Raw genomic sequence first — 57671 nt, forward strand, 5'->3', positions numbered from 1 at the left:
AACACCCGTGCCCAGCAGGCGCTCGCGCTGTGCGACGAGGCGATCGACCTGTTCACCTCGTACGGCGACCGGCGCGGCGAGGACTGGGCCCGCTTCCTGCGCTGCACCCTGCTGCCGTACGCCTCACCGGGCGGCTGGGAGATCGGCACGGCCGTCGCGCAGGAGGAGCTGAGCCTGCTGGCCCGCGCCGACCACCCGACCCGCGACGGCAAGCTCGCCGACTACGTCCAGGCGTACGGCCTGCTCCTGGAGCGGGGCGCCGACCTGGAGACGGGCTGGCAGGCCTGGCAGCTGGGCATGGTGCCGAGCCGCCATGCGCGGGAGGTGATGGGGGTCGACGTGCCGCAGCCCCAGTGAGTCCGGGGCAGCGGTGAATCCCGGGCCGCGATGAGTCCGGGCAGCCGTGGGGCCGGGGCCTGCGCAGATCCGCCATGGGCGCCGACGCATTCCCGCGGCACCGGCACCCATGGTTCGGACGGCACCGCCCGGGAGGGGAGCTGTACGCGGGCGGCACGCCCTGTCTCCACCCTCCTCTTCGCACGGGCTCCCCGAACGGAACCGCGATGCGCAATTCCTCTACGCCAAGAGGCTCCGGCGCCTCGCGCGAGGTCCGGTGTTTGTTTTCGGACAGGAATACGGCGGAACGCCCGGGCGGCATTCCCACCGGCGCCGCCGTCGCTCTACCCTCACGTAGAGAGGACTGGAGCGCCGCCGCCCCACAGGCCGTCGCCCGCCCTCGAACACGGCTCCCAGACCCCGGGTCGCGCACGGTTTCGCACCAGGACATGCTTGCTGGAGCCGCTCGCCGACGACCCGGCTCCAGCCGCCGTTCTCCGGACGCGCGGCCAGGAAACTCCCGCTTCCTGCCGGCCCAGGAGGACACCCGCGCGCGGGGAGGCGTCGGAGGGGAGCCCGCCGCCTCGCGCGCCGACGGTCGCCGCCGCACCCATGAAGCGGCGGCGGCCGTCACCCACGTCGGTGACGGCTCCGGGGCAGTGCTAGCGCTGCTCTCCGGAAGCGGGCTTCTCGCCGTCCCCGGCCGCGGCGCCGACCGGGTCCTTCTCCGGATCCTTGAAGTCGACCTTGCGCATGTGCTTGTTCATCGACTTCATGAGGCCCCAGACGGCCAGTGCCATCACCGCGAAGACGATGAAGCCCAGGACGCCGGGGGTCACCTTGTCGTCGTCGACCTCCTTGGCAAGAGGGACGAGATGCGTCATTGCCAGATGTGCGTTCACGCTAGGCATTGTCGCGGATGCCCGCAAAGAGGTCGTCCTCGGGGAGGGAAGTATCGACGAGCGACTTCGCGAGCTCGTACTCCTCCGTGGGCCAGACCTCCTTCTGGATCTCCATGGGCACGCGGAACCAGCCGCCCTCGGGGTCGATCTGCGTGGCGTGTGCGATCAGCGCCTTGTCGCGGATCTCGTAGAAGTCGGCGCACGGCACGTGCGTGGTCAGCGTGCGCTCGACCCGCTCGGACTCGTCCCAGCGCTTGAGCCAGTCCCCGTACGGCGACTCCAGGCCGCGGTCGAGCATCGCGTGGTGCAGCGCCTCGGTGCGCGGCCGGTTGAAGCCCTGGTTGTAGTAGAGCTTCAGGGGCTGGAAGACCGGGCCGAACTCGCTCTCCGGGTACTTCTCCGCGTCGGCCGCGCCGTCGAAGGCGACCATCGAGATCTTGTGGGTCATGATGTGGTCGGGGTGCGGGTACCCGCCGTTCTCGTCGTAGGTCGTGATGACCTGCGGACGGAAGGAGCGGATCTGGCGGACCAGTTCGCCGGCCGCCTTGTCGACGTCCTCCAGGGCGAAACAGCCCTCGGGCAGCGGCGGCAGCGGGTCGCCCTCGGGCAGTCCGGAGTCGACGAAGCCGAGCCAGTCCTGCTTGACGCCCAGGATCGCGCGCGCCTCGTCCATCTCCTTCCTGCGCACCTCGTGGATGTTCTCCTGGATGTAGGTGTCACCCTGGAGCTTGGGGTTGAGGATGTCGCCGCGCTCGCCGCCCGTGCAGGTCACGACGTGCACGTCCACCCCCTCGGACACGTACTTGGCCATGGTGGCCGCGCCCTTGCTCGACTCGTCGTCGGGGTGGGCGTGCACGGCCATCAGTCGCAGCTGCTCAGTCAAGACTCGATCCTCAAGTTTTTGGGCGCCCTCGGTCATCCGGCGCAACACGCGGCTTCTATAGTGACGGAACCGGGGGGCGGAAAATTCCGGCATCCCCTGTTCCTGGAGGACGATCATGGCGGCGGCGACCTCGAAGCTCCCCGAGGGTCCTTCCGGCGGGCTCCCCGAGGGCCGGTACGGCCGCTCGCGCACCGCCGACGAGGCGGCCGACCGCAAGCTGAAGATCATCGGCTCGGTGCTCGGCGTGCTGCTGCTCGGCATGGTCGGCTGGTTCGGCTACGACTACATCGACGGCACGAAGGTCAGCGGCGAGGTCATCAAGTTCGACGTGGTGTCGGACCACGCCGTCGAGGCCCATCTGGAAGTGCGCAAGGACGCCGACGCGCGCGGCTACTGCACTCTGCGCTCGCAGGCCGAGTCCGGCGCCGAGGTGGGCCGCGCGGACTTCCGCTTCGACCAGCGCACGGACCGGATCGACAAGACCGTCACGCTGCGTACGACGGAGAAGGCCACCAACGTCGAGCTGCTGGGGTGCCACTCCGACTGAGTCGCCGCTCCGACCGAGTAGCCACTCCGGCCGAGTCGACCGGCTTTACCGCGCTCACCTGCGTTGACGCAAATCTGACGGCTTATGTCCTCCCCCTGGGGCGCCTGAATTGTTAGGCTCGTGGTTTCGCCCACCCGTGAAGGAACATCCTTCTGGGTAGGGCGATGCTTTGTATTCCCAGTACCTACGAGGAGCACCTGTGACCCAGACCAGCGAAAACGTCACCTGGCTGACCCAGGAGGCGTACAACCAGCTCAAGGCCGAGCTGGAGTACCTGTCTGGTCCCGCGCGCACCGAGATCGCGGCGAAGATCGCGGCAGCGCGTGAGGAGGGCGACCTGCGCGAGAACGGCGGGTACCACGCGGCCAAGGAGGAGCAGGGCAAGCAGGAGCTCCGCGTCCGCCAGCTGACCCAGCTCCTGGAGACCGCGCGGGTCGGCGAGGCGCCCGCCGACGACGGTGTCGTGGAGCCGGGCATGGTCGTGACCATCGCCTTCGACGGCGACGAGGACGACACCACGACGTTCCTGCTCGCCTCCCGTGAGTACGCGAGCGGCGACATCGAGACGTACTCGCCGCAGTCCCCGCTGGGCACGGGCGTGAACGGCAAGAAGATCGGCGAGAACGCGGAGTACGAGCTGCCGAACGGCAAGTTCGCCTCCGTGAAGATCCTCGAGGCCAAGCCGTACAAGGCCTAGCCCGCTCCTCGAGCTCCGCACATGACAGGGCCCCCGGCACCGTGAGTGCCGGGGGCCCTGTCATGTCCCGTCCGCTCCGTACTCACGGGCTCCCTGCCCGCGGGCTCCCGGGCTCGCGGGCGGTCAGGCCGCCGCCGAGCGGTACTTGCGGACCGCGAGCGTCCGGAAGACCACGAGGATGATCACGGACCACAGCAGCGAGGCCCACACCGGGTGCTGCATGGGCCAGGCGTCCGGGGTCCTGAAGCCGGGCGGCAGATTGCCGAAGAGCTCCCGACAGGCCTGGACCGTGGTGCTGAACGGGTTCCACTCGGCGATGTGCCGGAAGAACGTCGGCAGTTTGTTGGAGTCGACGAAGGCGTTCGAAATGAACGTCAGCGGAAACAGCCAGATCAGGCCACCCGAGGTCGCCGCCTCCGGCGTACGCACCGACAGGCCGATCAGGGCGCCGATCCACGAGAAGGCATAGCCGAGCAGGAGAAGCAGGCCGAAGCCGGCGAGGACCTTCCCGAAGTTCTCGTGGGTGCGCCAGCCGATGAGCAGCGCGACCAGCGCCAGCACGACCAGGGTCAGGGCCGTCTGCACCAGGTCGGCCACGGTACGGCCGGTGAGGACCGCACCCCGCGCCATGGGCAGCGACCGGAAGCGGTCGATGAGCCCCTTGTGCATGTCGTCGGCGATGCCCGCCCCCGCGCCCGCGGTGGCGAAGGTGACGGTCTGCGCGAAGATGCCCGCCATCAGGAAGTTGCGGTAGTCCTGCGAGGACAGGGAGCCGCCGACCTGGATGGAGCCGCCGAAGACGTACGTGAAGAGGATCACGAACATCACCGGCTGGATGAGGCCGAACAGGACCATCTCGGGAATCCTGCTCATCCTGATCAGGTTCCTGCGGGCGATGACCAGGGAGTCCCTGACGGACTGGCCGATGCCGCCGGAGGGCCTGGGGCCCGCCGTGGGCACGGTGTCGGTGGCGGTGCTCGCGGTGCTCACTTGTCGGCCTCCTCCTTGCGCTGGGGGTCGGTGCGCTGGGGATCGGCGCCCTGGGCTTCGGTCACGGCGCTCTCGCCGTTGCCTTCCGCCGGCTGCTCGGCGACATGGCCCGTGAGGGAGATGAAGACGTCGTCGAGGGTCGGGCGGCGCAGACCGATGTCGTCGATCTCGATGCCGCGGGTGTCCAGTTCGCGGATGACCTCCGCGAGCAGCTTGGCGCCGCCGGTGACCGGGACGGTCAGCTTGCGGGTGTGCCGGGCGACGGCGACCTCGCCCTTGCCGAAGCCGCGCAGCACCTCGGCGGCGGTGGCGATGTGGTCGGGGTCGTGCACCACGACCTCGACGCGCTCGCCGCCGGTCCGGGCCTTGAGCTGGTCGGAGGTGCCGCGGGCGATGACGCGGCCGTGGTCGACGACGCAGATGTCGTGCGCCAGGTGGTCGGCCTCTTCGAGGTACTGGGTGGTCAGGAGCAGGGTGGTGCCGCCCGCGACGAGCTCCTGGATGACCTCCCACAGCTGCTGGCGGTTGCGCGGGTCGAGGCCCGTGGTCGGCTCGTCCATGAACATCACCGGCGGGGAGACGACCAGTGCGGCGGCGAGGTCGAGGCGGCGGCGCATACCGCCCGAGTACGTCTTGGAGGGGCGGTCGGCGGCGTCGGCGAGGTTGAACCGGTCGAGCAGCTCGGCCGCCCGGACCTTCGCCTCCTTGGCCCTCATCTGATACAGCCGGCCGACCATCTGCAGGTTCTCACGCCCCGTCAGATACTCGTCCACGGCGGCGAATTGACCGGAGAGGCCGATGGAACGCCGCACCTCGTTGGGGTGCTTGAGGACGTCGACGCCCGCGACCACCGCCTTGCCGCTGTCCGGCGTGAGCAGCGTGGTCAGGCAGCGGACCGCCGTGGTCTTCCCCGCGCCGTTCGGCCCGAGGAGGCCGAGCACGGTTCCTTCCGGGACATCGAGGTCGACGCCGTCCAGAGCCCTTACGTCACCGAAGGTCTTCACCAGGCCTTCGGCGTAGATGGCGCCTGGCATGTGGGTTCTCCCAGGGTGTGGGTGACTTCCTACGGACGAGCTTAGATTTGCCGGACTTGGCCCGCCCGGCGAACGGGTGACACGGGACACACCATAACGCGATACATCGCGTCGCTTCAGCTGTTCTCCGAAAGTCGGCCAGGAATCCGGGAGACCCCTACGGCCCCGACCCCCGCGCCCCTTACGGACCCGACCTCCGTGCCCCCCCACCGCCTCACCCGATGACCGTGTAACCCGCCGCCCGCAGCGCCACGCCCACCTCCGTGCAGTGCGCGGGCCCCTTCGTCTCCAGGTGCAGCTCGACCTCCGCCTCCGTCAGCCCCAGCCGCGGGTCGGTGCGCACGTGACTCACGTCGAGGACGTTGGCGTCCACCTCCGTGAGGACCCCGAGGAGCGTGGCCAGCGCGCCCGGACGGTCGGTCAGGCGCAGCCGCAGCGAGAGGTAGCGGCCCGCCGCCGCCATGCCGTGCCGCAGGATCCGCTGCATCAGGAGCGGGTCCACGTTGCCGCCGGACAGCAGCGCCACCACCGGCCCCTCGAAGGCCTTCGGATCGCTCAGCAGGGCCGCGACCGGGCTGGCCCCGGCCGGTTCCACCACCATCTTGGCCCGCTCCAGGCAGAGCAGCAGGGCGCTGGACAGCTCGTCCTCCGAGACCGTCACGACGTCGTCCACCAGCTCCTCGAACAGCTGGAACGGCACGTCGCCGGGGCGCCCGACCTTGATGCCGTCGGCCATCGTCGCGGGGTTCTCGATCGACACCGGGCGCCCGGCGGCCAGCGAGGGCGGATAGGCCGCGGCGCCCGCCGCCTGCACGCCGACCACCCGTACGTCCGGGCGCAGCGCCTTGACCGCGACCGCGATGCCCGCCGCGAGACCGCCGCCCCCGACGCCGACGAGGAGGGTGCGCACCTCCGGGCACTGCTCCAGGACCTCCAGGCCGACCGTGCCCTGGCCCGCGATGATGTCCGGGTGGTCGAAGGGGTGGATGAAGACGGCGCCCGTCTCGTACGCGTACTCCTGCGCGGCGGCCAGCGTCTCGTCGACCACCTGGCCGTGCAGCCGCACCTCGGCGCCGTACTCCCGGGTCGCGGCGACCTTGGGCAGCGGCGCCCCGGCCGGCATGAAGACCGTGGAGCGCACGCCGAGGAGCGAGGAGGCGAGGGCCACGCCCTGCGCGTGGTTGCCCGCGCTGGCGGCGACGACACCGGCGGCGCGCTCCTCGGGGAGCAGGCCCGCGATCCGTACGTACGCGCCGCGGAGCTTGAAGGAGCCGGTCCGCTGGAGGTTCTCGCACTTGAGGTGCACCGGCGCCCCGACCAGCTGCGACAGGTGCCTGCTGCCCTCCATCGCGGTCGTCCGGGCCACTCCGGAGAGCATCTTCTGCGCGCCGCGCACGTCGTCGAGGGTCACCGTCGGCAAGGAGTGAGGCGTGCGGTAGCTCATGTCGGCAAGTCTGGCAGCCGGCGTCCCGTTCCTCCCGGGACGACCAAGGGACGAGACCGTTCTCCCCGTAGGTTTGCGCAGCGCAGGTACGGGGCGCGCCCCGGCCGCGTACCCTGTCCCCCAACCCATCGCCCTCGCATGAAGTGAGCCCCCGGCCATGCCCACAACTCCGGACATGACGACCGCCAGCGACCCCGGCCTCCTGGACAGCCTCCAGCACCAGGTGGCCGTCTTCGCACGCCGCGCGGAGCAGACGCGCCTCGGCGGCGTAGGCCAGGTCCGCAACTCCATGGACCGCGCCGCGTACCTGCTGCTCAACCGGCTCGACAAGGAAGGCCCGATGGGCGTCAAGGCGCTTGCCGCGAGCATGGGCATCGACTCCTCGACGGTCACCCGGCAGGTCGCCCCGCTGGTCGACACCGGACTCGTCAAGCGCACCTCGCACCCCGAGGACGGCCGTGCCGTGGTCCTGCAGCTCTCGCCGCGCGGCCAGGCCAGACTCGACGAGGTGCGCTCCTCGCGCCGGGAACTCATGGCCGAGCTGACCCGGGAGTGGGCTCCGGAGGAGCGCGAGAGCTTCTGCGCGCTCCTCACACGCTTCAATTCCGCCCTCTCGGCGCGGCAGACGTCCCAGACGGCCCCCGCGGGAGAAGTTCCGGCCACTCCGGAGTCTTGACCCGGGCCCGCATCTGGCCTCAGATGAGACCGGGACCCCCCTTCCTTCCGGCCGGGAGGCGTGGTGCGAGAACGGCAGGCGCTCCAGAGCGCCCGCCGTGCCCGGGAGTTCGAGGCGTTCGTCGCGGGCGCGGCAGGGCGGCTCCTGCATGCCTCGACGCTGCTCACCGCCGAGCTCCCGGACGACAACCCACGCGCGCGTGCCTTGCTGACCGCGGCCCTCGCCCACACGTACGCGACATGGGACCGGCTGCGCGGCGAGGATCCCTACGACCGCACCCGCCAGCAGCTCGCCGTCCGCTTCGGGCGCGCGGCCTGGCGCCGCCACCGCGGACACGGCGGGGTCCTGGCCGGGCTCAGCCCCCAGGAGCGGCTGATACTCGTCCTGCGGGTGTACGAGGGCGTGGCCGAGGAGCAGACGGCGGCGCTCCTCGGGCTTCCGGCGGAGCGGGTCGCGCTGATCTGCGCCCGCGCCACGGCGACGGCCCTGCACCCGCCGCGCGGGCCCGCGCCGGCCGCGGCGCTGAGCGGGACGGCGCCCTCATGAGTCAGTACGAGCGCAAGGAGCAGGCCGTCCGGCGCCTCCTGGAGGGCACGGCGCCCGCTGTGCCGCCCGAACTCCTCCCCGACGCGGTGCGGCGCGGCAGCAGGCTGCTGCGGCGCCGTACGGCGGTGCGGCGGCTGTTCTGGACGCTGCTGTTCGCCGCGGCGGTGGCGTTCGTGGTGTGGGCCTCGCTCACCCGGCCGTGGGTGGAGCCGCCCTCGGACACGACTCCACCCCTGACCCGCTGGGGATAGGGCTTAACCCAGCGCCTGCTGCAGGTCGGCGACGAGGTCGTCGGCGGACTCGATGCCCACGGAGAGGCGCACGAGGTCGGCGGGGACCTCCAGGGCCGAGCCCGCGACCGAGGCGTGCGTCATGCGGCCCGGGTGCTCGATCAGGGACTCGACGCCGCCCAGGGACTCGCCCAGGGTGAACAGTCCGGCGCGGTTGCAGACCTCGACGGCCGCCTCCTCGCCGCCCTCGACCCGGAAGGACACCATGCCGCCGAACGCCCTCATCTGCTTGGCGGCGATCTCGTGGCCGGGGTGGTCCGCGAGACCCGGGTAGAGGACGTGCGTCACGCGCGCGTGCCGGGTCAGCATCTCGGTGACCTTGGCGGCGTTCTCGCTGTGCCGGTCCATGCGCACCGCGAGGGTCTTGATGCCGCGCAGCACCAGCCAGGCGTCGAAGGGGCCCGCGACGGCGCCCATCGCGTTCTGGTGGAACGCCAGCTCCTCGCCCAGCTCGGCGTCGGAGACGACGAGCGCGCCGCCGACCACGTCCGAGTGGCCGCCCATGTACTTCGTCATGGAGTGCACGACGACGTCCGCGCCGAGCGCGAGCGGCTGCTGGAGGTAGGGGCTCGCGAAGGTGTTGTCGACGACGAGGCGGACGCCGGCCTCGCGAGCGATCTGCGCGACCGCGGCGATGTCGGTGATGCCGAGCAGCGGGTTGGAGGGGGTCTCCACCCAGATCGCCTTCGTACGGTCGGTCAGCGCGGCCCGCACCGCCTCCGGGTCGGAGGTGTCGGCCACGGACCACTCCACGCCCCAGCGCGAGACGACCTTGGCGAAGAGGCGGAAGGTGCCGCCGTACGCGTCGTTGGGGATGACGACGTGGTCGCCGGGGCTGAGCAGCGTACGGAGCAGGCAGTCCTCGGCGGCGAGGCCGGACGCGAAGGCGAGCCCGCGGCGGCCGCCCTCCAGTGCGGCCAGGTTCTCCTCCAGGGCGGTACGCGTCGGGTTGGCGCTGCGGCTGTACTCGTAACCGCCGCGCAGGCCGCCGACGCCGTCCTGCTTGTAGGTGGAGACCTGGTAGATGGGCGGGACGACGGCGCCGGTGAGGGGGTCGGCGGTGTTGCCCGCGTGGATCGCCACGGTCTCGAAGTTCTGGGTGCTGTGCGAGTCACTCATGCGGCCTGAGCGTAGTGCGCGCACGGCCTGTTACGGAGGGTCGGTCCGGGTACGTCCGGGCAGGTTGGCCAATTGTCCGGCGCTTCTGGTTCGCTTGTGTCATGGAGATTCTCTGGTTCCTGTTCGCGGTGATCATGATCGGTGCGGTTCTCGGGCCCGTACTGCTGCGCAGGCGCGGCGGAATCCGGCAGGTGGCCCCGGGCTCGCCGGACGCCGCGGACCCGGAGAACTACGGCTTCCTGCGCCAGGAAGAGCTGGACATCCGCATGCCGGGGCCGGACGCCGACCTCCTGGAGGTCCTCGACCTCGTGCAGCGCACGCAGGAGTGGAAGGCGGCCTCGCAGCTGCTCGCGGGCACGGAGACGCACGGCGAGCGGCGGTGGCAGCGCGTGCAGGCGTTCGCGGGCGCCGCCTCCCTCGAACTGCAGCAGCGGCCCGGCGGCGTCAGCGACAGCCCCGGCGGGCAGTGGCTGCGGGTCTGGCGTGCGGAGGCGCCCAAGGACGCGGGCGGTGCGGCGGTGCACGCGGAGTTCCTCGTGCAGCAGGCGTGGCGCACGGCGGTGCAGGGGACGGACGAGTTCCGGATCATTCTGGAGGAGGCCAGGGAGGCGTGCGGGCAGGCGGCGCTGCTCTCCCCCGGCGACCCCGTCCCGTACATCGTCGAGCTCTCCATCGCGCGCGGACTGGCGTACTCCCGCGAGGAGTTCGAGCAGCTGTGGCTGAAGATCCTGGACCGCGCGCCCGCGCACATGGGCGCGCACCTGGCGGCGCTGCACTACTGGTGCGAGAAGTGGCACGGCTCGCGCGACCTCGCGTACGCCTTCGCGGAGGCGGCCGCGGCCCGCGCCCCCCGGGGCTCCCTGCTCGCCGCGCTCCCCCTCTTCGCGGTCTACGAGCACCTCCCCGAGGTCACCCTCGTCCGTGGCTTCTACGAGAGCCAGGTCGTCACCAAGGCCGTCGAGGGCGCCCTCTTCGCGGTGCACGCCGCCCGCCCGGACGACCCGATGCTGGCGCACGTCCGCCACCTCCTGGTCTTCTTCCTGGTCCGCGGCGAGCGCTGGGGCGAGGCCATGAACCAGCTGGTGCACGTGGACGGGCACGTCGGCGCGCTGCCCTGGACCCTGACCGAGGACCCGGCCGAGGGGTACGCGGTGTACCGCGCGCTCGCCGTCGCCGGTTACGAGGCGAACGGCGGCAGCCCGGCGACGCTCCCGCACTGACGGAATGCCGCGGCGGCCGCCCACGTTGACGTCGTAGACCCCTGTCACGCACGAGGAGAGACCCCATGATCTTCGGCCGCACGCCCGAGCTCCCCACCCCCGAGCAGGCCCTGAAGGGCCGGGCGACCCCGGAATTCGAGGTCCCCTCCCACCACACGGTCCTCGGCAACCCGCTGCTCGGCCCCTACCCCGCCGGCCTGGAGGTCGCCGACTTCGCGCTGGGCTGCTTCTGGGGCGCCGAGCGCAAGTTCTGGCAGACCCCGGGCGTCTGGACGACGTACGTCGGCTACCAGGGCGGCTACACGGAGAATCCCTCCTACGAAGAGGTGTGCTCCGGCCTGACGGGCCACACGGAGGCGGTCCGTGTCGTCTTCGACCCGGCCGAGGTCTCGTACGCCTCGCTCCTGAAGCTGTTCTGGGAGTCCCACAACCCCACGCAGGGCTTCCGCCAGGGCAACGACGTCGGCACGCAGTACCGCTCGGCGATCTACACGCACTCCCCCGCCCAGGCGGAGGCGGCGACCGCGTCCCTGGAGGCCTACCAGCAGGTCCTGACGGCCGCGCGCTACGGCACGATCACGACGACGGTCCTCCCCGCCGACACCCGCCCGCTGTGGCCCGCCGAGCCGTATCACCAGCAGTACCTGGACAAGAACCCCGACGGCTACTGCGGCATCGGCGGCACGGGCGCGGTCCTCGACGCCCCGTCGGAGACGAACTGGGGACGGGCTTGCCCCACGGGGATCGCGCCTGCCGGTGACTGAGGGCCCGGAGCGTCGCGGCGGCTTCGGTCCTCTTCCGCGACGTCAGGGGTGGCGTCCGCCCGCCCGCAGTTCCTCCGCGTGCCGGTTCAGGTCCTCGACCTGGGCGAGGGCGGTCTCCAGGTCGGCGAGCACGTCCCTGTACGTCCTCGCGTCCGCCGCGTGCTCCAGGCACCGGGTCACCAGCGCGTGCAGGACCTTGAGCTTGGCGTCGTAGGCCTCCACGTAGTCCGTGAGGGCCGTGTGCACCGGATGGGCGACGGCGTTGAAGAACACGCACACGCCCTCGCCGTCGCCGCCCTGAGCCAGCTCTCGGGCGCGTACGGCGACCCGGGACAGCCGTTCCCTGATCTCTTCCGGCGTCTCCCACGCCGGCGGGCCGTACGCCATGACGGTGAGGGGCTCCGATGCGGTCCGTCGCCGGCCTCTGCGCGTCCTGCCGCAGTCGAGGGACAGGGTCACTCGGTAGAAATCCCGCCCCCGGGTCGCCTCGCGCGCCACGAGGGAGACCAGGAACCGGTCCACGTCCCCGGCGGCCACCTGCTGGTTGACGCCGTGCGCGTAACTTCCCTCCCGCAGCGGGATGTCCACCTGGTAGGAAGCGCTGGGTCCGATCCTGCGCTCCCGCACGGGAAGGCGTGTCGTGATCGCCCCGCCGGGCAGGTCGACCACGAAGGGCGTGTCGAGCGCGGGGACGTACAGCAGGTGGGACAGCTCTACGCGCACCCGCCGTACGAGCCCTGTCTGTCCCCCACCGTTGCGCACGGCGACGTCCAGCACGGGGCGGTCCGGCGCCAGTTCGCCGACGATGAGCGCGTCGGCTCCTTGTTCGGCAGCCAACGCCCGCGCTTCGGCCACCAGGACCGTGTCCAGGGTGATCTCCCCGTCCAGTTTCCTTCTGGCCCGGAGAGTGGCCCATGCTCCGGCGCCCGCCGCCGCGAGACCGGCGACTCCCGCGATGACGGCATCCAGCACGCCTGTCCCCCCAGCTCTCGGACCGGTTCGGCAGCCTAACGGGCGCCACTGACAGAGCCACGGGCTCCGCGGGACAGTGCCCCTCTGCCCACAGCGAATCTGCCGCAAGCCGAGATCTCTGACAGCGGCGGACGCGTCGGGCAACAGTGAAGTCATGGCGCGGCGTTGGGGCCGCGGGACTTCTTGGAGGCGGCGTGATGGCAGGGAACGACAGTGGGTGGGACACGGTGGCGCGGCCGCGTGGGGAGGACGGGGATACCCCTCCCTCGCGGTTCGACGACCACCTGGCGGCGCAGCTGCTCAACCAGCGGATCGTGCTCCTCGGGACGCAGGTCGACGAGGTGTCCGCCAACCGCGTCTGCGCGCAGATGCTGTTGCTCTCGGCGGAGGACCCGAAGACCGACATCAGTCTGTACATCAACAGCCCGGGCGGCTCCGTCACCGCGGGGCTCGCCATCTACGACACGATGCGGCTCATCCCCAATGACGTCGCGACCCTCGCCATGGGGTTCGCCGCGAGCATGGGGCAGTTCCTGCTGAGCGTGGGGACGCACGGCAAGCGGTTCGCGCTGCCCAACGCGCGGATCATGATGCACCAGCCGTCCGCGGGCATCGGCGGCACCACCGCCGACATCGCCATCCAGGCGGAGAACCTGGAGTTCACCAAGCGGGCCATCGAGCGGATCACCGCCGAGCACACCGGCCAGAGCGAGGAGACGATCTCGCGGGACGGCGACCGGGACCGGTGGTTCACCGCCGAGCAGGCCAAGGAGTACGGGATGGTCGACCACGTCGTCCAGTCCCTGGAGGACGTGCGGCCCGCGGGGTCGAAGCGGCGCATCGGTCTGGGAATCTGAGCGAACGAGGGGACTGAACAGCATGAGCCAGTACACGATTCCGACCGTCGTCGAGCGCACTCCGCAGGGCGAGCGGGCGTACGACATCTACAGCCGCCTGCTCTCCGAGCGCATCATCTTCCTCGGGACGGAGATCGACGACGGCGTCGCCAACGTCGTCATCGCGCAACTGCTCCACCTGGAGTCGTCCGCCCCGGACCGCGAGGTCGCCCTCTACATCAACTCGCCGGGCGGCTCCTTCACTTCACTCATGGCGATCTACGACACCATGAGCTTCATCTCCGCGCCGATCTCCACCTTCTGCGTCGGGCAGGCCGCCTCCACGGCCGCCGTGCTGCTGGCGGGCGGCGACCCGGGGCGGCGGTTCGTGCTCGACCACGCGCGCGTGCTGCTCGGGCAGCCCGCGAGCCGCGGGCAGCAGGGGACCGTGTCCGACCTGAGCCTGCAGGCCAAGGAGATGCTGCGGATCCGGTCGCAGGTCGAGGAGGTCCTCGCCCGGCACACGCACCACGACGTGGCCACCCTGCGCGCCGACATGGACCGCGACAAGGTGTTCACCGCGCGGGAGGCCGTCGCGTACGGGCTCGCCGACGAAGTGCTCGGCCGGCGGGCGCTGCCCGTCGCCGCCTGAGGGCCGCAGGCGACCGGCAGAAAACCCGAGGTCAGGCCGCCAGGCGGACCTCGGCCCGGTACGACGCCCTGGCCGGCCTCGCGCGGGGAAGGCCGGCCAGCCGCGTCTGGGCCAGGGACAGCAGATCGGGCAGGCCGAGACCGAGGGCACGGGCAGCGGCCGCGAGGACCTCGGAGGAGGCCTCCTTGCGGCCGCGCTCCAGCTCGGAGAGGTAGGGCATGGAGATCCGGGCGGCGTCCGCCACGTCCTTGAGCGTGCGCTCCTGGGCGAGGCGCTCGCGGCGCAGGACGTCACCGACGACGTCCCGCCAGAGGGGCTCCTTGGCCGCCGTCTCCTGCGCGCCCGGAGGGCGCAGGGGAATCACGCGGACCGCGCTCGGCCTCGGCTCGCGCCCCGGCGACTTCTGCGACTTCTGCGGCTCTTGTGCCTCGTGGCTGCTCACTCCCCCAGCCTAGGAGCCGCAGCGCCACCGGGGCAGCACGCGGCGTTCCGCCGGGCGCGAAATCCCGGCTCCGGGAGCGCTACTTCGGCGACGAGCCCACCGACGACGCGTCCCGGCCCCAGCTGGCGAGCAGCCGCAGCCCCTGCGCCGACGCCGAGTCCGGCTCCGCGTGGTACATCAACAGGGACTGGTCGCAGTCGTCCGGCAGCTTCAGCGTCTCGAACGACAGCGTCAGATCGCCCACCAGCGGATGGTGCATGCGCTTGACGCCGTGGCCCTTCTCCCTGACGTCGTGCGTGGCCCACAGCCCTCTGAACTCCTCGCTCTTCACGGAGAGTTCGCCGACCAGCGCGGACAGCTCGGGGTCGTTGGGGTAGCAGCCCGCGTCCATGCGCAGGTAGCTGACGATGTCCGAGGCCTTCTTGTCCCAGTCCACGAAGAGGTCGCGCGAGCGCGGGTCGAGGAAGCAGATGCGCGCCCAGTTCCGGTCGGCCGGCGCGAGCCGTCCCCAGTCGCCGAAGAGCGCCGCCGCGAGCGCGTTCCAGCCGAGGATGTCCGTGCGGCGGCCCACCACGTACGCGGGCACGGTCTGGATGGTGTCGAGGAGCTGCTGCAGCGCGGGCCGCATGTGCTGCTGGCGCACCGCCCGCTTCTTCTTGAGCGCCTTCGGCTTCGCCAGGCGCGTCAGGTGGGCATGCTCGGCGTCGGTGAGGCGCAGGGCGCGCGCGATGGCGTCGAGCACCTCGCCGGAGACGTTGCGGCCGTTGCCCTGTTCGAGCCGGGTGTAGTACGCGACGGAGACCCCGGCGAGCTGGGCGAGCTCCTCGCGGCGCAGGCCGGGCACCCTGCGGTGCCGCCCGAAGTCCGGCAGACCCACGTCCTGGGGCTGCAGCCGTGCCCTGCGGGTGCGCAGGAACTCACTCAGCTCCGCCCGACTGTCGAGGAGCGCGGGATTCTCGTCCATGCTTCCCAGTATCCAGGCTCGCTTCCCGGTATCCAGGCGCGTACGTCCCTGAGCCTGACCCCGCCAGTGGTAGGCACAGTGGTCGTAGGCAGAACGGGTGTCTGGGCGAATGCCCAGGTCAGTGGCAGCCTCGATGACATGACTGAGCAGATCACCACCGTTTCCGCCTACGCCGCTCCCGCCCCCGAGGCGCCCCTGGAGCGGACCACCGTGCCGCGCCGCGCCGTCGGCGAGTTCGACGTCCTGATCGACATCAAGTACGCCGGTATCTGCCACTCGGACATCCACCAGGCCCGTGACGGCTGGGGCGAGGGCATCTACCCGATGGTGCCCGGCCACGAGATCGCCGGAGTCGTCACCGAGGTCGGCCCCGGTGTCAGCAAGTTCACCGTGGGTGACCGCGTCGGCGTCGGCTGCATGGTCGACTCCTGCCGCGAGTGCGAGAACTGCAAGTCCGGCCTGGAGCAGTACTGCGTCAAGGGCAACATCCCGACCTACAACGGCATCGGCAAGGACGGCGAGCCGACCTACGGCGGTTACTCCACGCACATCGTCGTGGACGAGGCGTTCACCGTCCGCATCCCCGAGGGGATCTCGCTGGACGTCGCCGCGCCGCTGCTGTGCGCCGGCATCACCACGTACTCCCCGCTGCACCGCTGGAACGCGGGCCCCGGCAAGAAGGTCGCCGTGGTGGGCCTCGGCGGTCTCGGCCACATGGCCGTCAAGATCGCGCACGCCATGGGCGCCGAGGTGACCGTGCTCTCGCAGTCCCTGCGCAAGAAGGACGACGGCCTGCGGCTCGGCGCCGAGCACTACTACGCGACCAGCGACGAGGCCACCTTCGAGCAGCTCGCGGGCTCCTTCGACATGATCCTCTCGACGGTGTCCGCGCCGCTGCCGCTGGACAAGTACCTCGGCCTGCTGCGTTCGGAGGGCGCCTTCGTGAACGTGGGCGCCCCGGAGGAGCCGGTCTCCCTCAACCTCTTCTCGGTGATCGCCGGCGGCAAGACCCTCGCGGGCTCCATGATCGGCGGCATCCAGGAGACGCAGGAGATGCTGGACTTCTGCGCGGAGCACAAGCTCGGCTCGGAGATCGAGCTGATCCGTGCCGACCAGATCAACGAGGCGTACGAGCGGGTCCTCGCCAGCGACGTGCGCTACCGCTTCGTGATCGACACGGCGACGATCTGAGCGACCTGACTCGAACGCGGTGCGCCATGGGGCCTAGGCCCCATGGCGCACCGTTTCGTCGTCCCCGTGACCGATACGGCGGACGGACCTCCCGGCCTACCGTTGTCCACATCAGCGACGGCCGGACAGCCGGCAGGAAACGGCCAGCAGGAGGTCACACGATGTCGATCGAGTTGAACCACACCATCGTCGCCGCCGAGGACAAGAAGGCGTCCGCCCAGTTCCTCGCGGACATCCTGGGCCTCGAGGTCGGCCCGCCGTACGGCCCCTTCATCCCGGTGGAGATCCCCAACGGCGTCACCCTCGACTACTACGACGGCGACCAGGGCGCCTTCGCCCCGCAGCACTACGCCTTCCTGGTCTCCGACGCCGAGTTCGACCAGATCTTCGAGCGCATCAAGAGCCGCGGCCTCACCTACTGGGCCGACCCGTACCACCGGCGCGCCGGCGAGATCAACACGAACGACGGCGGCCGGGGCCTCTACTGGGACGACCCCAACGGCCACAACCTGGAGATCATCACCAAGCCGTACGGCAGCGGCGCCTGAGCCAGGAGCAACGAACGACGCGGCGCCGAGGGGATTCTGGCGGTACGTGACCGTCAGTCCCCCCGGCGCCGCGCCGGGGTCAGTCGACCCAGCTCACTGACAACGCGTCAGGACGGCAACCTCACTTGCCGTAGTACGCGTTGTAGATCGACAGCGTCGACTTGTTGCCCTTCTTGTCCGCGATCTTGGCGTGGAACGAGATCGCCTTGTCCTTCGCGGGGTTCTTCACGGAGATCTTCCCGTTGGTGACCGTGGCCTTCTTCCAGGTCTGGCCGTAGTCGTAGGAGACGTACACGGCCAGGGACTTGAGGTTGGCACCGGCCGCCGAGCCGAGGACCTTGACCGGCACGGACTGCTTCTCGCCGGCCTTCGCCCTGCTCCACAGGTCGACCGCCGGGCTGAACCGCGCCGCGGAGACGGGGAGCTTGGCGTTGTCCACCTTCTTGGAGCGGAACGAGAAGCTCGCGTCGACGCGCGTGGTGGCCGCGCCGATCCGCACGCTGCGCTTCACGGACGTGGTCAGCCGGTACGCGGCGTCGCCCGAGGGCACCTTGAACGACTTGTCGCCGGCCAGCGGGTCGTCGTTCTCGCCGACCTTGGTGCCGTTGCGGTACAGGATCGTCTTCACCGACGAGTACAGCGAGTAGCCGACGTGCGTCTGGCCGTCCGCGTAGAGCGGGAGGTAGCCCGCGATCTCGTTGCCCCGCCGGAAGACGCCGTACGCACCGCCGATGCGCGGGCCGAAGACGGCCGTGTTGAACGTCTTCTCGTAGGTCTTGCCCGCCTCGAAGGTCTGCGGGGTGCCCAGCGAGTAGCCCGCCTCGGTCGTCGGGAAACCGTCCTCGTCCGGCTGGCCGAACTGCTCGAACTCCAGGCCCCACTTGACCTTGTCCCCGGTGGAGACGTGGATCGTACGGGTGGTGGGCAGCTTCGTGGGTACGCCGACGGTCCAGGAGCCCCCGGTCGCGGGCAGTTCACCCGACGCGCGCAGCGAACCGGACTTGCCGCGCGTGGAGGCGCCCAGACCGGCCTTGACCGTGGAGAGCTCCGAGGCCTTGTAGTGCTTGGTGTAGCCGGTGGCGACCTGCTTCACCGGGCCGCCCGCGAGGGTGTTGTACTCGGTGGTGTCGCCCTTGGTCCAGACGGCCGCCCACTGCTGGCTGACCTTGACGCCGGTCGGGACGGGCCCGACGGCGCCGGTGCGGAAGTTCTTGAACTCGTCGAGCAGCCAGCCGTAGCCGCTGGCGAGGTCCGCCGTCGACACCGTGTACTCGGGCGCGGCGAGCACGCCCTTGACGTCGGTGGCGGGCACGGTGACGTCGACCGGCTTGGCGGTCCGCGCGTCGACCGTCACCGTGGTGTTCTTGGTGACGTCGAGCTTCGGCTGGGCCAGCCAGTCGATGCCCTTGGAGATGTCCTCCAGGTCGACCAGGACGTTCGAGTTGAGGATGTAGGACCCCTTGGGCACCCGGACCTTGACGGTGCCGGACGCGTCGTAGGGCGACAGGTCCACGCCGGTGGCCGTGCCGGTGATGCCCTGCAGCGAGGCGTCATAGTTCTTCGTCGGCTGCCCGTCACGGCCGAGGTACTTCAGCGTGACGTCGTACGACTCCACCTCGCGGTCGACCGCGGCGGCGGTGCGCACGGACTGGCCGCCGCCGTTCGCCACGACGTACGCGGAGTACGCGCCGTCGACCGTGCCGCCCAGCTTGGAGTCGGCGGTCAGGTCGACGGAGGCGGTGCCGCCCGCGGGGACGGTGACCTTCTTCGCGCCGAGCGTGAAGAACCCGGCCGGGGCCGGACGGCCCTTGGGGTCGGTGGCGGTCGCCGTCAGGTCGAGGGTGATCTCGTCCTTGCCGAGGTTGCGGTAGGTCACCTTCTTGGTGACCGGCTTGTCGTCGGTGTGCGGCCACTGCTGCGTACCGAAGCTCACCGACACCGGGTCGGCGATGACGGTCTGCTTGATGGCCTTGTCGACGGCGATCCGGCCGGAGCCCTGCTGGAACGCCGTGTACGCGCCGCCCTTGGTGGAGCCGGTGAGGGCGCCCTTGAGCTCGGGCTGCTTCCAGTCGGGGTGCTGCTGCTTGAGCAGGGCGGCGGCGCCCGCGACGTGCGGGGTCGCCATCGACGTACCGGAGATCGTCAGATAGCCCTCGGGCTTCTGGCCGACCTCCTTCTCGATGACGGAGCCGGGCGCCGCGGCGGCCGTGATGTCCACGCCGGGCGCGGTCACGTCGGGCTTGATGGCGCCGTCGCCGAGGCGCGGGCCCTGGCTGGAGAAGTCCGCGAGCTTGTCGTTGTCGTCGACCGCGCCGACGGTCAGGGCGGCGTCCGCGCTGCCGGGCGAGCCGATCGAGCCGGGCGTGCCGTCGTTGCCCGCGGCGATCGCGAACAGGATGCCCTTGTCCTTGGAGAGCTTGTCGACCTGCGCTTCGAGGGGGTCGACACCGGGGGTGTCGCCGCCGCCGAGGCTGAGGTTGACGACGTCGGCGCCCTCGGTGGCCGCCCAGTCCATGGCGGCGATGATGCCGGAGTCGTCGCCGTAGCCGTCGTCGCCGAGGACCTTGCCGTTGAGGAGCTTGGCGCCGGGCGCGACGCCCTTGAACTTGCCGCCGGACTTGGCGCCCGTGCCGGCCGCGATGGATGCGACGTGGGTGCCGTGACCGTAGTGGTCCTTGGCGGTGGGCGACTGCGAGAAGTTCTTCTCGGCGATCACCTGGTCCTTGAGGTCCGGGTGGGTGGTGTCGACGCCGGTGTCCAGCACGGCGATCTTGACGCCCTTGCCGTCGTACCCGGCGGCCCAGGCCTTGTCGGCGCCGATCTGCTTGACGCTCTTGTCGAGGCTCGCCTTGCGGACGCCGTCCAGCCAGACGTGGCTGATGCCGGACGCCGCGGTGCGGGCGCCTTCCTTGCCGCTGGTGAGCGCGGTCCACAGGTCGGCCGCGTCCCGCGCGGGCGTGGTGACGGCGTCGGCGTTCAGCGACTTCAGGGTCCGGCGGACCGTGGTGTCGCCCGCGGCGCGGACGTCGGCCTTGGCGCCGCTCGCGGCGCCCTGGTAGCCGACGATGACCTTGAGGCCGTTCTTCTGGGCCGCACGGTTGCGCTTCTTGTTCAACTCCGTGACGTCGAACAGGCGTCGGTCGACCTTGCCGTCGGCTATCAGGCGCCGCGCGTCGGCGGGTATCAGCAGCGTGTGGCCGCCGATGCGCCGCAGCTGTACGGGTATGTGCTCCCGTCCCTCGGCGCGGTCGAGCCCGATCACGCGGCCGCCGGAGTCGAGGACGGCCCGGTCGCCGGTGATCAGCGTGAGGCGGGTCGTGCCGGTGGACTTGCCGACCGGGCCCCCCGCCGCGACCGTCCGTCCCGCGGTGGCCGGGTCCGCGGATGCCGGGCTGGTCATGCCCGCCGCGAGGGCCACGGCCACCGCCGCGGCGACACCGGCCCCGTACGCTCTTTTCACTTGTCTGTGCAAGTCTCCCCCTGGAGGTTAAGGGGCATCCGCCCCTCGGACGTCGAAGTATGCCGAGGCGTGAACACCTGCTCAATAGTGAGACAGAAGTGCGGAGTTGGTGCGACCGAAATTCATTCCGCCGTTACGCGAAAACGGCCCGTACCCCCCTCGGGGGTACGGGCCGCTGTCGTGCTCGATGACGACCGTGGGCCGTGGATCAGACCGGATCAGACGGCGGAACCGGCCTTCCACTGCGCCCAGTCCATGTTCCAGCCGTTGAGGCCGTTGTCCGGCGCGACGACCTTGTCGCCGGTGTTGCGGACGTCGACGACGTCACCGGTGATGGAGTTCTCGTAGAACCAGGAGCCCGGGGTGCTCTTGTCGTTCGCGCCCTTGGCGTCCTGCAGGCCGATGCAGCCGTGGCTGGTGTTGGCGCCGCCGAAGATCGAGGGCGAGCCCCAGTAGTTGCCGTGGATGAACGTGCCGGAGTTCGACAGGCGCATGGCGTGCGGTACGTCCTTGATGTCGTACTCGCCCTTGCCGTCGCCGTCCTTGAAGCCGACGGTGGCGCCGTCCATGCGGGTCTCCTTGAACTTCTCGGAGATCACCATCTTGCCGTTGTACGTCTTGTTCTGGGGCGAGCCCGCGGAGATCGGAATGGTCTTCACGACCTTGCCGTCCCGCATGACCTTCATCTGCTTCGTCTTGGCATCGACGATGGAGACCTGGTTGCGGCCGACCTTGAACTGCACGGTCTTCTGCTGTACGCCGTAGACGCCGTCGGCGCCCTCGACGCCGTCGAGGTTCAGCTTCAGCGTGACCGTGGAGTTGCCCTTCCAGTAGTCCTCGGGGCGGAAGTCCAGGCGGTTGTTGCCGAACCAGTGCCCGACGATCTCCTGCCCGCCGGTGGAGGACACCTTGACCGCGGACTGGACTTCCTTCTTGTTGGTGATCGCCTTGTCGAAGTTGATCGACACGGGCATGCCGACACCGACCGTGGAGCCGTCCTCGGGGGTGAAGTTCCCGATGAAGCTGTTGGCCTTCGAGACGGTCGTGAACGCCGAGTTCTCGTGCGCCTTGCGGCCCTCGGAGTCCTCGGCGGTCGCCGAGATCTTGTACTTGGTGGCGCGCTCGAGCTGGCCGGTGGGCTTCCAGCTCTTCTTGTCCGCGGCTATCTGCCCCTTGACGGCGGTGCCGCCGTCGGCGGGCGTCATCGTCACCTCGGTGAGGGTGCCCTCGCTGACGGTGACCTTGGCCGCGCTGTTGATGCTGGCGTTGTCGGAACCGTTCTTCGGCGCGATCTCGATCCGGGCGGCGGAGGACTTCTTGGCCGCCGCCTCGTCGACCTGGTTCTGCGACTCCTTGCCGCCCGAAGCCTTGTCGCCGTCGTCGCTGCTGCACGCCGAGAGCACGAGCACGCCGCCCACGAGGGCGGACACGGCTGCGACGCCCTTGCGTCCGGGCCCGAGCTTGCGACGCCTACTGTCCGTCATCACACGCATCTCCATAGTTGCCGAATCCCCAAGTCAACCCCCGAGAGTCCCCCGTAACCCCGCATAACGTCCTGCCCGGTTCGTCCCGTTCCACTATCGCGAAGAGTGTGGGGAACACCACGTTCGCGGTACTGGACTGACCCCGGCCGACCACCGTGCACGGTGAGACGACTGAACCCCGGGCGGCGGTTGCTGCCCGGGGTTCCCGTTTCCGGATTCTTCAATCCGGGCTACAGCTCGTCGTCCTCGCCGTCATCATCCTCGTCCGGCTCCCAATCCGGCGAATCGGGGTCGTAGTCGATCATCTCGCTGCTCCACGAGGCCTGCGTGAGCTCGGTCCCGGGCACCTGGCTGACCAGGTCGAAGGGGTCCACGAGGTAGGCAAGCGCCTCGGCGACGTCCTCCTGTACGGCGGCCTCGGCGTGCGCCCGCTCCTCCGAGGGCATCTGCTCGTCCTCGGCGATGTGACCGAGCGCCGCCGCGGTCAGCTTCTCGGCGTCACCGACCTCGACGACCATTTCGACCCTGAGCCGCACAAACCGTGATGTCTCGTCTCCACTCATACGACGGAGCGTACGGCCCTCCGACCTCGCGACTTTCCCGCGACCCGCACCTTTCATTAGCATCGCCCCACACGGCCAATTCGCCAGCGCCACAAGGGGGATCCGATTCCGTGTCCGCACGTCGATCATTGCTGACCACAGCCGCTGCCGGAGCCCTGCTCGGCGCCCTGTGCTTCGTCCCCTCCGCGAACGCGACGTCCCCCGCGCCGCACGACACCCACGCCTCGACCTCCTCCGCTTCGGCCTCCTCCGCTTCGGCCTCCTCCGTCTCGGCCTCCTCCGTCTCGGCCTCCTCGGTCTCGCACCACGAGACGACGGCCACGGGTCGCCTCGCGGAGACGGGCACGGGCTTCGACACGACTCCGTATGTGATCGGTGGGACGGCGTTCCTGAGTCTTGGGGCGGGGTTCGTGGTGTTTTCGGTGCGCAGGGAGCGGGGTGGTGGGGGCGCGGCGTACTGAGCGGGGGCCTGCGTGCGCGGGCGGATCCGCGCCTGCGGTGGGGCGGTGTCTTTGATGGTTGCCGGGGCCGCCCGGTTTTTAGCGGAGTGTGGCGCCTCCGGGCCGGCAGTAAAGGGCGCTCCTACGTCGCGTCGGCTGCGCCGATTCCGCTGCGCTCCACCCTTGACTCCCGTCCCTCCACCGCACGTTGACTTTGACCCGGACGGCCAGGGGTGGGACCCACGGGACTGCCTACGGGGAGCATTCCCTTTCGCTGCCGGGTGCGGACCGGCCCATCGTGGGTGCGGGCTACGGGAGGCGCTCGGCCCGCTACCCCGGCTTCGCCGCTCGGGTCATCGGCTCTCGCTGCCGGGTGCGGACCGGCCCATCGTGGGCGGGGGCCTCGGTGCGCGCTCGGCCAGCCGCCCGGCTCCGCCGCTCGGGTCATCGGCTCTCGCGGCCGAGTGCGGACCGGCCCATCGTCCGTGGCCGTCACCGTCACGGCCCGGTCAGCCGCACCCGGGAACCTACTTTGGAAAAGTTGCGAAGCAAGACGGCGCGCGCCCCCCGGCCACACCCCACGCGCCCTCCCCAAGACCACCCATCAGGGGGGTGCTCCACCCGAAGAGCCAACATGACTGGGGGCGCAGTGCGCATGCCGGGGGGGGCGCGCGGCAGTCTGCTTCGCAACTTTCCCAAAGTTGATGGCCCGGAGGGCCAGTGCCGGTGCCGGTCCGCCGGGCCGGAGCCAATTCCTTCCGGCGGCGCACGGCGCATTCGCCATCGAGGGGGGCGCGCGGCGTCTCGATTCGCAACTTTCCCAAAGTAGGTTCCCGGGAGCGGTGAATCGCCTGTGCGGCGGCGCCTCCGCGTGTGGCGTCCGGGCACGATGGGCCGGTCCGCACCCGGCAGCGAGAGTCGATGGCCCGAGCGGCGAAGCCGGGGCAGTGGGCCGAGCGCCTTCCGTAGCCTGCGCTCACGATGGGCCGGTCTGCACCCGGCAGTGAAGGTGATGGCCCGAGCGGCGTGGCCGGGCGGCTGGCTGAGCCTCGACTGTGGCGTTGGCGCACGATGGGCCGGTCCGCACCCGGCGATGAAAGGGAATGCTCCCCGTAGGCAGTCCCGTGGGTCCCACCCCTGGCCGTCCGGGTCAAAGTCAACGTGCGGTGGAGGGACGGGAGTCAAGGGTGGAGCGGAGCGGAATCGGCGGAGCCGACGCGTAGCGCAGCGGAGCGCCCTTTACTCCCGGCCCGGAGGCGCCACACTCCGCTAAAAACCGGGCGGCCCCGGCAAGCCCTCAACGTCCCCGGCCCACCAAAGGTCACCCCCACCCGCCCCCCGCTCATAGCCCCCGCAACCCCGCCGCAACAGCCCCCGCAAGCCTCCCCACATACCCCTCGGAGAGTTCCGCACGCACCACCACAGACCGCCAGTACAACGGCCCGGAGACGAGGTCGAGCGCCAGGGACTCGTCGGCCCCGGCTCGCATCTCGCCCCGCTCCACGGCAGCCCGCACGATGCCGTTCGCGACGCCGTACTGCCCCTCCCGCAGCGCCTTCTGCAGCGCCTCCGCGATCTCGGGGTTACGGGCCGCCTCGGCCTGCAGGTCCGGGATGACCTGGGAGGCGATCGGGTGGCGCAGGGCGCGCGAGGTCACCTCGTAGAGGAGGCGCAGGTCTCCCTCCAGGGAGCCGGTGTCCGGGGCCGGCAGGCCCTGTACCGCTATGGCCGAGACCAAGTCCAGCACCAAATGCAGCTTGGACCGCCAGCGGCGGTAGACGGCGGTCTTGCCGACGCCCGCGCGGCGGGCGATGCCCTCGATCGACATGCGCGCGTACCCCACAGAGGCGAGTTCCTCGAAGACGGCGGACCGGATGGCCTCGGTCACGTCCTCGCGGAGCACGGCCGCTCCGGCGGGGGCCCTGCGGCGCGGCTGTTCACCTGCTGGCCTGCTCGTCGTCATACGGACAGCATAAAGCGCGACGACGATACGGTTGCGTCCCGACGTAACGCGCCCTACTCTCGGCGTTGCGACGATACGGGACCGTCCCGACGTAACCTGACGTTCCCGCCGTACGCGTCCCGCTTCCCCTAGCGAAAGCAGCGGATGTGAGCCAGGCCCTCGACACACCGCCTCCCACGTCGCCCGCCCCGGCGACCCCCACGCCCGCCGCCGGCCCCCCGGCGCCGGCCCCCTCCGCCGCCGAGCTCGCCGCCCGGTACGGCCTGACCGTCAGCGGCGCCCGCCCCACCCTGCCCGCCTACGTGCGGCAGCTGTGGCAGCGCCGCCACTTCATCACCGCCTTCGCGACCGCCAAGCTGACGGCCCAGTACAGCCAGGCCAAGCTCGGCCAGGTCTGGCAGGTGATGACGCCGCTCCTGAACGCGGCGGTCTACTACTTCATCTTCGGCGTGCTCATGGACACCAAGCGCGACGTCGAGGACTACGTCCCCTTCCTCGTCACCGGCGTCTTCGTCTTCACCTTCACCCAGCAGTCCGTGATGGCGGGGACCCGCGCGATCTCCGGCAGCCTCGGGCTCGTGCGCGCCCTGCACTTCCCGCGCGCCGCACTGCCCGTCTCGTACTGCCTGCAACAGCTCCAGCAGCTGCTGTTCTCCATGTGCGCGCTGCTCGTGATCCTGCTCTGCTTCGGCGTCCCGCCCACGGCGTCCTGGCTCCTGGTGGTCCCGGTCCTCGCGCTGCAGTTCACGTTCAACACCGGTCTGGCGCTGGTCATGGCGCGGCTCGGCAGCAGGACGCCGGACATCGCGCAGCTGATGCCGTTCGTGCTGCGGACCTGGATGTACGTGTCCGGGGTGATGTGGAGCATCGAGGCCGTCCTCAAGGACCAGAACCTGCCGCACGCGGTCAAGGTCCTCCTGGAGTCCAATCCGGCCGCCGTCTACATCGACCTGATGCGGTTCGCCCTGATCGACAGCTTCCAGCGGGACCAGCTCCCGCACCACGTGTGGGCCTGGGCCCTGGGCTGGGCACTGCTCGCAGGCATCGGCGGGTTCATCTACTTCTGGAAGGCAGAGGAGACGTACGGACGTGGCTGACACCGAGAAGCACACCGCCCCCACCGTCATCGTCGACCAGGTCGACATCGTCTACCGCGTGCACGGCGCGGGCGCCACGGCAGGACGCGGCAGCGCCACCGCCGCGCTCGGCCGCATCCTCAAGCGCGGCAAGGGCGAATCCGGCGGCGTACGCACGGTGCACGCCGTCAGGAACGTGTCCTTCACCGCGCACAAGGGCGAGGCCATCGGGCTGATCGGCACCAACGGCTCGGGCAAGTCGACCCTGCTCAAGGCCGTCGCCGGGCTGCTCCCCGTCGAGCACGGCCGGATCTTCACCGACGGCCAGCCCTCGCTGCTCGGCGTGAACGCGGCGCTGATGAACGACCTGACCGGCGAGCGCAACGTCCTCCTCGGCGGCCTGGCGATGGGCATGTCCCGCGAGCAGGTCAGGGACCGCTATCAGGAGATCGTCGACTTCTCCGGGATCAACGAGAAGGGCGACTTCATCACGCTTCCGATGCGCACGTACTCCTCTGGCATGTCGGCGCGGCTCCGCTTCTCCATCGGCTCCGCCAAGGACCACGACGTGCTCCTGATCGACGAGGCCCTGGCCACCGGCGACCGCTCCTTCCAGAAGCGCTCCGAGGCCCGCATCCGCGAGCTGCGCAAGCACGCGGGCACGGTCTTCCTGGTCAGCCACAACAACAAGTCGATCCGCGACACCTGCGACCGCGTGCTCTGGCTGGAGCGCGGCGAGCTGCGCATGGACGGCCCCACGGCGGACGTACTGAAGGAGTACGAGACGTTCACGGGTGGCGGCAAGGGGTAGCCGCGCCCCGTAGCCCCGTCCCGTGCCCTGAGCCGTCGGGCCTATCCCTTTTGTCGCATCAATACGCAGATCCTTACACTATGGGAGCGTTTAGCAACAGAAGGAGTGCGCGTGCAGCCACGGCTGAGTGTTGTCGTCCCCGTCTACAACGTCGAGCTCTACCTCGACGAGTGCCTGGAGTCCCTGGCCGCCCAGACGTTCCAGGACTTCGAAGTGATCATGGTCGACGACGGGTCGACGGACGGCAGCGCTGCCCTCGCCAAGGCCTTCGCGGCGGCCGATCCGCGCTTCCGGCTCATATCCCAGGAGAACCGGGGCCTGGGGGCGGCGCGCAACGCGGGCGTGCGGGAGATGTCCCCGGACAGCGAGTACCTGGCGTTCGTGGACAGCGACGACACCCTGCCCAGCACGGCGTACGCGCTGCTGATCGAGACGCTCGACGAGACGGGCTCGGACTTCGCGGCGGGCAACGTGACCCGCTTCCGCTCCGCCGGGCACGTGCAGTCCCCCGTGCACCGCGTGCCCTTCGCCGCGACCCGGCTGCGCACCCACGTATCGAAGTTCCGGCCGCTGCTGACCGACCGCACCGCCTGGAACAAGGTCTACCGCCGCTCCTTCTGGGAGAAGCACGGGCTCGCGTACCCGGAGGCGATGCTCTACGAGGACGCCCCCGTCAGCGTCCCCGCGCACTACCTCGCCGACTCCGTGGACGTCCTGAGCGAGCCGATCTACAACTGGCGCGAGCGGGAGATCGGCGAGCGGTCCATCACGCAGAACCGCACCAACCCGCAGGGTCTGATCGACCGCGTGAAGTCGATCCGCATGGTGCGCGAGTTCATGCTCGCCCACATCGACGACGACCCGGTGTACGCCGAACACCTCAAGGTCTACGACCACAACGCGCTCGCCGAGGAGATCCCCCTCTTCTGGAAGGTGCTGCCCGGCTCGGACGCCGCCTACCAGGAGGCGTTCCTGGAGCACGTGGGCCGCCTGGTCCGCGAGATCGGCCAGGACGCGGTGCGCGCCCTGCACGTCCCGCACAAGCTGAAGCTGTACCTGACCGTGCACCGCCGCATGGACGAGCTGATCGCGCAACTGGAGTTCGAGAAGGAGCACCCCGGCTCGCTCCCCGTCTCCGGGACGCTGCACCCGAAGGCCGACTACCCCTTCCTCGACCCGGCCGACCCCGTACCCGACGCGATCCTCCGCCTCGACCAGGAGCTGCGGCTGCGCAGCCGCCTCGACGAGGCCGCCTGGCACGACGACAAGCTGTGGCTTTCCGGCTGGGCGTTCGCCCGCCAGATCGGCGCCGAGTCACGGAGCAAGGCGCTCAAGTCGCTGATCCTGAAGGAGAAGGGCAGCCGCCGCACGGTCCTGGTACCGGCGCGCAGCCACCTCGACCCGGAGGCGACGGTGGCCTCCGGCGCCGAGTTCCGGCACGCCGACTGGGCGGGCTTCGCCGCGGTGGTGAACCCCTCGCGCCTGCGCCACCGCGGCAAGTGGGTCGACGGTCTGTGGCGGGTGCGGATAGCCGTGGCCGGCACCGGCTCCACGCCGCGGCGCGGTCCGCTGCACGGCGCGGGCACGGGCTCCGGCCAGACGCCGCCCGCGCACTGGGTCACCGAGGACGTCCGTGTCGCCCCGCAGATCCAGGACGGCGAGCTGGCCATCCGCGTGGAGACGGCGCACGCCCGCGCCCTCGAGGTCCGTACCGAGGGCTCCCACCTCCTCGTACGCGGCATCCTGCGCACCGCCCCCGAGGGCGAGCCCCGCCTGCGCATGCGCCACCGCGAGTCCGGCACCATCCTCACCGTGCCGCTGGACCTGGGCGCCCCGCAGGACGGCCGCGTCCCCTTCACGGCGCCGGTCGACACGGCGGCCCTGCGGGACGTCCGCGAGGAGCACGAACGGCTCCGCCCGACCCAGGCGGAACGCTCGATCGCCCGCTGGGACATGTCGGTCGAGGTCGTCGACTCCACCGGCGCCGAGCCCACGTCGACCCGCCTGGCCCTGATCCTGGACGACCGCGAGGGGTTCTCTGGCGCTCAGTTCGCGCAGGCGGACACCACCCGTACCGTCTACGCCCGGCGCAGCCCGGGAGGCTACCTCCAGCTCTGCGACCAGCCCGTCCAGCCCCTGGTCGACCGCGTCTCCGTGGCCCCCGACGGCACCGTCACCCTCACCGGCAGCTACCCGGCGCCCGGCACCCACGCCCTGGACCTCGTGCTGCGCCAGACCTGGTCGGGCCACGAGTACACGTTCCCCGCGAAGGCGGTGGACGGCCGGTTCGAGGCGGCCTTCGTACCCGCGCCCACCTACCGCTACGCGGGCGCGACCCCGCTGCGCGCGGGATTCTGGTGGCCCTCCGTGCAGAAGCCGGACGGCTCCCGCACCGCCGTCCAGCTCGCCCCGCCCGTCCATGCGAGCCTCCCCCTGGAGGTGGCGGCGCACGGCAAGCGCGTGGAGCTGCAGGCCCGCCAGTACGACCAGCTGGCGCTGATGGCCCACTCCGAGCTGCGCCCCGAGGAGCGCAGCCGCTACCGCCAGACCCGGCTCCGCACGGAGGCCTACCCGGCCGCCCGCCACGAGCCGCTGCGCGAGACCGTCCTGTACGACGTCTTCGGCGGCCGCATGTACGGCGACTCGCCCCGCGCCATCCACGAGGAGATGGTCCGCCGCGCCCTGCCCGTCGACCACCTGTGGGTCGTCAAGGACGGCCAGTGCGAGGTCCCGGCCACCGCGAAGGCCGTCCGCGTGCACAGCCCCGAGTACTACGAGGCGATGGCCCGCTCCCGCTACATCGTCGGCAACACGCACTTCCCGCGCTGGCTGGAGCGGCGCGAGGGCCAGCAGATCATCCAGACCTGGCACGGCACCCCGCTCAAGCGCATCGGCTTCGACTTCGACAACGACCACTTCGCGAGCACCCAGTACCTCCAGGACCTGGACCGCGAGCGCCACCAGTGGACGATGCTGCTCTCCCCCAACCGGTTCAGCACGCCGATCATGCGCAGCGCCTTCCGGTTCGGCGGCGACGTGGACGGCGAGCTCCTGGAGGCCGGCTACCCGCGCAACGACGTGCTGCTCGCACCCGACCGCGCCGAGCGCGCCGAGAAGGTGCGCCGGGCGCTCGGCCTGCCCGAGGGCAAGAAGGTCGTCCTGTACGCGCCGACGTGGCGCGAGGACAAGCAGCGCCACCGCGGCGGCTTCCTGCTCGACCTGCGCATCGACCTGGCGAAGGCGCGCGCCGAGCTCGGCGAGGACCACGTGCTCCTCGTCCGGCCGCACGCGCACATCGTGGAGCCGGTGCCGGGCGCGGGTGACGGCTTCGTGTGGGACGTGGCGGGCTACCCGGACATCATGGACCTGCTCCTGATCGCCGACGTCCTGATCACCGACTACTCCTCGGTGATGTTCGACTTCGCCGTGACGGGCCGCCCGATGCTGTTCTTCACGTACGACCTGGAGCACTACCGTGACCGGCTGCGCGGCTTCTACTTCGACTTCGAGGAGCGCGCGCCGGGGCCGCTGGTGCCGACGTCCGACGCGCTGATCGCCGCGCTGCGGGACCTCGACGCGACGAGCGAGCCGTACCGGGAGGCGTACGAGGCGTTCCGCGCCGAGTTCTGCGACCTGGACGACGGCGAGGCCGCGCGCCGCGTCGTCGACCGGATGCTCGCCCACCGGGGGACGGCCACCGCATGACCACACAGGAGGGGGGCGCCACGGTGCCCGAACAGAGTGAGAGCGCCGGACCCGAGGTGAGCGCCGGAGCCGAGCTGAGCGCCGAACCCGAGGTGAGCGCCGGGCCCGAGCTGAGCGTCGTCGTCCACGGCCGCAACGTCCAGGGCCACCTCGGCTCCTGCCTGGACGCCCTCGCCGCCCAGGCATCGCCCGGCGTCGAGGTGATCGTCGCCGCAGTGGGCGCGTCGGCGCAGGCGGCCGCGGCGGGCCGCCCCGGCGTCACCGTCGTGCCGCTGCCCGAGGGCACCGGTGACGGCGCGGCCCGTGCCGCGGGCGCCGAGCGGGCGGGCGGGCGCTGGCTGCACTTCGTGCACAGCAAGGACAGCGTGCCGACGGGCGCCCCGCGCGCCGTCGCGGACCGCGTGGCCGACCTGCCGGACGGCGTGGACGTCCTCTGCGTCGACCACGTCCGCTCGACGTGGCGGCACCAGGGGATGCCGAGCCCGGACGGGAAGCACCTCGCCAAGCAGGGCCGCCGCGACCTGCCCCTCGCGGACTGCCCGAACCTCCTGAGGGCCACGCCGCTGCTCGGGGCCCGGGTGCTGCGGAGCGACTTCTGGCGGGCGCACCGCGCCGAACTGGCCGTCGACGACGAGACGTTCGCCGCGTACGCCGCACTGCTCGCCGCCGACCGCGTCGCCGCACTCGACCAAGTGGCCCTCAACGTACGTGAGTTGCGCGCCGAGAGCCTCCCGCAGGGTGCCCCCGAGGAGCGCTACGGCGTCATCGAGCGCTACGAGTCGCTGCTGCGGCTCGCCGCCGACCGCGGCCTGCCGACGGCGCCCCGCGCCGCGCTCTACGACGTGATGGTCGGCGACTGCCTGCGCGTCGTCGCCCGCGAGAAGCTGCCCGACGCGGTGCGCAGGGAGTTCTTCCACCGCGCGGCGCGGGCCGCCGTCGCCTGGCGCCCCGCGGGCCACCAGCACCCCGGCGGCCTCGAAGGCATGCGGCGCCGCATCCTCGAAGAGGACGCGTACACCAAGTACCGCACGTTCCAGACGGCCAACCAGCAGCGACGCAAGCTCAGGTCGGCGGTCGTCTCGCGCAAGCACAAGGTGGGCCTGAAGGTGCGTGACCTGCGCTACCGCAGGGCCCTGGAGCGGCCCGTCGACCCCGACCTCGCGGTCTTCACCGCCTACTGGGACCGGGGCGTGGCCTGCAACCCGGCGGCCATCGCGGCGAAGCTCGCCGAACTCGCCCCGCACGTCCACCCGGTGTGGGTCGTCTCGGCGGCCAACGTGCCGCTGCTGCCGCCCGGCACCGACCACGTCGTGCCCGGCACGCCCCGCTACTGGGAGGTGCTCGCGCGCGCCAAGTACCTGGTGAACAACGTCAACTTCCCCAACGCGGTCGTGAAGCGGCCCGACGCGATCCACCTCCAGACCCACCACGGCACGCCCCTGAAGCGCATGGGCCTGGACCAGCTCGACTACCCCGCCGCCTCCAAGGGCCTCAACTTCCACAGCCTGCTCGCCCGCATCGACAAGTGGGACTACAGCGTCTCCGCGAACCGGCACTCCACCGAGATGTGGGAGCGCGCCTACCCCTCGCACTACACCTCCCTCGACTACGGCTACCCGCGCAACGACGTCTACTACAGCGCGAGCGCCGCCGACGTCCGCGCGATCCGGGAGCGGCTCGGCATCGCGCCGGGCAAGCGGGCCATCCTCTACGCGCCCACCCACCGCGACTACGAGGCGGCCTGGACCCCGCGCCTCGACCTGGCCACGCTCGCCGAGCGCCTCGGCGAGGACACGGTGCTCCTGGTCCGCGGCCACTACTTCTACGGCGGCGCGACCTCGCCGCTCGCGGGGCTGCGCAGGAGCGGCCGGGTCATCGACGTCTCCTCGTACGACCCGGTGGAGGAGCTGGCCCTCGCCGCGGACGCGCTGATCACGGACTACTCGTCGATCATGTTCGACTACGCCAACCTCGACCGCCCGATCGTCATCTACGCCGACGACTGGGAGACGTACGCGAAGACGCGCGGCGTCTACTTCGACCTGATGGACGAGGCACCGGGCCGGGTGGCGCGCACGCAGGAGGAGCTGACCGAGCTCCTCACCTCCGACGCGTGGCGCGACGGGACGGCCACCGAGGCGCGCCGGGCCTTTCGCCGGCGCTTCTGCGAGTACGACGACGGGCGCGCCGCCGAACGCGTCGTACGCCGCGTCTTCCTCGGCGAGAACGAGGACTCCCTGCCGCCCGTGACCCCGGTCGACGAGCGCACCCCGGCACCGACGCCCGAGGAGGCGACCCAGCGATGACCACCACCCCTGACGTCACCGTGACGGTCATCGTCTACAACGACGCGGACCGGCTCCCCCGCGCGGTCGCCTCGCTGCGCCGCCAGACGCACGCCGACATCGAGATCATCATCAGCGACGACCACTCGACGGACAACACCCCCGAGGTGGCACGGCGGTTGGCGGCCGAGGACGACCGGGTCAGCTATCTCCGGCTGCCGGAGAACAGCGGCGGCTGCAGCGCGCCGCGCAACCGCGCGATCGAGAAGGCCCGCGCCCCGTACCTGATGTTCCTGGACAGCGACGACGAACTGCCCGAGCGGGCGGTGGAGTTGCTGCTCGCCGCGCACCGCGAGCGGGACGTGGACTTCGTGATGGGCGCGGTGGAGCGGGTACGGGTCGACACGGGCCGCACCTCCACCTGGATGCCGCACCTGGTCGCGGAGCGCCGCACCGTGGACGGCATCGAGGCCGAGCCCGCCCTGTTCTTCGAGCACCTCTCGACGAGCAAGATGTACCGCCGTGAGTTCCTGGACCGCAACGACCTCCGCTTCCCCGAGGGCATCCACTACGAGGACCAGCTCTTCTCGGCGCAGGCGTACTGCCTCGCGCGGTCCTTCACGGTCATCCCCGACCCCGTCTACCGCTGGTACATAGCCCCTTACGAGGCGGCCGAGTCGGCGTCGATCTCCAACCAGCGCCACAAGCTGACCAACGTCCGCGACCGCATCCACGTCCAGCGCCTGATCGACGCGTTCCTGACGTCGAGCGGCCACGCGGGCGTGCGGGAGGCGAAGGACTACAAGTTCCTCAAGCACGACTTCCGGATGTACGCGGGTGACCTGCCGTTCCGCGACGAGGAGTGGCTGACGGGCTTCGCGGACATCGTGAATCCGTACCTCGCCGAACTCGCCCCCGGCGCGTACGCCCGCCTCCCCCGCGCCGAACGCGTCGTCCTCCAGCTGGTCCGCGACAACCGGCTGACCGAGGCGCAGCTCGCGGCGCGCGGGCTCGGCCACGGGGTGGCGCCGCGCGAGACGTCGACGGACGCGGAGGGCCGCGTCTACTGGGGCGCGCGCGTGCCGGAGAGCCCCGCCGCCCGCGCCGAACTGGACCTCACGGACCAGGGCCTGGACTCCCGGCCCTTCCCGAGCGCCCAGTTCCGCCACGAGATCACCCGGATCGACCCCGGGCCCGGCGCCACGGTCGACCTCACCGTCCGCACGTACGATCCGGGGCTGCGGCTGCCGGTGGGCCCGCAGATCGCGACCCTCCTCCTCGCCCCGGGGCGCCGCCGCATGAAGACCCCCTTCCGCCTGGACCCGGTCCGCCCCGGCGTCTTCGAGGGCACGGCCCGCCTGGACCTGACGCAGGCCCCCCTCCCCCTCAACGGCTTCGCGGGCACCCGCCACCCGGTCCTGCAACTCACCTCGGGCCAACTCCGCAACACGGCCCTGTTGCTGGCCCCGCTCACCTTCCCCACCCTCACGGCCCGCGTCGACTACCGGGGCGGCACGCTCCCCCACGAGGTCACGGTGGAACCGGAGGGCCGCGCCTCGGGCCGCCTCCAGCTGCGCTGGACCCCGGTGGGCGTGACGTCCCGGGTCATCCGCCCCCTGGCCCGCAAGGCAGGCGCGAAGGCGAACTCCCGCATCCGCCGAGCGGCCCGCCTGGCAGCGAGCCTGGCCCGCTGACCACCGGGAGAGCCGACCTGCTCACTGCCCGACGACCGCGACGGCCTCCACGGTGTCAAGTTGTCGTCTGGCCACCTTCTGACCTCATTCGGACAACAGTGAGTTTTCGGCCCCCGAATGGTTGAGGGAGCGAGAGGATTCCGGGGTTGTCGCCGGGCGTCGCCCGCGCGCATCCGCCGAAGGGGGAAGTCCCATGACACCTGCACCCTCAAGACCCGCGAGACGCTTGAGGGCGGACCGGTCGTCCGCCATCTGGGGGCGGCGGCTGGCCTCGCTGGCCGCCGGTGGCGCTCTGGCGCTGACGGGCATGGTGGCCCTCCCCTCACAGGCCGCGCCCGCACAGGCCGCCCCCGCGCCGGCCGCCACCGGCCCCTCGGCCTTCGTGGCCAACTTCCACGGCGACACCGTCTCGGTGGTCGATACGAGCACGAACACCGTCACCGACAGCATCACCGTCGGCAACAGCCCGGTCGGCGTGGCGGTCGACCCGGCCGACGCGCACGCCTACGTCACCAACTTCGACGAGGCCACCGTCTCCGCGATCGACACGGCGACCCACGCGGTCACCGCGACCATCCCCGTCGGCAGCAACCCCCTCAACGTGGCCTTCGCCCCGTCCGGAAACCGCGCGTACGTCGCGAACAGCGGCGGGGACACCGTCTCCGTCATCGACACCGCGACCAACACGGTCAGCGCCACCGTCCAGGTCGGGAACTCCCCGAACGGCGTGGCGACGGCCCCGTCGGGCAGCACCGCCTACGTGACCAACAACAGCGCGAACACCGTCTCGGTCATCGACACCGCGACCAACACGGTGACCGCCACCGTCCCGGTCGGGAGCGCCCCCGCGGGCGTGGCGGTCAGCCCCTCCGGAGCCGTCGCCTACGTCACCAACAACGGCGGCACCACGGTCTCGGTCATCGACACCGCGACCAACACGGTCAGCGCCACGATTGCGGTCGGCACCTCACCGCACAGCGTCACCTTCGACCCCTCGGGCGCGCGGGCCTACGTCGCCGACCGGGGCAGTGACGACGTGAAGGTGATCGACACGGCGACCAGGACCGTGACGGCGACCGTCCCCGTCGGCGACGGCCCGGCCGGAGTGGAGGCCGACCCGTCCGGCAGCGTCGTCTACGCGTCCAACGTGGACGACGGCACCGTCTCGGTGATCGACACCGGGACCGCCGCCGTCACCGCCACGATCAGCGGGTTCAGCGGCCCCTACGGCCTGGCCTTCGCGGGGACGCCGCCCTCGCCGGCCACGGCGGACATCGCCGTCGACCTCACCGCCCAGCCGCGCCTGAGCCTCCTGGTGCCCTACATCGCCTACACCCTCACGGCCCGCAACACCGGTCCCGGGGCCGTCAGTTCCGCGACCCTCACCGCGAAGCTCCCGCAGGGCGCCAGGGCCACCAACCTCGCCGCCGGATGCACCACCGCCAACTCCACGGTGACGTGCGCCTACGGAGCCATCGCCGACAAGGCGAGCGTGAACAAGACCTTCCGCGTCCCGCTGAGCCTGCTGAGCCTCGGCCCGGTCAAGGTCACCGGTCAGCGCACGGCGTCCGCGCCCACCGACCCCAACCCCGCCAACGACTCCGCGTCCGTCACCTGCACCGCCGTCTCCGTCATCCTCGTCACCTGCCCATGACCTCGTACAGCACCTGCCCCTTGGGCCCGGACCCCGCCCGGCGGAGGGCGGGGTCGTCCGGGCGCAGGCCGCCGTCGCCCGGGTACTGGACGACCCAGCGCACCCCGTAGCGGCGCAGAACGTCCAGGCGTCCCGTGCGCGAGGTCTCCGCCGCGAAATAGCTCCGCACCGCGGCCACCCGCTCCTCCTGGTCCGGCAGGAAGAAGTCCGGGTAGCCGGGGGCCACCGTGTAGGGGCCGTACGCGGGGATCTGGCGGGCGGGGAAGGTCTTGGCCAGGACGATGTCGCCGTAGCGGACCTTCGGCGTGAGCCAGTGGTAACCCGGCCACGGGGCGCGGTACTTCGCCGCGACCCGGTCGGGCAGCGCATCGCGCGGCACCACGTATCCCAGCGTGCCCGCCTGCGTCCACGCGCCGACCAGCAGCGCCACGCCGAGGAGCCCGGCGAAGGCCCGGCGCACCCCCGCACGCCCCGCCTCGACGACCTCCAGGGCCACCGCGAGCTGCGCCGGGATCAGGGCCGCGGGCAGCACGCGGCCCCACGAGTAGTGGCCGCTCAGGCCGCCCGCCGCGAACGTCGCGGCGCCGAGGGCGAAGAAGAGCACCAGCGGATCCCGGTGGTCCCGGCGCCAGCGCAGCGCCAGGGCCGCGACGCCCAGCAGCAGGGCCGGACCGAAGTGCGACGGCAGGTGCCGGTAGAGGGGGCGGTGGATCTCCTCCAGGCCGCCCACGCCGAGCAGGCCGAAGAAGGAGTAGTACGGCCAGGCAACCAGAATGACGAGCCCCAGCGCGAGTCCCCCGGCGAGCCGGAGCAGCACCGCCCGCACCGGCCGCGGCCGCGCGCCGAGGACCATCGCGAGCGCGCCGAACGACGCGACCACGCCCGTGAACTGGTGACTGAGCAGGATCACCGACCAGAGCGCGCCAAGACCGAGGGCGAAGAGCCACCCCGCCCCGCCGCCCCGCACGGACTTGCGCACCAGCGCCCAGAAGTGGAAGGAGAGCCCGAGCGCGAACGTGCTCGGGTACGAGACCGTCAGGGCAAGGGAGTTGAGACCGAGGAAACCGCTCCAGTTGAAGAGCCGCGGGCCCCAGAGCAGGAGCAGGCAGAGCAGGGCGAGGGGCGGCGCGGCCCGCCGGGTGCTGAAGGTGCGTACGAGACACACGACACCCGTCGCGAGCAGACCGAGCCCGGCCAGCGCGGCCACCCGCAGCACCACGAACGTGCCGAGCCCGGTGACCTTGGCCAGGCAGCCGAGCAGCAGCATCCACGGGGAGTAGTACGGGCTGGGGGTGTCGGCGTCGACCAGGGGGTTGCCCGGGTCGGTCAGGTCGTGGCGCAGGCGCTCGACCGTCGCCGCGTGGATGCCGAGGTCGCCCGCCCAGGGCAGGCGGACGACGACGAGGAGGAGCAGGAGGAGGACGAGGGCCGCCGCCGCCCACGCGGCCCGCCGTATGACCGCTTTACCGGCGACGCGCATCGTGCTGGAAGACCCACGTCCGGTAGACCAGGAAACGGAACGCCGAGGCGAGGACGATCGACAGCGCCTTGGCGATGTTGGAGCCGAGCGGGCCGCTCATGTCCGCGCCCTGGTACGCCGCGTAGAACAGGACGCTCTCCATCGCCACGCCGATGCCGCTGAAGGCGAAGAAGAGGGCGATCTGGCGCTTCGTGCGCGAGGCGCGGTCCCGGTAGGCGAAGAAGCGGAAGCCCAGGTAGTTGGTGCCCATGGCGACGCAGCTGGCCAGCACCGTGGCCGTCATCGGGCCGGAGGACAGGCCGTGCAGGAGGAGGTTGAAGACGACGAGGTTCACGGCGACGCCGCTGCCGCCGACGACGCCGAACTTCACGACCTCGAGGGCCAGCCTGCGCAACCGGGCGAGGGGGAGTCCGCGGGCGGCGCCGGACGTCTGCGGAGCGGGCGCCTGTGCGGGCACGGACGGCGCGGTCTGCGGCGCCTCGTGCAGTGTGGGCGTGATCATCCGCGCACCCCCGCACCACCGCGGCCGCGCGTTCTCGCGTCGAGCCGCAGCTTCCACGGCATGACGACCGACTCCAGCTGCACCATCAGGCTCATCTTCGACTCGCCGACCGTGCGGTCCTCGAAGTGGATCGGCACCTCCATGACGCCGAAGCCGCGGCGCAGCGCGCGGTACTTCATCTCGACCTGGAAGCTGTAGCCCGCGCTGTCGACGGACGCCAGGTCGATGGCGCGCAGGGCGTCGGCGCGCCACAGGTTGAAGCCGCCGGTGATGTCGGTGACGCGGGTGCCGAGGATGGTGCCCGCGTAGGCGTTGGCCCAGCGGGAGAGCAGCTTGCGGTGGGCGCCCCACGCGTCGGAGAGCGTGCCGCCCTGGACGTACCGGCTGCCGATGACGACGCCCGCGTCGGTGGCGAGGGCGACGCCGAGCAGTTCGGCGGCCTTCTCCACGGGGTGGCTGCCGTCGGCGTCCATCTGCAGGACGTAGTGCGCGCCCTCGGCGACGGCTCGGGCCATGCCGGCGGCGTAGGCCCGGCCGAGGCCGTCCTTCTCGGTGCGGTGCAGGACGCTCATGCGGGCGCTGCCGTACCGCTCGGCGAAGCGTTCGGCGATGTCGCCGGTGCCGTCGGGGCTGGAGTCGTCGACGACGAGGAGGCGCAGGCCGGGCAGCGGGAGCGCCATGAGGGCCTCGGCCATGCCGGGCAGGTTGCCCGCTTCGTTGTACGTGGGCATGACGACGGTCAGCGGGGTCGCCGCCCAGGCTTCGGGCAGCCGGGCGGCAAGGCTTTCGGAGAGGTTCCGCGACATGTCCTGGTTCTCCGACATGTCCTGGGGGAGGTTCACAGGCATTGCTCAGGCCCTTCGATGGTCGGGGATCCCTTGGGTACGTCCGGCGAGAAGCGGAGCGCCGCGTCGGGCAGGACCGCCGCGCACCACACCCTCGCCCCGGTCCGCAGTTCGTTGTCGGCCCCCACGCGCGCGCCGTCTCCCACGACCGCGCCTTCCAGGACGGTGCGGCGCCCGATGCGGGCCCCCGCGCCGACCAGACTCCGGCGGATGTCGGCGCCGGCCCCCACGTCCGCCCCGTCCAGCACGACCGAGCCGTGCACGAGTGCGCCCGCCCCGATGCGGGCGCCCGCGCCCACCACGGTCCCGGCGGCGAGGCGGGCGTCCGCCGCGACCTCGGCGCCCGGCAGGACGAGGTACTCGCCCCGCTCCCCCGGCAGCGCGGGCGAGGCGACGATCCCGCGCACGAGGTCGGCCGAGGCCTGGACGAGCGCCTCGGGGCGGCCGAGGTCCAGCCAGTAGGCGCTCTCGACCTGACCGTGCAGGTACGCGCCCCGGGCGAGCAGCGCGGGAAAGGTCTCCCGCTCCACCGACACGGCACGCCCCGGCGGGATCGCGTCGATCACGGACCTGCGGAAGACGTATGCCCCCGCGTTGATCTGGTCCGTGACGATCTCCTCGGGCGTCGTCGGCTTCTCGGTGAACGCGAGGACACGTCCGTCGTCGTCGGTCGGTACGAGCCCGAAGGCGCGGGGGTCGTCGACGCGGGTGAGGTGGAGCGTGACGTCGGCCGCGCGCCGTACGTGCGTGTCGATCAGGCCCCGGATGTCGACGCCGCTGAGGATGTCGCCGTTGAGGACGAGGACGGGCTCGTCGCCGCCGCCGCGCAGGCGTGCCGCCGCGTTGCGGATGGCGCCGCCGGTGCCCAGAGGCTCGTCCTCGACCGCGTACTCCAGTTCCAGGCCGTACGCCGATCCGTCGCCGAAGTGCGGTTCGAAGACCTCGGCGAGGTAGCAGGTGGCCATCACGACGTGGTCGACACCGGCGGCCGCGAGGCGCGCTAGCTGGTGCGCGAGGAAGGGGACCCCGGCCGCCGGGACCATCGGCTTCGGCGTGTGGACCGTGACCGGCCGCAGCCGGGTGCCCTGCCCGCCGACCAGCAGAATGGCTTCCGTCATCGCCTTGTCGCGACCTTCCCTGCGTTTCGGATCTCGTACCGCCATCAGACAATCTCACCCACCTTAGACCAAATGTCTGAATTGATGAGATATGGCGAGTCATGGCGAATGTCATCACCCCTTCCGCGCCACGGAGGCAACCAATCACCCGGCCGGGCACTCCGGGGTACGCGAAGGGGGCGCCCCGAGCCGAAAGGCCCGGGACGCCCCCTCTACACGTACCGCCGGGGAACGACGAACGCGGAACTACGAGTGCGTGCGCAGCAGCGTCCGCATCGTCCGCATCGCCACCGACAGGTTCGCCAGGTCGAACGCGTCCGAGCTCTGGATCTCCTCCAGCGTCGTGCGCGCCCGGCTCAGGATCGGCGCGTTCTTCTCCTCCCACGCCTTGAAGCGCTGCTCCGGCGTCGACTCGCCGTTGCCCGCGGCGAGGATGTCCGCCGTCAGCGCGGCGTGCGCCGCGTACAGGTCCTCGCGGATGGAGGCGCGCGCCATGGACTGCCAGCGGTCGGCCCGCGGCAGTTCGATGATGCGGTCCATGAGCTGGGTGATGCGCAGGCGGTCGGCGAGGTCGTAGTAGACCTCGGCGACGGCCATCGGCTCCTTGCCCGTCCGGTCGGCGACGGCGACGATGTCGAGCGCCGGGAAGGCGGACGAGAAGCCCGCGACGCGCTGGGCGAGGTCGTCGGGGACGCCCGCGCCGGTCAGCTCGTCGCGGATGCCCTGGTACCACTCCAGGTCGGAGCCGCGCAGGAGCTGCGGCAGCTCGGCCCAGACCTCCGCGACGCCCTCGCTGAAGAAGCCGATGGTCTCGGCCAGCTGGAGCGGCTGCGGCCGGTTGTTGAGCAGCCAGCGCGCACCGCGCTCGACGAGGCGGCGCGAGTGCAGCCGGATACGGGTCTGGACGTCGGCGGCGACGACGTTGTCGAGCGCCTCGACCGCGTCCCACACCTCACTCAGGCCGAAAATCTCCCGGGCGGCCAGCTGCGCCCGCACGATCTCCTCCAGCGAGGCGCCCGTCTCCTCCCGCAGCCGGTGCAGGAACGTCGAACCACCGGTGTTCACCGTGTCGTTGACGAGGACGGTCGTGATGATCTCGCGACGCAGCGCGTGCCCGTCGACCTGCTCGGGGAACTTCTCGCGCAGCGCCTTCGGGAAGTACGCGTGCAGCAGCCGCTGGAGGTACGCGTCGTCCGGCAGCGTCGTCTGGATCAGCTCGTCCGCGGCCGTGATCTTCGTGTAGGCGAGGAGCACGGCGAGCTCGGGCTGGGAGAGGCCCCGGCCGGAGTTGAGCAGCTCACGGATCTGCCGGTCGTTGGGCAGGAACTCCAGGCCCCGGTCGAGGTGGCCCTGCTTGCCGAGCCTGCGCATGAAGCGCTGGTGGGCGTGGAGCAGGGACGGCGACTGGAAGACGGCGTTGGCCAGGGCGGTGTTCTGCGCGTAGTTGTTGCGCAGGACCAGGTGGCCGACCTCGTCGGTCATCTGGGCGAGCAGCTTGTTGCGCTGCTTGACCGTCATGTCGCCGTCGGTGACGACCGCGTTGAGCAGGATCTTGATGTTCACCTCGTGGTCGGAGGTGTCCACGCCCGCGCTGTTGTCGATGGCGTCCGTGTTGATCCGGCCGCCGGAACGCGCGAACTCGATGCGCCCCAACTGCGTGAGCCCGAGGTTGCCGCCCTCGCCGACGACCTTGACGCGCAGGTCCTGACCGTCCACGCGGATCGCGTCGTTGGCCTTGTCACCGACGTCCGCGTCGGACTCGGCCGACGACTTCACGTACGTACCGATGCCGCCGTTCCACAGCAGATCGACCGGCGCCTGCAGGATGGCCTTCATCAGGTCGGCCGGGGTCATCTTGGCGACCTTGCCCTCGATGCCGAGGGCCTCGCGGATCTGGGCGTTGAGCTGGATCGCCTTGGCGCTGCGCGGGAAGATCCCGCCGCCCGCGGAGAGCAGCTCCTTGTCGTAGTCGGCCCAGGAGGAGCGGGGCAGCTCGAAGAGGCGTCGGCGCTCGGCGTACGAGGTCGCGGCGTCCGGCTTCGGGTCGATGAAGATGTGCCGGTGGTCGAAGGCGGCCACCAGGCGGATGTGCTCGGAGAGCAGCATGCCGTTGCCGAACACGTCACCGGACATGTCGCCCACGCCGACGACCGTGAAGTCCTCGGACTGGGTGTCGCAGCCCAGCTCCCGGAAGTGCCGCTTGACGGACTCCCAGGCGCCGCGGGCGGTGATGCCCATGCCCTTGTGGTCGTAGCCAGCGGAGCCGCCGGAGGCGAAGGCGTCGCCGAGCCAGAAGTCGTAGGACTCGGCGACCTGGTTGGCGATGTCGGAGAACGTCGCCGTGCCCTTGTCGGCCGCGACCACCAGGTAGGTGTCGTCCTCGTCGTGGCGGACGACGTCCGCCGGGGGCACGACCTCGCCCGCGACCAGGTTGTCGGTGATGTCGAGCAGCGCCGAGATGAACGTCTTGTAGCAGGCGACGCCCTCCGCGAGCCACGCGTCGCGGTCGACGGACGGGTCGGGCAGCTGCTTGGCGACGAAGCCGCCCTTGGCGCCGACGGGCACGATGACGGTGTTCTTCACCATCTGTGCCTTCACGAGCCCCAGGATCTCCGTACGGAAGTCTTCCTTCCGGTCGGACCAGCGGAGCCCGCCGCGCGCGACCTTGCCGAAGCGCAGGTGGACGCCCTCGACGCGGGGCGAGTACACCCAGATCTCGTACGCCGGACGCGGCGCGGGCAGGTCGGGGATGGCCTGCGGGTCGAACTTCATGGAGACGTAGTTGTGCGGCGTCCCGCCCGTCGACTCCTGACCCCTCTTGTCGCTTCCCTCGCTTGCGCTCTGGAAGAAGTTGGTCCGCAGCGTCGCCTTGATGACGGTGAGGAAGGACCGCAGGATGCGGTCCTCGTCCAGGCTCGCGACCTGGTCGAGCGCGCCGTCCAGCTCCTCGAGGAGCCCGTCGGTCAGCTCGGTGCCCGCGCGCTGGCGGTCCGGCGACATCCGCGCCTCGAAGAGCGAGACGAGCAGCCGGGTGGTGTGGACGTTGTTGCGGAGGGTGTCCTCCATGTAGTCCTGGCTGAACGTGGAGCCGGCCTGGCGCAGGTACTTGGCGTAGGCCCGCAGGACCATCGCCTGGCGCCAGTTGAGCCCGGCCCGCAGCACGAGCGAGTTGAACCCGTCGACCTCGGCGGCACCGGTCCAGGCGGCGGCGAAGGCCTCCTGGAAGCGCTCGCGGCCGTCGTCGCCGAGGTAGTCGCCGTTGCCGTTGGGGGACTTGGGCATGCGGAGCCCGAAGTCGTAGATCCACGCGTGCGTACGGTCCGCGCAGCGCAGCTCGTACGGACGCTCGTCGGTCACCTCGACGCCGAGCCGCTGCAGCACGGGCAGCACGGCGGAGAGCGAGACCTGCCCGCCGGAGCGGTAGATCTTGAAACGCCGCTCGCCGGGCACCGCGCCCACGGGCTCGTACAGGGAGAGCGCGAAGTCCTTCTCCCCCTGGCCGAGCTGCTCCAGGTGCTGGAGGTCGGCGACGGCGGCGCGCGGCGTGTGGTCGGCCTTGTACCCCTCGGGGAAGGCGTGCCCGTACCGGCGGATCAGCTCGGCCGCGCGCTCCTCGCCGCACTCGGCGGTCAGCGCCTCGGCGAAGCCGTCGGCCCAGGAGCGGGCGGCGTCGACGAGCCGGCCCTCGATGCGCTCGATGTCGGCGTCGGAGAGGTCGGGGACCTCGGCGCCCTTGGGCACCCGGACCACGAAGTGGATGCGGGAGAGGATCGACTCGGTGTTCCAGGCGGTGAAGTCGACGCTCGCGCCGTTCAGCTCCTCCTTGAGGATGTCGATGATCCGCAGCCGGACGCCGGTGGTGTAGCGGTCGCGCGGCAGGTAGACGAGGGCGGAGTAGTAGCGCCCGTACTCGTCCTTGCGCAGGTAGAGCCGGAGGCGGCGGCGCTCCTGGAGGTAGAGGACGCTCGTCACGATGGAGCGCAGCTCGTCGGCGGGCGTCTGGAAGAGCTCGTCGCGCGGGTACGTCTCCAGGATCTGGAGCAGGTCGCGCCCGTCGTGGCTGTTGGCGGAGAAGCCCGCGCCCTTCAGCACCTCCGCGACCTTGCGGCGGATGACGGGCACGCGGCGCACCGACTCGGTGTACGCGGCGGACGAGAAGAGCCCGAGGAAGCGCCGCTCACCGACGACGTTGCCCTCGGCGTCGAACTTCTTCACGCCGACGTAGTCGAGGTAGGACGGCCGGTGCACGGTGGCCCGGCTGTTCGCCTTGGTCAGCACGAGGAGCCGGTGCTCGCGGGCCTTGGCGCGCGCGTCGGCGGGCAGCCGGTTGAAGGACGGGCTGACCGGGTGGTGGTCGTCGCCGTCGTGCTGCGGGTCGGCGCGGAGGATGCCGAGACCGGTGCCGGGGACGGCGGCGAGCGAGTCGTCGTCCGTGAGCGTGTACTCGCGGAAGCCCAGGAAGGTGAAGTGGTTGTCGGCGAGCCAGCGCAGCAGCTCGCGTGCCTCCTCCACCTCCTGGTCGGGCAGGTCACCGGCGGTGGGCTCGGCGGGCAGCTCGTCGGCGATGCGCAGCGCGGCGTCGCGCATCTTCTCCCAGTCCTCGACGGTCTCCCGTACGTCGCTGAGGATCCGCAGCAGGTCGGCGGTGATCTGCTTCAGGTCCGCGCGGTCGGTCTCGCGGTCCATCTCGACGTGGATCCACGACTCGACGAGCGCGTCGTGCGGCAGCTCGGCGCCGGCCTTGCGGCTCAGCACCTCGAGCAGCTTTCCGGTCACGTCACGGCGCACCACGACCTGCGGGTGGATCACGACGTGGATGCCGCGCCCCTGCCGGGACAGCTCATTGGTGACGGAGTCGACGAGGAAGGGCATGTCGTCGGTGACCACCTCGACGACGGAGTGGCTGCACGTCCAGCCGTTCTCCTCGACGGTCGGGGTGTGCACCCGTACGTTGGCCGTTCCCTGCGGGCGGTTCTCGGCCAGCCGGTAGTGGGAGAAGGCGGCTCCGAAGACGTCGACCGGGTCGCGGTCGGCCAGGTCCTCGGGGGCGGTGTGCAGGTAGTAGCGCTGGAGGAACGCGAGAGCCATGTCCTGGTCTGGCGTGGCCTCGCTCGTCGTCCCAGTCGGTGCACCGCTCGGTAGGCGTCCCCCGGCCGGGCTGTTCTCAGCTACCCGGGCGGCCCGCGCGAGCAGCTCGGCCTTGGCTTCGTCCAGCTTGGTCTGCATTGTCCTCTGACTCCTGTCGCGCGCCGTTGCGTGACGTAGAAGGAAGTGATGTGCCGTAACGCCGCGGCACGGGGTCTCCGGCCGGATTCGACGTTATGCCGCGGTGGTGCGCGAGCGGACAGCTTTCCGCCATTTTCAGCGGTTCCACTGACTGATGGCTCGCTCGGCCCGGTCGGCCGCACCGCGAAGAAGCGTCAGCGAGGTCCCGGGCACGGTTGTCCACCGTGTTCCCCGGGCGCAGGGCGGGGGCGTCCATGCCCCCGCGGGATATCGCGCTGATCACGGGTCCAGGCTATCGCTCCGCACCGGGCAGCCGTCATGAGCCGTATGTGTACAAAAGCGGGGGGCGAACTTTGACAGTCTGCACAGTGCCCTCGGCCACCACTCCCTCTTGGCAAAGAGCCACCGTACGGGCACGTTGGCCGTGAGGGTCCGCGCAGGCGGCACCCCGCCCCGAGGGGAGTGCAGCGAAATGGCAGCCAAGATCCTGATCGTCACGGGCGACGCGGCGGAGTCGCTCGAAGTCCTCTACCCCTACCAGCGGCTGCGCGAGGAGGGGTACGACGTCCACATCGCCGCCCCGGCCCGCAAGACGCTGCGGTTCGTGGTGCACGATTTCGAGCCGGGCTTCGACACGTACACCGAGAAGCCGGGCTACACGTGGCCCGCGGACCTCGCCTTCGCGGAGGTGGATCCCGGCCAGTACGCCGCTCTGGTGATCCCCGGCGGCCGGGCCCCGGAGTACCTGCGCAACGACCCCGAGCTCCGCAAGATCCTCAAGTCCTTCTTCGACGCGGACAAGCCGGTCGCCCAGATCTGCCACGGCCCGCTGCTCACCGCCGCCATCGGCGGCCTGAGCGGCCGCAGGGTCACGGCGTACCCGGCGCTCGAACTGGACATGCAGACGGCCGGCGCGACGTTCCAGGACGCGGAGGCGGTCGTGGACGGCACGCTGGTCTCGGCCCGGGCATGGCCCGACCACTCGGGCTGGATGCGCGAATTCCTGACGGTCCTGCGCGCGAAGGCGCCGGTGACCCAGGCACCGCCGGCCTAGGTATACGAACCCGCCTCCACCCCTTCCCACATCGGTATGCCGATCCTCACCCGTACCGATGCCGGGAGCCCCCCGCACCGGGCAGGCTCTACGACGTGCCGCCCCCACGAGGCGACAGGAGGGCCTGCCCTTGTCGGCGAGGGCAGGCCCCACGAAGGCCTCGGGGGCACCCACGGACCGACCGCCCCGGACACAGCCGAGGCGTCCGCTCAGGGCGCCCCGCCGGTCCGCGTGGCCCCGGCGATCTCCGTCCGCGACCCCACCCCCAGCTTCGCCAGAATGTGCTCGACGTGCGCGTCCGCGGTCCGCTTCGAGATGACGAGGCGCTCCGCGATCTCCCGGTTGGACAGCCCCTGGGCGACCAGCACCGCCACCTCCCGCTCGCGCCGCGTCAGCACGTCGCCCCCGGCCCGCGCGGCCCCGGCCCCCGCCCCCCGCCCCGGCGTGTCCGCGTCGGCCCGCACCGCGTCGAGCACCTGCCGTCCGGACAACCGCGCCCCCACCGCGTGCCACCGCTCGAACTGCCTGCTCCCCAGCGCCTCCCGCACCGTCTTCCGCGCCGCCTCCTGCTGTTCGAGGAGCGAGGGCAGCATCCCGATCGGGTCGCCGCCGAGCCGCCGCGCGTTCTCCGCGTACCCGAACAGCCACGCGGCCCGCACCTGCCGCCCCTCCCGCGCCGCCGCCCAGGCCAGACCGTGGCAGCACATCGCCGCGACCAGCACCTCGTCCACCTCGCTCGCCGCCTCCAGGCCCCGGCGCAGCGACGTGACGCCCGCCTCCCGGTCTCCGGCGAGCCAGCGCACCAAGCCCTGCGTGGTCAGCGTGGCCCCGTAGATCTGCCGCTCGCCCGTGCCCTCCAGGAGGCCGAGGCCCTGCGCGCACAGCTCCAGGGCCCCGTCCAGGTCCCCGAGCACCGCACGCAGCAGCGCGCCCTCGGAACTCATGACGACGACGCCCAGCAGGTTGTCGCCCGCGAGCATCCGCCGCCCCACGTCGGCGAGCCGCGTGAGCCCGTCGGCGTCGCCGCACAGCGCCGCGAGCCCCTGCCCGTACGCCTCGGCGAACAGCGCGACCTCCTCGTCGCCCGCCCGCAGCGCGGACTCCCGCGCCTGCGTCATCCGCTCGACGGCCGTCGCGAGATCCGCGGTCCACACGCCGAACGCGCCGGTCGTCAGCAGCCCCCACGCCCGCGCCGAACAGTCCTCGGGCACGCGCTCCAGGCCCTTCTCGATCCAGTAACCGCCCTCGGAGAGGGTCCCGGAGGCCCGCCAGTGCGGCCACAGCCTGGCCGCGAGGCGGAGCCCCTCCCGGGCCAGCCCTTCGGTCTCGTACGCGTACCGCAGGGCGGCGCGCAGTCCGGACATCTCCGCGCGGACGGCGCGGTGCAGCTCCGGCTGCGCGGCGCCGAGGAAACCCTCCTCGAAGCGGCGCCCCAGGTCCCGGTAGTACGCGAAGTGCCGCGCCCGCAGCGCCGCGCCGCCGTCGCTCTCCACGGCACCGAGCCGCTCGGCGCCGTACTCGCGGAGGGTGTCGAGCAGCCGGTAGCGGTTGCCCGCCTCGCCGAGCCGCTGGACCACGGACTTGTCGACGAGCCCGATCAGCTGCCCGAGCACCTCCGCGACGGGCAACGCCTCGTCCCCGCAGACCTGTTCGGCCGCCGCCAGCTCGAAGGACCCGGCGAAGACCGACAGGCGCGCCCAGAGCAACTGCTCGGCGGAGGTGCACAGTTCATGCGACCAGTCGATGGCCGTACGCAGCGTCTGGTGCCGCGAGAGCGCGGTGCGCCGCCCCCCGGTGAGCACCTGGAACCGGTCGTCGAGCCGCGCCACCAGCTCCTGCGCGGAGACCGCACGCAGCCGCACCGCGGCGAGCTCCAGGGCGAGCGGGATGCAGTCGAGCCGGCGGACGAGCGCCACGAGCCGGTGCCGGTTCTCCTCGTCCACGGCGAACCCGGGCACGACGGCGGCCGCCCGCTGCGCGAACAGCTCCACGGCGTCGTCCGGCGCGAGCGGCGCGACGGAACAGCAGTGCTCGCCCGGCACGTCCAGCGGCTGCCTGCTGGTCGCGAGCACGCAGACGTCGGCGGCCTCGCGCAGCAGGATGTCGGAGAGCATCGCGCAGGCGTCGACCAGGTGCTCGCAGGTGTCGAGGACGATGAGCAGCCGCCGCCCCTGCAGATGCGCCACGACCGCGTCGAGGGGTGCCATTCCCGACTGCTCCGGCAGTTCGAGGACCGCGGCGAGCGTGGCCGGGATCAGCTCCGGGTCGCGCAGCGCGGACAGTTCGGCGAGCCACACGCCGTCCGGGAACCGCTCCCCGAGCCCGGCGGCCGCCCGCAGCGCGGTGCGGCTCTTGCCCACCCCGCCGGGGCCGACCAGCGTGACGAGCCTGGCGTACTCGAACGCCGCCCGGACCCGCGCCAGTTCGTCCGCCCGCCCGACGAACGAGGTCAGTTCGGCGGGCAGTTGCCCGCCCCGCCGCTGCCCGAAGCCGAAACCCATCGCGCTACCGCCCCCGTCACGTCGCCCGGCACGTGGTCCGGCACGTCGTCCCGCGAGGCCCACCGCGCCGAGGATCCCACCTCAGCGTACGCAGAACGAAGCGGAGCGTGAACGGAATCCGGCAACCCCCTCGGCCGGGGCCCGTCGGCCCGTCAGGCGGCCCGGGAGACGAGCCGCTCCGCCACGTCGACGGCGTCCGCCAGGCTGTCGACGACGGGCACTCCGGCGGCCTCCAGGCTCGTCCGGCTGTGCGAGCCCCCGGTGTAGAGCACGGCCCGCGCCCCCACGTGCGCGGCGGCGACGGCGTCGTCCACGGCGTCACCGATCACGACGACCCGCGCGACGTCCAGCGCGCCGGACGCGTCGAACTCGTCGAGGGCGGCCAGGTGGCGCACCATCCGCTCGGCCTTGCCCGCGTGCGACTCGTCAGTCCGTCCGTCGATGCGTACGAAGTGTTCGTGGATGCCGTGCCGGCGCACGATCGGCACCAGGTGTTCGTGCGGGGCGAGGGACAGCAGCGACTGCGTGCGCCCCTCGGCCCGGCGCGCGGCGAGGAGTTCGGAGGCGCCTTCGGCGAGCGCGCAGGCGTCCGCCCGCGTCCAGTAGTGCTTGTGGAAGACGGCGTTCATGATCTCCCACTCGGCGTCGCTGGGGAGGCGCCCCATCAGCCGCTCGTAGAACCGGGGCACCGGCACGCAGTACAGGTCGCGGTACCGCTCCAGCGTGATCGGTTCGAGCCCGAGCTCCGCGAACGAGGCGTTCGTCGCGTCGATCACCGCATCGATGTCGTGCAGCAGCGTCCCGTTCCAGTCCCACACGATGTGCGCCCCGCGCAGCAGCTTCCCCATACGAAAACGCTACCCTCCCCCACCGACAGCCACCGCCGCGCGGCCCCACCGCACGGTCCGCCGCACGGCCTCGGGGCCTTCGCGGACCGGCCTGGGAACGTCCTCAGAGCAACCGGGAACCTCAGAGCACCCGGGAATCTGAGAGCACCCGGGAATCTCAGAGCAGCCCGGGATATCAGAGCAGCCCGGGAATCTCCTGCGTCGCGAACCAGAGCAGCTCGTGGTCCTCGGCCCCGTCCACCACGAACCGCGCGTCGCCGTCGCCCTGGTCCGCCGCTCCCAGCGCCGAGGCCGCGGCCGCCACGTCCCGCTCCGCGTCCCCCGCGTCCACGTGCACGGCCGCCGCCTTGCCCAGCGGCAGGCCGTCGGCGATCCGCACCTCGCCGAGCGCCCCCTCGTCGAGCCCGCGGTCGGGGTCGGCCACGGCCGCCCCGTCGGGCACGTCGGCCGCGAGCACGACCCGCCGCCGCGCCGCCGCGGGGTTCCCCGCGATCAGCCGGAGCGACGCCTGCGCGGCCCGGTTCAGCGCCGCGTACTCGAGCTCCTCGATGTCGTCGGAGACGTACCACTCGCGCAGCGCGGGCGTCACGGCGTAGGCGACCAGCGGGCCGGGCCCCACTTCCCCGGCCTCGTACGCCTCGGCGAGCCGGGGCAGGGTCAGAGGAACGTAGACGCGCATGGCTGACCGCTTTCGTTCGTGTCCGCGACAGCGGACCTTCGTGGTCGTGGAAGACCTTCAGGATACGTGCGGGAGTCCCCCATCGAGCTCCCCCCACCGCCCCGGGCGACGTCAGCGCGCGTCCCGCTCTTCACCCGGCACCGGCCGGGAACCGCAAGGCCGCCGCGGTCCCGCGTCCCCCGGATAGGTGAAACCCGCCGCCGTCCGCGCCCGGCCCGCGCACCCTTGCACCCGCGGCCCGTGCCCCCGTACAAGATCCTTCGACAAGAAGTTACTCCCCGGTACTGGCATCGGCATCGGCCGGACCGGCTCCCCGTGACGACCGACTCCGACGGAGGCTCCCGTGCGCAAGGTGATGACAAGGCCCCGCCCCCGCCCGACCGCGTCCCGCCCGCCCGCGGGCCGCCCACCGGTCCGGCGCGACTCCCGCCGCCCCTCGGCGCCCCGCCCCTCGGACCGCGGCCCCGGCACGATCCCCGCCCAGCCGCCCCCGCACCCCACGGAGGTCTTCGCCGAGCGCCTCGTCCTGGTCCTCAGCGGCCAGCGCCCGATGCACTGGGTGGCCCGGCACGTCGCCAACACGGCCTTCGACGACCTGGCCCGCCTGGCGGAGCTCAGGCCCCTCTCCGCGGGCGGCCACCGCCCCACGGTCCACCGGATCGGCCACTACCAGCCGCACCCCGAGACGTACGAGGTCTTCGCGCGCGTGGCGACGGGCCCGCGGCTGCGGGCACTGGCGTTCCGCCTCACCCTGGGCCCGGACCGCAAGTGGCGCTGCACGGCGGTGGAGACGGAACCGAGCCGCCCCTGACGGCTGTTCGCACCCGGACCCGGCACGCCGGCCCGGACCCGGCACGCCGAAGGGGCCGGACAGCAGCCCGGCCCCTCCCGTCACGTCACCTCACGTCACAGCGACAGCGCTACTTCTTGCGCCGCCGACCGCCCTTCTGCGCCTTGCGCCGCTCCGCACGGGTCATCCCGTCCGACTCGGACCGGACCCCCGCGCCGTCCGTGGTGAAGTCGCCCTCGTCGACGCCGCCCTCGGCGTTCGGCGCCTGGAAGTGCAGGCGGTCGGGCCGCTGCGGGGCCTCCAGGCCCTTGGCGTGGATCTCCGGCCGGGAGGCGCCCGCGGGCACCGCGTCCTGCGCGCCGTCCTTGGTCAGCGAAGGCGCCGCGTCCTCGACGGGGACCTCCTCGACCTGCTGCTCGACCTGGACCTCCAGGTTGAACAGGTAGCCGACGGACTCTTCCTTGATGCCGTCCATCATGGCGTTGAACATGTCGAAGCCCTCGCGCTGGTACTCGACCAGCGGGTCCTTCTGCGCCATGGCACGGAGGCCGATGCCCTCCTGGAGGTAGTCCATCTCGTAGAGGTGCTCGCGCCACTTGCGGTCGAGGACCGAGAGGACGACGCGCCGCTCCAGCTCGCGCATGATGTCGGAGCCGAGCTGCGCCTCACGCGCCTCGTACTGCTCGTGGATGTCGTCCTTGATGGACTCGGAGATGAACTCGGCGGTGAGGCCCGCGCGGTCGCCCGCGTCCTCCTCCAGCTCCTCGACGGTGACCTTGACGGGGTAGAGCTGCTTGAAGGCGCCCCACAGCCGGTCCAGGTCCCACTCCTCGGCGAAGCCCTCGGCGGTCTCGGCGGCGATGTACGCGTCGATGGTGTCGTCCATGAAGTGCGTGATCTGCTCCTGCAGATCCTCGCCCTCCAGGACGCGGCGACGCTCTCCGTAGATGACCTCGCGCTGGCGGTTGAGGACCTCGTCGTACTTCAGGACGTTCTTGCGGGTCTCGAAGTTCTGCTGCTCGACCTGCGACTGCGCCGAGGCGATGGCGCGGGTGACCATCTTGTTCTCGATCGGGACGTCGTCCGGCACGTTGGCCATGGACATCACGCGCTCGACCATCTGCGCCTTGAAGAGGCGCATCAGGTCGTCACCGAGCGAGAGGTAGAACCGGGACTCGCCGGGGTCGCCCTGACGTCCGGAACGGCCGCGCAGCTGGTTGTCGATACGGCGCGACTCGTGCCGCTCCGTGCCGAGGACGTAGAGCCCGCCGAGCGCCTTGACCTCTTCGAACTCGGCCTTGACGGAGCGCTCGGCCTTCTCCATGGCGGCGGGCAGCGCCGCGGCCCACTCCTCGGCGTGCTCGACGGGGTCGAGACCGCGCTGGCGCAGCTCGGCCTCGGCGAGGTCGTCCGGGTTGCCGCCGAGCTTGATGTCGGTGCCTCGTCCGGCCATGTTCGTGGCCACGGTGACGGCGCCCTTGCGGCCGGCCTGGGCGACGATGGTCGCCTCACGGTCGTGCTGCTTGGCGTTGAGCACCTCGTGCTGCACGCCGCGCTTGGACAGCTGCTGCGAGAGGTACTCCGACTTCTCCACGGAGGTGGTGCCGACCAGGATCGGCTGCCCCTTCTCGTGCTTCTCCGCGATGTCGTCGACGACGGCGGCGAACTTCGCGACCTCGGTGCGGTAGATCAGGTCGGACTGGTCGGCGCGGACCATCGGCCGGTTCGTCGGGATCGGCACGACGCCCAGCTTGTAGATCTGGTGGAACTCGGCGGCCTCGGTCATGGCCGTACCGGTCATGCCGGAGAGGCCGCTGTCGTAGCCCTCGCGCTTGTAGAGGCGGAAGAAGTTCTGGAGGGTGATGGTCGCAAGGGTCTGGTTCTCGTCCTTGATGTCCACCCCTTCCTTCGCCTCGATCGCCTGGTGCATGCCCTCGTTGTAGCGGCGGCCGGCGAGGATGCGGCCGGTGTGCTCGTCGACGATCATGACTTCGCCGTCGATGACGACGTAGTCCTTGTCCTTCTTGAAGAGCTCCTTGGCCTTGATGGCGTTGTTGAGGTAACCCACCAGAGGCGTGTTCACCGACTCGTACAGATTGTCGATGCCGAGCCAGTCCTCGACCTTGGCGACGCCGGGCTCGTGGATGGCGACGGTGCGCTTCTTCTCGTCGACCTCGTAGTCCCCGGTCTCCTCGATGCCCTTCAGCTGGTTGCCGGGCTCACCCTTGGTGAGGCGGGTGACCAGCTTGGCGAAGTCGCCGTACCACTTGGTGGCCTGGTCGGCGGGGCCGGAGATGATCAGCGGCGTACGGGCCTCGTCGACGAGGATCGAGTCGACCTCGTCGACGATCGCGAAGTTGTGGCCGCGCTGCACGAGCTCTTCCTGCGACCACGCCATGTTGTCGCGGAGGTAGTCGAAGCCGAATTCGTTGTTCGTGCCGTACGTGATGTCGCAGGCGTACTGCTCGCGGCGCTGGGCCGGCGTCATGTTGGCCAGGATGCAGCCGACTTCCAGACCCAGGAACTTGTGGACGCGACCCATCATCTCGGAGTCGCGCTCGGCCAGGTAGTCGTTGACCGTGATGAGGTGGACGCCCTTGCCGGAGAGGGCGTTCAGATACGCGGGAAGCGTGCCGACGAGGGTCTTGCCCTCACCGGTCTTCATCTCGGCGACATAGCCCATGTGCAGCGCGGCGCCGCCCATCATCTGGACGTCGTAGTGGCGCTGGCCCAGGACGCGCTTGGCGGCCTCACGGACCGTCGCGAAGGCCTCGGGCAGGAGGTCGTCGAGCGTCTCGCCGTCGGCGTAACGCTCCTTGTATTCCTGGGTCAGCGCGCGCAGCTCGGCGTCGGAGAGGCTGACGAAGTCCTCTTCGATGGAGTTGACCTGGTCCGCGATGCGGTGCAGCTTGCGCAGGATCTTGCCTTCGCCTGCACGCATGATCTTCGAGAGGACGGACACGGGGGTTGGTCTCCTTGCCGGTCGGGCCTGGCATGGTCGGTTTTACTCGTCGGGCAACGGCCATCGTATGCGAGGACCGGCCTGCGCCGGGAGGGCTGCCATGAGGTCAACGGGCGAGGAGCGCCGAAGGTGCCGGGTTACGCCCATGAGTGCCCTGTGAACGGTGATCACCGAAGCCCGTAAAACGCTGGCCCCGGAGGGTCGTGCCCCACCAGAATCGTTCGATGGAGCCCGTCACCCTCACCACCGAACGTCTGTTCCTGCGCGTCTTCACGCCCGAGGACATCGACGAGACCTACGCGGCCTGCCAGGACCCGGACATCCAGCGCTGGACGACGATTCCGTCGCCGTACGCGCGCGTGGACGCCGAGACGTTCATCCACCGCGTCGTCCCGGACGGCTGGCGCGACGACCAGGAGTACACGTTCGCCGTACGCCCCCGGGAGGGCGGCCCGCTGCTCGCCGCCGCCAGCCTGCACCACCCGCGCTCGGGCACCTGGGAGGTCGGCTACTGGACGGCCAAGGAGCACCGGGGCCGCGGCTACATGACGGAGGCCGTGCTCGGCCTCGCGCGCTGGGCCTTCACGGACCTGCGCTGCACGCGTCTGGAGTGGCGCGCGGAGGTCGGCAACACCGGTTCGCGGGCGGTCGTGGAGAGGGCCGGTTTCACGGTCGAGGGCAAGCTCCGCGCGGGCCTGCTGAACAAGGGCACCCTGCGGGACTGCTGGATCGGCGCGCTGCTCCCCTCGGACCTCGACGTGCACTCACTGTTCCCGTACCTGCCCGCGCGGGCCTGACCCCTCGGCCCGAGGGAGCTGTCAGTGCCTGCGCCTATCGTTTCGACCATGACGAGCCTGCCGAGTCCCGCCACCGAACTCTCCGCCGACGAGGCCCGCCGCATCGCCCTGCGTGCCCAGGGTTTCCTGGGGGCCCCGGACCGCAAGTCCGGTGTGCGGGGCGTCCTGCGCCACCTCGGCGCGGTCCAGCTCGACACCATCTCGGTGCTGGCCCGCTCGCACGAACTCATTCCGTACGCGCGCCTGGGCGCCGTGGGCCGCGACACCGTCGAGGCGGCGTACTGGACGCAGACGCACGCCTTCGAGTACTGGTCGCACGCCGCGTGCATCCTCCCCATCGAGGAGTGGCCGCACTTCGCCTTCCGCCGCCGCGCCTACCGCTCCCGCCCGCACTGGCACCACGACCTCCCCACCGGTGCGTACGACCAGGTCATCAAGCAGCTGCGCGCCGAAGGCCCGCTGACCGCCACGGAGTTGGGCGGCGCGAAGAACAAGGGCGAGTGGTGGGACTGGTCCGCGTCGAAGATCGCGGTCGAGCGGGCGCTGATGTACGGCGAGGTGGTGTGCACGGAGCGCCGCTCCTGGAAGCGGGTGTACGACCTGGCGGAGCGCGCCGTCCCGCAGACGCTGCTCCACGACGACCTGACCGACGCGGAGTGCCTGCGCCGCCTGGTCCGCCTGGCCGGTGAGGCGCTGGGCGTCGGCACGCGCGCGGACATCGCGGACTACCACCGCCTCAAGGGCGAGCAGTTCGACGCGGTGGTCGCCGATTCGGGCCTGGTGCCGGTGACGGTCCAGGGCTGGTCCAAGCCTGCGTGGGCGGACCCCGAGGCGCTGGAGACGACACCCCGCGGCCGCCACCGCACGACGCTCCTGTCCCCCTTCGACTCGCTGATCTGGGAGCGGGCGCGCACGGAGCGGATCTTCGGCTTCACGCACCGCCTGGAGGCGTACGTGCCCAAGCCGAAGCGGATCCACGGCTACTTCGCGATGCCGCTGCTCGCGGGCGGCAGGATCCTGGGCCGGGCCGACCCCGCGCGCGAGGGCAGCACGCTGGTGGCGAGGCAGGTCTCACTGGACGGCCCGAAGGCGGTCGCTCCGATGGCCCAGGCGCTGCGCGAGGCGGCGTCCTGGGTCGGCTGCGACGCGGTGCGGGTGGAGCGGATGGACCGCCCGGAGCTGACGGCGGCGCTGACCGCCGCGATCGGCTAGCGGCCGGTCGTTCCGTCGGCGGCCGGTCATTCCGCCGTCGGCCGGTCATTCCGCCGTCGGCCGGTCATTCCGCCGTCGGCCGGTCAGCGGATTTCGAGGATCTTCTCCCGCATCGCGTAGACGACGGCCTCCATCCTGGAGTGCAGCTGCAGCTTCTCCAGGATGTTGCGTACGTGGTTCTTCACGGTGTTCTCGGAGATGAACAGTTCCTTGGCGATGTCGCGATTGTTCATCCCGGTGGCGACCAGCTTGAGGACTTCCAGCTCACGGTCGGTGAGCCGCGGCGCGGGCACCAGTCTGCGCTCGTCGGTGCGCTGGATCATCGACTTGAACTCGGTGAGCAGCTTGGACGCCATCGAGGGGCTGATCTGCGACTGCCCGTCGGCCACCGCGCGGATCGCCGTGGCCACCTCGTCCGTGGAGATCTCCTTGAGGAGATAGCCGGTGGCGCCCGCCTTGATCGCGTCGTAGAGGTCGGCCTCCTCGTCGCTTATCGTCAGCATGATGATCTTGGCGCTGGGTGCCACCTCCTTGATGGAGGTGCACGCCTCGATGCCGCCGCGCTTGGGCATCCGTACGTCCATGAGCACGATGTCGGGCAGCAGATCCGCGGCCTTGTCCACCGCCTCGGCGCCGTCGCCCGCCTCTCCGACGACCTGGATGTCCTCCTCGGCGGCGAGGACGATCTCCAGGCCCCGGCGGAAGAGGGCGTGGTCATCCACCACCAGGACCCTGATGGGCTCCTTGCGTGGGGCGCCCGCGTCCGTGCCGATGCCGATGCCGTCATCGGCACCCTCGTGACGCATCGGTCCGAAGCTGTCCGCCATCGTTCCTCCCCCATGAAGGCCGCGGCCCGTTTGAGCCTCTGCTGCGCCAACCCCAGGCGACAGCACACCGGTTGACCGGCCCGCCCATGCTTTCATGCCCGGGGCCGGTGCGGTGCGCGCACTGGGCGCACGGTGGTGCCCCTGGGGGCGCACAGGCGCTCCAGGGGCACCACCTCGGCCGTCATGGGGCAGTGGTCAGCCGCCGAGGGCTCCGCCGCCACCGGCGGTCTCGGGCTTGGCAACCATGGGGTCGGTGTTGAGCCGGATGACGCCGTAGTCGTAGGCGTGCCGGCGGTAGACGACGCTCGGTTCCTTGGACTCGGAGTCGACGAACAGGTAGAAGTCGTGTCCGACCAGTTCCATCTCGTAGAGCGCCTGGTCGAGTGACATGGGGGCCGCGACGTGCGTCTTCTCCCGGACCACGAGCGGGCCTTCGCCCTGGATCTCCAGGGAGCCGATCTTCTTGACCGGCACGCCGTCCGGCTCCTCGTCGCGGGCGATGGAGCCGTCTCCGTTGAGGGTCGCGGCGTCCGGGACGCGCTCGGCGACTTCGGCGGCGGAGAGCCTGCCGTTGCCCCGGCGGTTGTGACGCTTCTCGTGCTGCTTGCGCAGGCGTGCGTCGAGCTTGGCGGTTGCCAGGTC

At 71.2% G+C, this 57671-nt stretch carries 47 protein-coding genes (2 of these 47 running past the window's edge); 23 read left to right on the plus strand and 24 right to left on the minus strand.

Going from position 1 to position 57671, the window contains the following annotated elements; all coding sequences use genetic code 11:
- Nucleotides 1-357, plus strand: the end of a protein-coding gene (locus ACZ69I_RS27965) for a tetratricopeptide repeat protein (RefSeq protein WP_470835350.1). Its footprint begins 2892 nt before the window's first position; the window shows 357 of its 3249 coding nt (coding positions 2893-3249); the start codon falls outside the window, past its left edge; its stop codon occupies nt 355-357.
- Between the two features lie 641 nt (nt 358-998).
- Here the strand turns inward: ACZ69I_RS27965 and ACZ69I_RS27970 are convergent.
- Nucleotides 999-1220: a hypothetical protein gene (locus tag ACZ69I_RS27970; RefSeq protein WP_470835406.1), complete on the minus strand. Its 222-nt coding sequence runs from the start codon at nt 1218-1220 to the stop codon at nt 999-1001.
- A 19-nt stretch (nt 1221-1239) separates the two neighbouring features.
- Nucleotides 1240-2121 carry a mycothiol conjugate amidase Mca gene (mca, locus tag ACZ69I_RS27975; protein WP_470835352.1) on the minus strand — a complete coding sequence of 294 codons (882 nt, stop codon included), beginning with the start codon at nt 2119-2121 and terminating at the stop codon, nt 1240-1242.
- A 115-nt stretch (nt 2122-2236) separates the two neighbouring features.
- Between mca and ACZ69I_RS27980 the strand changes: the two genes are divergently transcribed.
- Both ACZ69I_RS27980 and greA read left to right on the plus strand, forming a co-directional pair.
- Nucleotides 2237-2668 carry a DUF4307 domain-containing protein gene (locus tag ACZ69I_RS27980; protein WP_467680987.1) on the plus strand — a complete coding sequence of 144 codons (432 nt, stop codon included), beginning with the start codon at nt 2237-2239 and terminating at the stop codon, nt 2666-2668.
- Nucleotides 2669-2867: 199 nt separating this feature from the next.
- Entirely contained in the window at nt 2868-3365 is a 498-nt protein-coding gene (gene greA / locus ACZ69I_RS27985) for a transcription elongation factor GreA (protein WP_389719725.1), read from the plus strand.
- 123 nt (nt 3366-3488) lie between these two features.
- Here greA and ACZ69I_RS27990 read toward each other — a convergent pair whose 3' ends face one another.
- The 3 genes from ACZ69I_RS27990 to ilvA all read right to left on the minus strand — a co-directional run bounded on the left by ACZ69I_RS27990 (nt 3489) and on the right by ilvA (nt 6833).
- Nucleotides 3489-4325 carry an ABC transporter permease gene (locus ACZ69I_RS27990; RefSeq protein WP_467681101.1) on the minus strand — a complete coding sequence of 279 codons (837 nt, stop codon included), beginning with the start codon at nt 4323-4325 and terminating at the stop codon, nt 3489-3491.
- 26 nt (nt 4326-4351) lie between these two features.
- A complete protein-coding gene (locus tag ACZ69I_RS27995) occupies nt 4352-5389 on the minus strand; it encodes an ATP-binding cassette domain-containing protein (RefSeq protein WP_467680989.1) in 1038 nt (345 codons plus the stop codon).
- Nucleotides 5390-5603: 214 nt separating this feature from the next.
- Nucleotides 5604-6833 carry a threonine ammonia-lyase gene (ilvA, locus tag ACZ69I_RS28000; protein WP_467680991.1) on the minus strand — a complete coding sequence of 410 codons (1230 nt, stop codon included), beginning with the start codon at nt 6831-6833 and terminating at the stop codon, nt 5604-5606.
- Between the two features lie 157 nt (nt 6834-6990).
- Here ilvA and ACZ69I_RS28005 point away from each other — a divergent pair, with 157 nt between their 5' ends.
- From ACZ69I_RS28005 to ACZ69I_RS28015, 3 genes are all read left to right on the plus strand, one after another.
- Nucleotides 6991-7509, plus strand: a complete 519-nt coding sequence (locus tag ACZ69I_RS28005; RefSeq protein ID WP_467680993.1) for a MarR family winged helix-turn-helix transcriptional regulator — start codon at nt 6991-6993, stop codon at nt 7507-7509.
- Between the two features lie 63 nt (nt 7510-7572).
- A complete protein-coding gene (locus ACZ69I_RS28010; RefSeq protein WP_467680995.1) occupies nt 7573-8055 on the plus strand; it encodes a sigma factor-like helix-turn-helix DNA-binding protein in 483 nt (160 codons plus the stop codon).
- Nucleotides 8052-8306, plus strand: a complete 255-nt coding sequence (locus ACZ69I_RS28015) for a hypothetical protein (RefSeq protein WP_467680997.1) — start codon at nt 8052-8054, stop codon at nt 8304-8306. The genes ACZ69I_RS28010 and ACZ69I_RS28015 overlap by 4 nt, the downstream gene beginning before the upstream one ends.
- A 3-nt stretch (nt 8307-8309) precedes the next feature.
- Here the strand turns inward: ACZ69I_RS28015 and ACZ69I_RS28020 are convergent, their stop codons facing one another.
- Complete coding sequence (locus ACZ69I_RS28020; RefSeq protein ID WP_470835355.1) at nt 8310-9464, minus strand: cystathionine gamma-synthase; 1155 nt, start codon at nt 9462-9464, stop codon at nt 8310-8312.
- Nucleotides 9465-9565: 101 nt separating this feature from the next.
- Between ACZ69I_RS28020 and ACZ69I_RS28025 the strand changes: the two genes are divergently transcribed.
- Both ACZ69I_RS28025 and msrA read left to right on the plus strand, forming a co-directional pair.
- Nucleotides 9566-10684 (plus strand): hypothetical protein, encoded by a 1119-nt coding sequence (locus ACZ69I_RS28025; protein WP_470835356.1) that lies wholly within the window; start codon nt 9566-9568, stop codon nt 10682-10684.
- Between the two features lie 65 nt (nt 10685-10749).
- Nucleotides 10750-11448, plus strand: a complete 699-nt coding sequence (gene msrA / locus ACZ69I_RS28030) for a peptide-methionine (S)-S-oxide reductase MsrA (protein WP_470835357.1) — start codon at nt 10750-10752, stop codon at nt 11446-11448.
- Nucleotides 11449-11490: 42 nt separating this feature from the next.
- Here the strand turns inward: msrA and ACZ69I_RS28035 are convergent, their stop codons facing one another.
- On the minus strand, nt 11491-12420 hold the full coding sequence (locus ACZ69I_RS28035) for a hypothetical protein (RefSeq protein WP_467681005.1): 930 nt from the start codon (nt 12418-12420) through the stop codon (nt 11491-11493).
- Nucleotides 12421-12617: 197 nt separating this feature from the next.
- Here ACZ69I_RS28035 and ACZ69I_RS28040 point away from each other — a divergent pair, with 197 nt between their 5' ends.
- On the plus strand, nt 12618-13277 hold the full coding sequence (locus tag ACZ69I_RS28040) for a ClpP family protease (protein ID WP_470835359.1): 660 nt from the start codon (nt 12618-12620) through the stop codon (nt 13275-13277).
- A gap of 22 nt (nt 13278-13299) precedes the next feature.
- The gene (locus ACZ69I_RS28045; protein WP_467681009.1) at nt 13300-13908 is read left to right on the plus strand and encodes a ClpP family protease; all 609 of its coding nucleotides are present in this window, start codon (nt 13300-13302) and stop codon (nt 13906-13908) included.
- 31 nt (nt 13909-13939) lie between these two features.
- On the opposite strand, the gene ACZ69I_RS28050 is transcribed toward ACZ69I_RS28045, so the two are convergent.
- Nucleotides 13940-14272, minus strand: a complete 333-nt coding sequence (locus ACZ69I_RS28050; RefSeq protein ID WP_470835408.1) for a helix-turn-helix domain-containing protein — start codon at nt 14270-14272, stop codon at nt 13940-13942.
- A 157-nt stretch (nt 14273-14429) separates the two neighbouring features.
- Nucleotides 14430-15314: a helix-turn-helix domain-containing protein gene (locus ACZ69I_RS28055; RefSeq protein WP_467681011.1), complete on the minus strand. Its 885-nt coding sequence runs from the start codon at nt 15312-15314 to the stop codon at nt 14430-14432.
- Between the two features lie 138 nt (nt 15315-15452).
- On the opposite strand from ACZ69I_RS28055, the gene ACZ69I_RS28060 reads away from it, so the two are divergent.
- Both ACZ69I_RS28060 and ACZ69I_RS28065 read left to right on the plus strand, forming a co-directional pair.
- Nucleotides 15453-16505, plus strand: coding sequence for an NAD(P)-dependent alcohol dehydrogenase (locus ACZ69I_RS28060; RefSeq protein ID WP_470835361.1), 1053 nt, complete (start codon nt 15453-15455; stop codon nt 16503-16505).
- Between the two features lie 161 nt (nt 16506-16666).
- Nucleotides 16667-17053: a VOC family protein gene (locus ACZ69I_RS28065; RefSeq protein WP_470835363.1), complete on the plus strand. Its 387-nt coding sequence runs from the start codon at nt 16667-16669 to the stop codon at nt 17051-17053.
- A gap of 121 nt (nt 17054-17174) precedes the next feature.
- Here ACZ69I_RS28065 and ACZ69I_RS28070 read toward each other — a convergent pair whose 3' ends face one another.
- The 3 genes from ACZ69I_RS28070 to ACZ69I_RS28080 form a co-directional block, all read right to left on the minus strand.
- On the minus strand, nt 17175-20513 hold the full coding sequence (locus ACZ69I_RS28070) for a S8 family peptidase (protein ID WP_470835364.1): 3339 nt from the start codon (nt 20511-20513) through the stop codon (nt 17175-17177).
- Between the two features lie 218 nt (nt 20514-20731).
- Nucleotides 20732-21997: a L,D-transpeptidase gene (locus tag ACZ69I_RS28075; protein ID WP_467681019.1), complete on the minus strand. Its 1266-nt coding sequence runs from the start codon at nt 21995-21997 to the stop codon at nt 20732-20734.
- A gap of 230 nt (nt 21998-22227) precedes the next feature.
- Complete coding sequence (locus ACZ69I_RS28080; protein WP_467681021.1) at nt 22228-22560, minus strand: hypothetical protein; 333 nt, start codon at nt 22558-22560, stop codon at nt 22228-22230.
- Nucleotides 22561-22670: 110 nt separating this feature from the next.
- On the opposite strand from ACZ69I_RS28080, the gene ACZ69I_RS28085 reads away from it, so the two are divergent.
- A complete protein-coding gene (locus ACZ69I_RS28085) occupies nt 22671-23021 on the plus strand; it encodes a hypothetical protein (protein ID WP_470835365.1) in 351 nt (116 codons plus the stop codon).
- A gap of 1321 nt (nt 23022-24342) precedes the next feature.
- Here the strand turns inward: ACZ69I_RS28085 and ACZ69I_RS28090 are convergent.
- Complete coding sequence (locus ACZ69I_RS28090; protein WP_467681025.1) at nt 24343-24963, minus strand: TetR/AcrR family transcriptional regulator; 621 nt, start codon at nt 24961-24963, stop codon at nt 24343-24345.
- A gap of 146 nt (nt 24964-25109) precedes the next feature.
- Here ACZ69I_RS28090 and ACZ69I_RS28095 point away from each other — a divergent pair, with 146 nt between their 5' ends.
- From ACZ69I_RS28095 to ACZ69I_RS28120, 6 genes are all read left to right on the plus strand, one after another.
- Nucleotides 25110-26060, plus strand: a complete 951-nt coding sequence (locus tag ACZ69I_RS28095; protein WP_467681027.1) for an ABC transporter permease — start codon at nt 25110-25112, stop codon at nt 26058-26060.
- Nucleotides 26053-26850, plus strand: coding sequence for an ABC transporter ATP-binding protein (locus ACZ69I_RS28100; protein ID WP_467681029.1), 798 nt, complete (start codon nt 26053-26055; stop codon nt 26848-26850). Before ACZ69I_RS28095 ends, ACZ69I_RS28100 begins: the two co-directional genes overlap by 8 nt.
- Nucleotides 26851-26961: 111 nt before the next feature.
- Complete coding sequence (locus tag ACZ69I_RS28105) at nt 26962-30555, plus strand: bifunctional glycosyltransferase/CDP-glycerol:glycerophosphate glycerophosphotransferase (protein ID WP_470835368.1); 3594 nt, start codon at nt 26962-26964, stop codon at nt 30553-30555.
- On the plus strand, nt 30552-32861 hold the full coding sequence (locus ACZ69I_RS28110; protein WP_470835370.1) for a CDP-glycerol glycerophosphotransferase family protein: 2310 nt from the start codon (nt 30552-30554) through the stop codon (nt 32859-32861). Before ACZ69I_RS28105 ends, ACZ69I_RS28110 begins: the two co-directional genes overlap by 4 nt.
- Nucleotides 32858-34534, plus strand: a complete 1677-nt coding sequence (locus ACZ69I_RS28115; RefSeq protein ID WP_470835371.1) for a glycosyltransferase family 2 protein — start codon at nt 32858-32860, stop codon at nt 34532-34534. The genes ACZ69I_RS28110 and ACZ69I_RS28115 overlap by 4 nt, the downstream gene beginning before the upstream one ends.
- Before the next feature lie 226 nt (nt 34535-34760).
- Nucleotides 34761-36188, plus strand: coding sequence for a YVTN family beta-propeller repeat protein (locus ACZ69I_RS28120; protein WP_470835373.1), 1428 nt, complete (start codon nt 34761-34763; stop codon nt 36186-36188).
- Here the strand turns inward: ACZ69I_RS28120 and ACZ69I_RS28125 are convergent.
- The 5 genes from ACZ69I_RS28125 to ACZ69I_RS28145 all read right to left on the minus strand — a co-directional run bounded on the left by ACZ69I_RS28125 (nt 36175) and on the right by ACZ69I_RS28145 (nt 45359).
- Nucleotides 36175-37668 carry a hypothetical protein gene (locus ACZ69I_RS28125; protein ID WP_470835374.1) on the minus strand — a complete coding sequence of 498 codons (1494 nt, stop codon included), beginning with the start codon at nt 37666-37668 and terminating at the stop codon, nt 36175-36177. The genes ACZ69I_RS28120 and ACZ69I_RS28125 overlap by 14 nt on opposite strands.
- Nucleotides 37652-38170: a GtrA family protein gene (locus ACZ69I_RS28130; protein ID WP_470835375.1), complete on the minus strand. Its 519-nt coding sequence runs from the start codon at nt 38168-38170 to the stop codon at nt 37652-37654. The genes ACZ69I_RS28125 and ACZ69I_RS28130 overlap by 17 nt, the downstream gene beginning before the upstream one ends.
- The gene (locus tag ACZ69I_RS28135; RefSeq protein ID WP_467681105.1) at nt 38167-38976 is read right to left on the minus strand and encodes a polyprenol monophosphomannose synthase; all 810 of its coding nucleotides are present in this window, start codon (nt 38974-38976) and stop codon (nt 38167-38169) included. Before ACZ69I_RS28135 ends, ACZ69I_RS28130 begins: the two co-directional genes overlap by 4 nt.
- A gap of 32 nt (nt 38977-39008) precedes the next feature.
- On the minus strand, nt 39009-40133 hold the full coding sequence (gene manB / locus ACZ69I_RS28140) for a mannose-1-phosphate guanylyltransferase (protein WP_470835377.1): 1125 nt from the start codon (nt 40131-40133) through the stop codon (nt 39009-39011).
- Between the two features lie 246 nt (nt 40134-40379).
- Nucleotides 40380-45359 (minus strand): NAD-glutamate dehydrogenase, encoded by a 4980-nt coding sequence (locus ACZ69I_RS28145; RefSeq protein WP_470835379.1) that lies wholly within the window; start codon nt 45357-45359, stop codon nt 40380-40382.
- A gap of 472 nt (nt 45360-45831) precedes the next feature.
- On the opposite strand from ACZ69I_RS28145, the gene ACZ69I_RS28150 reads away from it, so the two are divergent.
- The gene (locus ACZ69I_RS28150) at nt 45832-46413 is read left to right on the plus strand and encodes a DJ-1/PfpI family protein (protein ID WP_470835380.1); all 582 of its coding nucleotides are present in this window, start codon (nt 45832-45834) and stop codon (nt 46411-46413) included.
- A gap of 209 nt (nt 46414-46622) precedes the next feature.
- Here the strand turns inward: ACZ69I_RS28150 and ACZ69I_RS28155 are convergent, their stop codons facing one another.
- The 3 genes from ACZ69I_RS28155 to ACZ69I_RS28165 form a co-directional block, all read right to left on the minus strand.
- A complete protein-coding gene (locus ACZ69I_RS28155; protein WP_470835382.1) occupies nt 46623-48914 on the minus strand; it encodes an ATP-binding protein in 2292 nt (763 codons plus the stop codon).
- Nucleotides 48915-49066: 152 nt separating this feature from the next.
- Complete coding sequence (locus ACZ69I_RS28160) at nt 49067-49762, minus strand: HAD family hydrolase (protein WP_470835384.1); 696 nt, start codon at nt 49760-49762, stop codon at nt 49067-49069.
- 175 nt (nt 49763-49937) lie between these two features.
- A complete protein-coding gene (locus ACZ69I_RS28165) occupies nt 49938-50441 on the minus strand; it encodes a DUF6912 family protein (protein WP_467681059.1) in 504 nt (167 codons plus the stop codon).
- 343 nt (nt 50442-50784) lie between these two features.
- Between ACZ69I_RS28165 and ACZ69I_RS28170 the strand changes: the two genes are divergently transcribed.
- The gene (locus tag ACZ69I_RS28170) at nt 50785-51252 is read left to right on the plus strand and encodes an Rv3235 family protein (protein ID WP_470835385.1); all 468 of its coding nucleotides are present in this window, start codon (nt 50785-50787) and stop codon (nt 51250-51252) included.
- A 109-nt stretch (nt 51253-51361) separates the two neighbouring features.
- Here the strand turns inward: ACZ69I_RS28170 and secA are convergent, their stop codons facing one another.
- Nucleotides 51362-54193, minus strand: a complete 2832-nt coding sequence (secA, locus tag ACZ69I_RS28175) for a preprotein translocase subunit SecA (protein ID WP_470835387.1) — start codon at nt 54191-54193, stop codon at nt 51362-51364.
- 224 nt (nt 54194-54417) lie between these two features.
- On the opposite strand from secA, the gene ACZ69I_RS28180 reads away from it, so the two are divergent.
- Both ACZ69I_RS28180 and ACZ69I_RS28185 read left to right on the plus strand, forming a co-directional pair.
- Nucleotides 54418-54990: a GNAT family N-acetyltransferase gene (locus ACZ69I_RS28180; protein ID WP_470835389.1), complete on the plus strand. Its 573-nt coding sequence runs from the start codon at nt 54418-54420 to the stop codon at nt 54988-54990.
- A gap of 48 nt (nt 54991-55038) precedes the next feature.
- On the plus strand, nt 55039-56202 hold the full coding sequence (locus tag ACZ69I_RS28185; protein WP_470835390.1) for a winged helix-turn-helix domain-containing protein: 1164 nt from the start codon (nt 55039-55041) through the stop codon (nt 56200-56202).
- 83 nt (nt 56203-56285) lie between these two features.
- On the opposite strand, the gene ACZ69I_RS28190 is transcribed toward ACZ69I_RS28185, so the two are convergent.
- Both ACZ69I_RS28190 and hpf read right to left on the minus strand, forming a co-directional pair.
- Nucleotides 56286-57029, minus strand: a complete 744-nt coding sequence (locus ACZ69I_RS28190) for a response regulator (protein WP_467681069.1) — start codon at nt 57027-57029, stop codon at nt 56286-56288.
- A gap of 195 nt (nt 57030-57224) precedes the next feature.
- Nucleotides 57225-57671: the 3' portion of a ribosome hibernation-promoting factor, HPF/YfiA family gene (hpf, locus tag ACZ69I_RS28195; protein ID WP_467681071.1), read on the minus strand. 246 nt of this gene lie beyond the right edge of the window; 447 of the gene's 693 nt are visible here — the last part of the coding sequence; its start codon lies beyond the right edge, outside the window; it ends in the stop codon at nt 57225-57227.

The sequence above is a fragment of the Streptomyces sp. NPDC036815 genome, from assembly GCF_055609205.1.

Coding starts and splice junctions, on each gene's coding strand:
- ACZ69I_RS27970 (WP_470835406.1), bottom strand. CDS start 1,220: ATGACGCATCTCGTCCCTCTTGCCAAGGAGGTCGACGACGACAAGGTG.
- ACZ69I_RS27980 (WP_467680987.1), top strand. CDS start 2,237: ATGGCGGCGGCGACCTCGAAGCTCCCCGAGGGTCCTTCCGGCGGGCTC.
- ACZ69I_RS27995 (WP_467680989.1), bottom strand. CDS start 5,389: ATGCCAGGCGCCATCTACGCCGAAGGCCTGGTGAAGACCTTCGGTGAC.
- ilvA (WP_467680991.1), bottom strand. CDS start 6,833: ATGAGCTACCGCACGCCTCACTCCTTGCCGACGGTGACCCTCGACGAC.
- ACZ69I_RS28005 (WP_467680993.1), top strand. CDS start 6,991: ATGCCCACAACTCCGGACATGACGACCGCCAGCGACCCCGGCCTCCTG.
- ACZ69I_RS28015 (WP_467680997.1), top strand. CDS start 8,052: ATGAGTCAGTACGAGCGCAAGGAGCAGGCCGTCCGGCGCCTCCTGGAG.
- ACZ69I_RS28020 (WP_470835355.1), bottom strand. CDS start 9,464: ATGAGTGACTCGCACAGCACCCAGAACTTCGAGACCGTGGCGATCCAC.
- ACZ69I_RS28025 (WP_470835356.1), top strand. CDS start 9,566: ATGGAGATTCTCTGGTTCCTGTTCGCGGTGATCATGATCGGTGCGGTT.
- msrA (WP_470835357.1), top strand. CDS start 10,750: ATGATCTTCGGCCGCACGCCCGAGCTCCCCACCCCCGAGCAGGCCCTG.
- ACZ69I_RS28040 (WP_470835359.1), top strand. CDS start 12,618: ATGGCAGGGAACGACAGTGGGTGGGACACGGTGGCGCGGCCGCGTGGG.
- ACZ69I_RS28045 (WP_467681009.1), top strand. CDS start 13,300: ATGAGCCAGTACACGATTCCGACCGTCGTCGAGCGCACTCCGCAGGGC.
- ACZ69I_RS28055 (WP_467681011.1), bottom strand. CDS start 15,314: ATGGACGAGAATCCCGCGCTCCTCGACAGTCGGGCGGAGCTGAGTGAG.
- ACZ69I_RS28060 (WP_470835361.1), top strand. CDS start 15,453: ATGACTGAGCAGATCACCACCGTTTCCGCCTACGCCGCTCCCGCCCCC.
- ACZ69I_RS28065 (WP_470835363.1), top strand. CDS start 16,667: ATGTCGATCGAGTTGAACCACACCATCGTCGCCGCCGAGGACAAGAAG.
- ACZ69I_RS28075 (WP_467681019.1), bottom strand. CDS start 21,997: ATGACGGACAGTAGGCGTCGCAAGCTCGGGCCCGGACGCAAGGGCGTC.
- ACZ69I_RS28080 (WP_467681021.1), bottom strand. CDS start 22,560: ATGAGTGGAGACGAGACATCACGGTTTGTGCGGCTCAGGGTCGAAATG.
- ACZ69I_RS28090 (WP_467681025.1), bottom strand. CDS start 24,963: ATGACGACGAGCAGGCCAGCAGGTGAACAGCCGCGCCGCAGGGCCCCC.
- ACZ69I_RS28110 (WP_470835370.1), top strand. CDS start 30,552: ATGACCACACAGGAGGGGGGCGCCACGGTGCCCGAACAGAGTGAGAGC.
- ACZ69I_RS28115 (WP_470835371.1), top strand. CDS start 32,858: ATGACCACCACCCCTGACGTCACCGTGACGGTCATCGTCTACAACGAC.
- ACZ69I_RS28125 (WP_470835374.1), bottom strand. CDS start 37,668: ATGCGCGTCGCCGGTAAAGCGGTCATACGGCGGGCCGCGTGGGCGGCG.
- ACZ69I_RS28130 (WP_470835375.1), bottom strand. CDS start 38,170: ATGATCACGCCCACACTGCACGAGGCGCCGCAGACCGCGCCGTCCGTG.
- ACZ69I_RS28135 (WP_467681105.1), bottom strand. CDS start 38,976: ATGTCGCGGAACCTCTCCGAAAGCCTTGCCGCCCGGCTGCCCGAAGCC.
- manB (WP_470835377.1), bottom strand. CDS start 40,133: ATGACGGAAGCCATTCTGCTGGTCGGCGGGCAGGGCACCCGGCTGCGG.
- ACZ69I_RS28145 (WP_470835379.1), bottom strand. CDS start 45,359: ATGCAGACCAAGCTGGACGAAGCCAAGGCCGAGCTGCTCGCGCGGGCC.
- ACZ69I_RS28150 (WP_470835380.1), top strand. CDS start 45,832: ATGGCAGCCAAGATCCTGATCGTCACGGGCGACGCGGCGGAGTCGCTC.
- ACZ69I_RS28155 (WP_470835382.1), bottom strand. CDS start 48,914: ATGGGTTTCGGCTTCGGGCAGCGGCGGGGCGGGCAACTGCCCGCCGAA.
- ACZ69I_RS28160 (WP_470835384.1), bottom strand. CDS start 49,762: ATGGGGAAGCTGCTGCGCGGGGCGCACATCGTGTGGGACTGGAACGGG.
- ACZ69I_RS28165 (WP_467681059.1), bottom strand. CDS start 50,441: ATGCGCGTCTACGTTCCTCTGACCCTGCCCCGGCTCGCCGAGGCGTAC.
- ACZ69I_RS28180 (WP_470835389.1), top strand. CDS start 54,418: ATGGAGCCCGTCACCCTCACCACCGAACGTCTGTTCCTGCGCGTCTTC.
- ACZ69I_RS28185 (WP_470835390.1), top strand. CDS start 55,039: ATGACGAGCCTGCCGAGTCCCGCCACCGAACTCTCCGCCGACGAGGCC.
- ACZ69I_RS28190 (WP_467681069.1), bottom strand. CDS start 57,029: ATGGCGGACAGCTTCGGACCGATGCGTCACGAGGGTGCCGATGACGGC.